Source organism: Pectinatus frisingensis, assembly GCF_015732285.1.
Classification (GTDB): Bacteria; Bacillota; Negativicutes; order Selenomonadales; family Selenomonadaceae; genus Pectinatus; species Pectinatus frisingensis.
In genome coordinates this window covers 1-57,671 of record NZ_WIQU01000007.1, presented here as the reverse complement: position 1 = coordinate 57,671, position 57,671 = coordinate 1, and the positions used below count along the sequence as shown (strand labels likewise).

General features: G+C 39.4%; 56 protein-coding genes and 1 tRNA gene (1 of these 57 running past the window's edge). 30 read left to right on the top strand and 27 right to left on the bottom strand.

What is annotated here, in order from left to right; all coding sequences use genetic code 11:
• From I6751_RS00595 to I6751_RS00575, 5 genes are all read left to right on the top strand, one after another.
• Positions 1-939, top strand: the 3' end of a protein-coding gene (locus I6751_RS00595; RefSeq protein WP_196591461.1) for a TonB-dependent receptor plug domain-containing protein. 1,011 nt of this gene lie to the left of the window's left edge; the window shows 939 of its 1,950 coding nt (coding positions 1,012-1,950); its start codon lies off the left edge, out of view; the stop codon is at positions 937-939.
• A 188-nt stretch (positions 940-1,127) separates the two neighbouring features.
• Entirely contained in the window at positions 1,128-1,985 is an 858-nt protein-coding gene (locus I6751_RS00590) for an ABC transporter ATP-binding protein (RefSeq protein ID WP_196591460.1), read from the top strand.
• A gap of 65 nt (positions 1,986-2,050) precedes the next feature.
• On the top strand, positions 2,051-3,016 hold the full coding sequence (locus I6751_RS00585) for an apurinic/apyrimidinic endonuclease family protein (protein WP_196591459.1): 966 nt from the start codon (positions 2,051-2,053) through the stop codon (positions 3,014-3,016).
• Between the two features lie 11 nt (positions 3,017-3,027).
• A complete protein-coding gene (locus tag I6751_RS00580) occupies positions 3,028-4,152 on the top strand; it encodes an adenosylcobinamide amidohydrolase (RefSeq protein ID WP_196591458.1) in 1,125 nt (374 codons plus the stop codon).
• Positions 4,127-5,128, top strand: coding sequence for an ABC transporter substrate-binding protein (locus I6751_RS00575; RefSeq protein WP_231037922.1), 1,002 nt, complete (start codon positions 4,127-4,129; stop codon positions 5,126-5,128). Before I6751_RS00580 ends, I6751_RS00575 begins: the two co-directional genes overlap by 26 nt.
• 101 nt (positions 5,129-5,229) lie before the next feature.
• On the opposite strand, the gene I6751_RS00570 is transcribed toward I6751_RS00575, so the two are convergent.
• The 15 genes from I6751_RS00570 to hxlB form a co-directional block, all read right to left on the bottom strand.
• Entirely contained in the window at positions 5,230-6,396 is a 1,167-nt protein-coding gene (locus I6751_RS00570; RefSeq protein WP_196591456.1) for an ABC transporter substrate-binding protein, read from the bottom strand.
• 223 nt (positions 6,397-6,619) lie between these two features.
• Positions 6,620-7,657 (bottom strand): FecCD family ABC transporter permease, encoded by a 1,038-nt coding sequence (locus I6751_RS00565; RefSeq protein WP_196591455.1) that lies wholly within the window; start codon positions 7,655-7,657, stop codon positions 6,620-6,622.
• A 12-nt stretch (positions 7,658-7,669) separates the two neighbouring features.
• The gene (locus I6751_RS00560; RefSeq protein ID WP_196591454.1) at positions 7,670-8,956 is read right to left on the bottom strand and encodes a nitrogenase component 1; all 1,287 of its coding nucleotides are present in this window, start codon (positions 8,954-8,956) and stop codon (positions 7,670-7,672) included.
• Entirely contained in the window at positions 8,946-10,244 is a 1,299-nt protein-coding gene (locus I6751_RS00555) for a nitrogenase component 1 (protein ID WP_196596189.1), read from the bottom strand. Before I6751_RS00555 ends, I6751_RS00560 begins: the two co-directional genes overlap by 11 nt.
• A complete protein-coding gene (locus tag I6751_RS00550; RefSeq protein WP_196591452.1) occupies positions 10,228-11,040 on the bottom strand; it encodes a nucleotide-binding protein in 813 nt (270 codons plus the stop codon). Before I6751_RS00550 ends, I6751_RS00555 begins: the two co-directional genes overlap by 17 nt.
• 259 nt (positions 11,041-11,299) lie before the next feature.
• Positions 11,300-11,596 (bottom strand): hypothetical protein, encoded by a 297-nt coding sequence (locus I6751_RS00545; protein ID WP_196591451.1) that lies wholly within the window; start codon positions 11,594-11,596, stop codon positions 11,300-11,302.
• Between the two features lie 106 nt (positions 11,597-11,702).
• On the bottom strand, positions 11,703-13,628 hold the full coding sequence (locus tag I6751_RS00540; RefSeq protein ID WP_196598936.1) for a TonB-dependent receptor plug domain-containing protein: 1,926 nt from the start codon (positions 13,626-13,628) through the stop codon (positions 11,703-11,705).
• 404 nt (positions 13,629-14,032) lie between these two features.
• Positions 14,033-14,704: a D-allulose 6-phosphate 3-epimerase gene (gene alsE / locus I6751_RS00535; protein ID WP_231035129.1), complete on the bottom strand. Its 672-nt coding sequence runs from the start codon at positions 14,702-14,704 to the stop codon at positions 14,033-14,035.
• 44 nt (positions 14,705-14,748) lie between these two features.
• Positions 14,749-15,795 (bottom strand): galactitol-1-phosphate 5-dehydrogenase, encoded by a 1,047-nt coding sequence (locus tag I6751_RS00530; RefSeq protein WP_196591448.1) that lies wholly within the window; start codon positions 15,793-15,795, stop codon positions 14,749-14,751.
• Between the two features lie 22 nt (positions 15,796-15,817).
• Positions 15,818-16,294, bottom strand: a complete 477-nt coding sequence (locus I6751_RS00525) for a PTS system mannose/fructose/N-acetylgalactosamine-transporter subunit IIB (RefSeq protein ID WP_196591447.1) — start codon at positions 16,292-16,294, stop codon at positions 15,818-15,820.
• Positions 16,287-16,706 carry a PTS sugar transporter subunit IIA gene (locus I6751_RS00520; RefSeq protein WP_196591446.1) on the bottom strand — a complete coding sequence of 140 codons (420 nt, stop codon included), beginning with the start codon at positions 16,704-16,706 and terminating at the stop codon, positions 16,287-16,289. The genes I6751_RS00525 and I6751_RS00520 overlap by 8 nt, the downstream gene beginning before the upstream one ends.
• A 42-nt stretch (positions 16,707-16,748) precedes the next feature.
• Positions 16,749-17,594, bottom strand: a complete 846-nt coding sequence (locus I6751_RS00515) for a PTS system mannose/fructose/sorbose family transporter subunit IID (protein WP_196591445.1) — start codon at positions 17,592-17,594, stop codon at positions 16,749-16,751.
• 3 nt (positions 17,595-17,597) lie between these two features.
• On the bottom strand, positions 17,598-18,341 hold the full coding sequence (locus I6751_RS00510; RefSeq protein ID WP_231035131.1) for a PTS mannose/fructose/sorbose/N-acetylgalactosamine transporter subunit IIC: 744 nt from the start codon (positions 18,339-18,341) through the stop codon (positions 17,598-17,600).
• A gap of 86 nt (positions 18,342-18,427) precedes the next feature.
• Positions 18,428-19,471 carry a galactitol-1-phosphate 5-dehydrogenase gene (locus I6751_RS00505; protein ID WP_196591444.1) on the bottom strand — a complete coding sequence of 348 codons (1,044 nt, stop codon included), beginning with the start codon at positions 19,469-19,471 and terminating at the stop codon, positions 18,428-18,430.
• A gap of 42 nt (positions 19,472-19,513) precedes the next feature.
• A complete protein-coding gene (gene hxlB / locus I6751_RS00500) occupies positions 19,514-20,083 on the bottom strand; it encodes a 6-phospho-3-hexuloisomerase (RefSeq protein ID WP_196591564.1) in 570 nt (189 codons plus the stop codon).
• A 311-nt stretch (positions 20,084-20,394) separates the two neighbouring features.
• On the opposite strand from hxlB, the gene I6751_RS00495 reads away from it, so the two are divergent.
• Together I6751_RS00495 and I6751_RS00490 are read left to right on the top strand one after the other, a co-directional pair.
• Positions 20,395-23,001, top strand: a complete 2,607-nt coding sequence (locus I6751_RS00495) for a sigma 54-interacting transcriptional regulator (RefSeq protein ID WP_196591443.1) — start codon at positions 20,395-20,397, stop codon at positions 22,999-23,001.
• Between the two features lie 376 nt (positions 23,002-23,377).
• A complete protein-coding gene (locus I6751_RS00490; protein WP_196591442.1) occupies positions 23,378-24,250 on the top strand; it encodes a MerR family transcriptional regulator in 873 nt (290 codons plus the stop codon).
• 147 nt (positions 24,251-24,397) lie between these two features.
• Here I6751_RS00490 and I6751_RS00485 read toward each other — a convergent pair.
• A tRNA-Ser gene (locus I6751_RS00485) sits at positions 24,398-24,487 on the bottom strand.
• A 276-nt stretch (positions 24,488-24,763) separates the two neighbouring features.
• On the opposite strand from I6751_RS00485, the gene perR reads away from it, so the two are divergent.
• Positions 24,764-25,204: a transcriptional regulator PerR gene (gene perR / locus I6751_RS00480; protein ID WP_196591441.1), complete on the top strand. Its 441-nt coding sequence runs from the start codon at positions 24,764-24,766 to the stop codon at positions 25,202-25,204.
• 89 nt (positions 25,205-25,293) lie between these two features.
• On the opposite strand, the gene I6751_RS00475 is transcribed toward perR, so the two are convergent.
• Positions 25,294-26,100, bottom strand: coding sequence for a sulfite exporter TauE/SafE family protein (locus tag I6751_RS00475; protein WP_196591440.1), 807 nt, complete (start codon positions 26,098-26,100; stop codon positions 25,294-25,296).
• A 195-nt stretch (positions 26,101-26,295) separates the two neighbouring features.
• Positions 26,296-27,213: a ketopantoate reductase family protein gene (locus I6751_RS00470; RefSeq protein ID WP_196591439.1), complete on the bottom strand. Its 918-nt coding sequence runs from the start codon at positions 27,211-27,213 to the stop codon at positions 26,296-26,298.
• Between the two features lie 335 nt (positions 27,214-27,548).
• Here I6751_RS00470 and I6751_RS00465 point away from each other — a divergent pair, with 335 nt between their 5' ends.
• Together I6751_RS00465 and I6751_RS00460 are read left to right on the top strand one after the other, a co-directional pair.
• Positions 27,549-28,250 (top strand): M48 family metallopeptidase, encoded by a 702-nt coding sequence (locus I6751_RS00465; RefSeq protein ID WP_196591438.1) that lies wholly within the window; start codon positions 27,549-27,551, stop codon positions 28,248-28,250.
• 147 nt (positions 28,251-28,397) lie between these two features.
• Positions 28,398-29,288 (top strand): fructose bisphosphate aldolase, encoded by an 891-nt coding sequence (locus tag I6751_RS00460; RefSeq protein ID WP_196591437.1) that lies wholly within the window; start codon positions 28,398-28,400, stop codon positions 29,286-29,288.
• A gap of 137 nt (positions 29,289-29,425) precedes the next feature.
• Here I6751_RS00460 and I6751_RS00455 read toward each other — a convergent pair whose 3' ends face one another.
• The 3 genes from I6751_RS00455 to serC form a co-directional block, all read right to left on the bottom strand.
• Positions 29,426-30,889 (bottom strand): HAD family hydrolase, encoded by a 1,464-nt coding sequence (locus I6751_RS00455; RefSeq protein ID WP_196591436.1) that lies wholly within the window; start codon positions 30,887-30,889, stop codon positions 29,426-29,428.
• Positions 30,890-31,342: 453 nt separating this feature from the next.
• Entirely contained in the window at positions 31,343-31,840 is a 498-nt protein-coding gene (locus I6751_RS00450) for a flavin reductase family protein (RefSeq protein ID WP_182186832.1), read from the bottom strand.
• A 16-nt stretch (positions 31,841-31,856) separates the two neighbouring features.
• A complete protein-coding gene (gene serC / locus I6751_RS00445) occupies positions 31,857-32,948 on the bottom strand; it encodes a 3-phosphoserine/phosphohydroxythreonine transaminase (RefSeq protein WP_196591435.1) in 1,092 nt (363 codons plus the stop codon).
• 147 nt (positions 32,949-33,095) lie between these two features.
• Here serC and I6751_RS00440 point away from each other — a divergent pair, with 147 nt between their 5' ends.
• Entirely contained in the window at positions 33,096-33,233 is a 138-nt protein-coding gene (locus I6751_RS00440; RefSeq protein ID WP_196591434.1) for a hypothetical protein, read from the top strand.
• 124 nt (positions 33,234-33,357) lie between these two features.
• Positions 33,358-33,852: a preQ(1) synthase gene (gene queF / locus I6751_RS00435; protein WP_196591433.1), complete on the top strand. Its 495-nt coding sequence runs from the start codon at positions 33,358-33,360 to the stop codon at positions 33,850-33,852.
• A 152-nt stretch (positions 33,853-34,004) separates the two neighbouring features.
• Here the strand turns inward: queF and I6751_RS00430 are convergent, their stop codons facing one another.
• Positions 34,005-35,075: an HD-GYP domain-containing protein gene (locus I6751_RS00430; protein ID WP_196591432.1), complete on the bottom strand. Its 1,071-nt coding sequence runs from the start codon at positions 35,073-35,075 to the stop codon at positions 34,005-34,007.
• Positions 35,076-35,210: 135 nt separating this feature from the next.
• Here I6751_RS00430 and I6751_RS00425 point away from each other — a divergent pair, with 135 nt between their 5' ends.
• Positions 35,211-35,783, top strand: coding sequence for a cob(I)yrinic acid a,c-diamide adenosyltransferase (locus I6751_RS00425; protein WP_182186836.1), 573 nt, complete (start codon positions 35,211-35,213; stop codon positions 35,781-35,783).
• 7 nt (positions 35,784-35,790) lie between these two features.
• Here the strand turns inward: I6751_RS00425 and I6751_RS00420 are convergent, their stop codons facing one another.
• A complete protein-coding gene (locus I6751_RS00420; RefSeq protein ID WP_196591431.1) occupies positions 35,791-37,113 on the bottom strand; it encodes a lipase family protein in 1,323 nt (440 codons plus the stop codon).
• A 118-nt stretch (positions 37,114-37,231) separates the two neighbouring features.
• Between I6751_RS00420 and rpmE the strand changes: the two genes are divergently transcribed.
• From rpmE to I6751_RS00340, 16 genes are all read left to right on the top strand, one after another.
• The gene (rpmE, locus tag I6751_RS00415; protein ID WP_182186838.1) at positions 37,232-37,432 is read left to right on the top strand and encodes a 50S ribosomal protein L31; all 201 of its coding nucleotides are present in this window, start codon (positions 37,232-37,234) and stop codon (positions 37,430-37,432) included.
• 108 nt (positions 37,433-37,540) lie between these two features.
• On the top strand, positions 37,541-38,479 hold the full coding sequence (locus tag I6751_RS00410) for a DUF1385 domain-containing protein (RefSeq protein WP_231037920.1): 939 nt from the start codon (positions 37,541-37,543) through the stop codon (positions 38,477-38,479).
• Between the two features lie 25 nt (positions 38,480-38,504).
• Complete coding sequence (gene prfA, locus I6751_RS00405) at positions 38,505-39,572, top strand: peptide chain release factor 1 (protein ID WP_196591430.1); 1,068 nt, start codon at positions 38,505-38,507, stop codon at positions 39,570-39,572.
• 2 nt (positions 39,573-39,574) lie between these two features.
• On the top strand, positions 39,575-40,477 hold the full coding sequence (prmC, locus tag I6751_RS00400) for a peptide chain release factor N(5)-glutamine methyltransferase (protein WP_196591429.1): 903 nt from the start codon (positions 39,575-39,577) through the stop codon (positions 40,475-40,477).
• Positions 40,459-41,496 carry an L-threonylcarbamoyladenylate synthase gene (locus I6751_RS00395; protein ID WP_196591428.1) on the top strand — a complete coding sequence of 346 codons (1,038 nt, stop codon included), beginning with the start codon at positions 40,459-40,461 and terminating at the stop codon, positions 41,494-41,496. The genes prmC and I6751_RS00395 overlap by 19 nt, the downstream gene beginning before the upstream one ends.
• 120 nt (positions 41,497-41,616) lie before the next feature.
• A complete protein-coding gene (gene rpiB / locus I6751_RS00390) occupies positions 41,617-42,063 on the top strand; it encodes a ribose 5-phosphate isomerase B (RefSeq protein ID WP_182186842.1) in 447 nt (148 codons plus the stop codon).
• 24 nt (positions 42,064-42,087) lie between these two features.
• A complete protein-coding gene (gene glyA, locus I6751_RS00385) occupies positions 42,088-43,332 on the top strand; it encodes a serine hydroxymethyltransferase (RefSeq protein ID WP_182186843.1) in 1,245 nt (414 codons plus the stop codon).
• Between the two features lie 18 nt (positions 43,333-43,350).
• The gene (upp, locus tag I6751_RS00380) at positions 43,351-43,989 is read left to right on the top strand and encodes a uracil phosphoribosyltransferase (RefSeq protein ID WP_182186844.1); all 639 of its coding nucleotides are present in this window, start codon (positions 43,351-43,353) and stop codon (positions 43,987-43,989) included.
• A gap of 30 nt (positions 43,990-44,019) precedes the next feature.
• Positions 44,020-44,475, top strand: coding sequence for a deoxycytidylate deaminase (locus I6751_RS00375; protein ID WP_196591427.1), 456 nt, complete (start codon positions 44,020-44,022; stop codon positions 44,473-44,475).
• Between the two features lie 247 nt (positions 44,476-44,722).
• Positions 44,723-45,769 carry a glycosyltransferase family 4 protein gene (locus I6751_RS00370; RefSeq protein WP_182186846.1) on the top strand — a complete coding sequence of 349 codons (1,047 nt, stop codon included), beginning with the start codon at positions 44,723-44,725 and terminating at the stop codon, positions 45,767-45,769.
• A 79-nt stretch (positions 45,770-45,848) separates the two neighbouring features.
• Positions 45,849-47,006, top strand: a complete 1,158-nt coding sequence (gene wecB / locus I6751_RS00365) for a non-hydrolyzing UDP-N-acetylglucosamine 2-epimerase (RefSeq protein WP_196591426.1) — start codon at positions 45,849-45,851, stop codon at positions 47,004-47,006.
• Between the two features lie 174 nt (positions 47,007-47,180).
• Positions 47,181-48,869 carry a methyl-accepting chemotaxis protein gene (locus I6751_RS00360; protein ID WP_196591425.1) on the top strand — a complete coding sequence of 563 codons (1,689 nt, stop codon included), beginning with the start codon at positions 47,181-47,183 and terminating at the stop codon, positions 48,867-48,869.
• A 423-nt stretch (positions 48,870-49,292) separates the two neighbouring features.
• Positions 49,293-50,108: a molybdate ABC transporter substrate-binding protein gene (gene modA / locus I6751_RS00355; RefSeq protein ID WP_196591424.1), complete on the top strand. Its 816-nt coding sequence runs from the start codon at positions 49,293-49,295 to the stop codon at positions 50,106-50,108.
• Positions 50,105-50,794, top strand: a complete 690-nt coding sequence (gene modB / locus I6751_RS00350) for a molybdate ABC transporter permease subunit (protein ID WP_196591423.1) — start codon at positions 50,105-50,107, stop codon at positions 50,792-50,794. Before modA ends, modB begins: the two co-directional genes overlap by 4 nt.
• Before the next feature lie 2 nt (positions 50,795-50,796).
• Positions 50,797-51,849, top strand: coding sequence for a sulfate/molybdate ABC transporter ATP-binding protein (locus I6751_RS00345; RefSeq protein ID WP_196591422.1), 1,053 nt, complete (start codon positions 50,797-50,799; stop codon positions 51,847-51,849).
• A gap of 10 nt (positions 51,850-51,859) precedes the next feature.
• Positions 51,860-52,069 carry a TOBE domain-containing protein gene (locus I6751_RS00340; protein ID WP_196591421.1) on the top strand — a complete coding sequence of 70 codons (210 nt, stop codon included), beginning with the start codon at positions 51,860-51,862 and terminating at the stop codon, positions 52,067-52,069.
• Between the two features lie 133 nt (positions 52,070-52,202).
• Here the strand turns inward: I6751_RS00340 and I6751_RS00335 are convergent, their stop codons facing one another.
• The 3 genes from I6751_RS00335 to rpsT all read right to left on the bottom strand — a co-directional run bounded on the left by I6751_RS00335 (position 52,203) and on the right by rpsT (position 54,732).
• Positions 52,203-53,612, bottom strand: a complete 1,410-nt coding sequence (locus I6751_RS00335) for a serine hydrolase domain-containing protein (RefSeq protein ID WP_196591420.1) — start codon at positions 53,610-53,612, stop codon at positions 52,203-52,205.
• Between the two features lie 11 nt (positions 53,613-53,623).
• The gene (locus I6751_RS00330; protein ID WP_182186853.1) at positions 53,624-54,148 is read right to left on the bottom strand and encodes a biotin transporter BioY; all 525 of its coding nucleotides are present in this window, start codon (positions 54,146-54,148) and stop codon (positions 53,624-53,626) included.
• Between the two features lie 317 nt (positions 54,149-54,465).
• Entirely contained in the window at positions 54,466-54,732 is a 267-nt protein-coding gene (gene rpsT, locus I6751_RS00325; protein ID WP_182186854.1) for a 30S ribosomal protein S20, read from the bottom strand.
• Between the two features lie 231 nt (positions 54,733-54,963).
• Between rpsT and I6751_RS00320 the strand changes: the two genes are divergently transcribed.
• A complete protein-coding gene (locus tag I6751_RS00320; RefSeq protein WP_196591416.1) occupies positions 54,964-55,311 on the top strand; it encodes a hypothetical protein in 348 nt (115 codons plus the stop codon).
• A 196-nt stretch (positions 55,312-55,507) separates the two neighbouring features.
• Here the strand turns inward: I6751_RS00320 and I6751_RS00315 are convergent.
• A partial coding sequence (locus tag I6751_RS00315) for a TonB-dependent receptor plug domain-containing protein (RefSeq protein ID WP_196598935.1) occupies positions 55,508-57,671 on the bottom strand: 2,164 nt, incomplete at its 5' end.

Below are 57,671 nucleotides of genomic sequence, written 5' to 3'. Positions count from 1 at the left end.
CTGAGTTACCAAAAAGAAAAATACAGCAAGACAGAACATGATTTTTTTTCTGCACCGAGCACCTCATCTCTTTCTCAAAATTACTATGATATCTCCCGAAACAATTATTCTGCCTACGGTCAGTGGGAATACAAATTGAGTAATAGTAATACTTTCCTTTTAAGTGGCCGGGAATCATGGACTGCCGGTGGCCCTGACAAACAAAACTTTACAAATTTCAGTGGTCAAAGTCAATTCATCCATAAATTAAATTCTAATGAAAGTATATACATCAGCGCAGGTCAATCTTTTAAAATGCCAACTTTAAATCAATCTGGCAATACTTTGGCCGGCACTGCTGATCTTAAACCACAAAAAGGACTGCATTATGAAATTGGTTGGAAAAAGACACAAGGAGCACACAATTGGCAGACTGTATTATTCCACCAAAATATAAAAGATAACATTACTGCCACCATCGGTACCTCCAAGGTTACTTATTCCAATGAAGATGCCCGCAATACCGGTATCGAAATAACCGATACCATCAAGGGAAATGGTGGCTGGAATTACAACTGGGGAATTGTCTTTAGCAATCCGGAAAACAATCCCAAAGGTACCAATGCCATGGGACGGGCTTTACGTGGAACCTGGGCACGCGAATATGGCAGATGGCAGCTTAACGGCGGAACAAATTATCATAAAGATAAAATTACTGCCGGAATAAATGCCGTCTATTTATTTGATCGGGTAAATTCACCTGATAATGCTTATCCTACTGACTGCAAGCCATATTTATTAACTAATTTCAACTTTAAATATGCGTTTGACTCCAGTCAGACTGCCACTCTCACCATAAATAATATTCTTGACCGAGATGATATCGTAACACATTCAGCTTCCACTCCTTACTATTCCACACCGATAAATTTCATGATTGGTTACGAAATGAATTTCTAACCAAATAAACGCCAATTTTATAATCTTTTCAACAAAGGCTTACATTGCAGTGAAACTACTTTTGGGAGCACATACAATATAAGTCCGTACTGTAATTTTTTAAAATTTTGCACTTTGTCGTAATGTGTGCTATATTGCAGTAAATAAAAAGATCAGACATTAATATAATTTCTTAAAGGATTTACATCATGAATACAATTATTGATATTAAAAATTTAAGCATCGGGTATGGTAATCGACAAATAATAAAAAATATTAATATAACCGTTTCTCCAGGTGAAATTATTGGCATAATCGGCTGTAATGGATCTGGTAAAAGCACCTTATTGAAAACTCTGCGTGGATTACTGCCATCACAAAAAGGCACAATCAGATATTTTGGTTCCGATATAAGCAGTTTTACAGAAAAACAAATGGCCCGAATGGTTGCCTATCTGCAGCAAAATATTAATATAGATTTTGGCTACACAGGTAAGGATATTGTCCTCTTAGGCCGCTATCCTTATCTTAAATGGTGGCAAAAGGAAAATGCATATGATGAAAATCTTGCAATGGAATGTATGTCCTATACAGGGACAACTGATCTGGCCGATGTTCCCATCAGTGAAATATCCGGTGGGCAAAGGCAACGCATTCTACTGGCAAAAGTGCTGGCGCAGCAAACTCCACTGTTGTTTTTAGATGAACCGACAACCGGTCTGGATATGGTTTATCAAGAAGAAATTTTTCGTCTCACTAAAGAATTGGCACAGATGGGAAAAACCATCTTAATGGTTGTCCATGAATTAAATTTAGCAGCAAAATATTGCAGTCGTCTTTTACTACTGGGTAAAGGACAAATTGTTGCCGATGGAAATGCTAAACAGGTCTTTACCGAACCATTGCTGGGATATGCTTACAATACCGCTGTACAGATAATAAGAAATCCCATCAGCGGCAACTGGGAAATCTCTACCAAAATAGATACCGATGCCCCAAAAAAGGGACAGCAATTATTGTCAAAAATATGCCATCCTTATAATATGGAAATCGTACCTAAAAAATGACTTTAAAGCAGCAGTAGTCTTGACAGTATACATACTATATGCTTTATATTAATGCAGTGACTATTATGAAAAATTTACTAAATTATTGTGCAACAGATTATTATGAAATCAATTTAAAACAAAATGCAATTACTCTATCTGATTACTTAAAAAATTTCCATTTAGACGGTATAGAACAACTGATATATGATACCAATATTCGATCACACGATTATTCTGCGGTCTCAGTCGGTGTTCATTTAGCTTATTGGCCATATTGGCTGGGATTTTGGTTAGATAACACAACCAGTGTGAAAAAACAATTTGCTGCAGTATACAATAAAACCGATTACTTCGGCGGTGCCCATGATAAAAACGAATGGCTCAAGGTAATCAAAGCCAATATTGCCTCAGCCCTCAAACAGCATCCCGAATATCTGGTATGGCATGTTGCCGACTGCAGCACGGAATCAATATTTACATTTAATTTTGAATATGATGACGCCAAGGTGTTGACAGCGGCCGCTGAAATTTTTAATATGGTTGCTGACTGCATTCCTACTGATATCACTGTTTTATTTGAAAATCTCTGGTGGCCGGGACTGCGTTTACTAAACAAGGATCTGGTCAAGATGTTTTTTGATTTGATAAAACGACCAAATGTCGGTATTATGCTGGACACAGGTCACTTACTCAATACTAACTGTGATCTGCAAAACCAGCAGCAGGCCGTAGAATATATCTGCCGGATCATTGCAGAACTTGGCAGTCTCGCCGCATTGATCAAGGGTGTGCATTTAAGCTGTTCTCTTTCTGCTGAATACCAGCATTCACTTGACCATCAGGTTCCTCCCCATCTCAATCTGCAAATACTGCTGGAACACATAGTAAATATTGACCAACACCGTCCCTTTACTGATAAAGCCATTCGTAAAGTATTAGATTTATTACAGCCTGATTACCTCGTTCATGAACTTTATTATGATGACTTTCCGCAGCTGTCTAAACTGCTGCCGCAGCAGTTATCGGCCTGTGGCCTATCACATGAATAATAGGAGAAATCATGTCGGAAAAACTTTGTACACTCTCAACTGGCGATACTGTTTATTTATACGATAAAAGTATTGTCGCATTTTTTAATGGAAACCGTAAAGTACTGAGTACTTCTGTTTACAATGGCGGCTACCATGAAGATTTTATTGCAGTTTACAACCATGATGCTAAGCAGGGTGACGGCATGCCATGTGAGATGCTTGCCGACAGCTATATTGAACATATGAAATTGATATCAAAACGTTTATCATTGGAACCGGAAAAAGTCAGCGGCATGGGGACTGCCGCCAGTATGGAAAATGCTGTCATTGAAGGCATGACCTACAAGGAATTAACAGTAACTGCCATCGTCACCGGCGGCATAGAAACCAATGGCGGCAGAGTAGGTGACCATGCTGATTATTATCGTCCTGTTGAAAAACCCGATCGATTTGGCACCATCAATATTTTGCTTTTTCTCGACAGTAATATGCCGCCGGGAACTTTAACACGGGCTTTGGTTACCTGTACTGAGGCAAAAACAGCTGCTATTCAGGAATTGCTGTTTGGCAGCAACTATTCCATGGGATTAGCCACAGGTTCAGGCACGGATCAAACTATCATCATAGCAAATTCTGATAGTAGTTTATATTTAGAAGATGCTGGCAAACATTCCAAACTAGGTGAACTTATTGGCAAGGTTATCATCAAAGCCGTTAAAAAAGCTCTGGATAAACAATCCGGTCTTAATGCCGCCCGGCAGCATGACACTTTTCGCCGCCTAAAACGATTTGGCATAACCCCTGCCAAGCTTTGGGAAAAATATAGCAGCCACTTCAATAATTTATTGAAACCCCAGTTCCTGCTGTGTGCCGAAGATTTAGCACGGCAGGATAACATGCTTGTATATACATCTTTGTATGTACATATTCTGGACCAATATCTCTGGCAGCTTTTGAACGGAAAGGAGACCACTGCTGCAGCCAATGAAATTCTAAATATATTAAAACGAAATTATGCTGTTACCGCCATTGATGTAAAAAAACCTGATGTGCAGAATATGATGCAGGTTTGGTGCGAAATCTTTAATGCCATTATTCATAAAAATACTGCCATGGAGGAGGAAACATTTGACAATAAAAAACCTTTTTTATAGTTTTTTTAGCATACTATTGTGCGGTTTATTATTTACTGGCTGCAATAATGCACCGCAGCAAAACGATGCCAATAATGCCTATTCCGTTACTGATGAACAGGGTAAAACCGTACACTTTGCCCAAAAACCGCAACGTATCGTTACCCTTTCCATGAGCACGGATGAAATTGTATTAGGCCTGGTAAAAACAGACAAATTAATTGCTGTAAATTATCTTCTTGATGATCCGACAAGCTCCAATATAGTACCTCTGGCAAAAAAAATCTCCACCAAAATCAAACAGCCTTCTGCTGAAGAAATATTTGCCATGAAACCCGATTTAGTGATAATTCCTGATTGGAACAACATAGAGATAGCCGACAGCCTGCGCGACATGGGGATAAAAGTTTTGGTTGTCCCCGGTGCCAAGGACATTTCCCAGGTAAAACAGACTGTACAGCTTATTGCCGATGCTCTGGGAGAACATGACAAAGGACAAGCTCTTATCAGCTTAATGGATGATAAACTTGCGGAGATAAAAATCAAGGTAGATGCAATTTCTCCCGATAATTACAAAAAAATCGTTCTGATTTCTCTGATGACCACCTACGGCGGTATTGGCTCCTCCTTCGACGATGCCTGTAAATACGCTGGTGTTATCAATGGGCTTGACACAATCGGTATTCACAATGGACAGGCATTGACTAAAGAGGCGCTTGTACAAATAAATCCTGATATCTTATTAATGCCTGCTTACAATGACCATAACACATTTGATGTTGATTCATATAATCGCAATTATTTAAATGATCCTTCATTGCAGACCATCACTGCGATAAAAAATAATGCTTTAATTACTCCACGTGAAGGATACCTGTACAACGTATCTCAGGATATAGTTTTTGGCGTACAGGAAATCGCCCGTTGTACATATGGCAATGCATTTGATTTTTCTGATAATATGCATCTGTCGGTCTCTGGTGAAAAGAATCAATGATTTATCTGCCATCAATCTATAAAACACCCCGCTTCCAACGGTTTTTATCTACCGAATGAAACGGGGTGTTTTATAATTTAATCAGTAAAATTTATTTTTATTTATTCTGGAGAAATAGCCTGCTTAAACAACTGCTGTCCATCTTTAAATTCAATTATTACTGCCTGTTTAACAGGATTATGATCTTTATCTATGGTAATTTTCCCCGATACCAATTGCAAATCCTTGGTAGCCACTAAAGCCGCATTGATTTTTTCCGGCTCAGCACTGCCGGCACGTTTTATCGCATCAATTATCATCGTAGCTGCATCATATCCTAATACGGCCGCCGCATCTGGATCCTGCCCGTATTTGTCCTTATATGCACTTATGAATTTATCTGCTTCAGGTGTTTTATTTTGCACAGAATAATGATTCGTGAAATAGGTATTGTTAAGTGCATCCGGTCCGGCAATGTCCGCTAATTTACTGCTGTCCCAACCATCACCGCCGGTAATCGGAACAGTTATTCCCATATCGCGTGCTTGTTTAATTATTTTACCGACTTCTTCATAATAACCTGGCACATAAATCATATCAGGATTAGCAGCCGCCAGTTTGGTCAAAGTGGCCTTAAAATCACTGTCTTTTTGCAAATAAGCTTCCTCAGCAACAATTTGTCCGCCATTTTTAGTGAAACTTTCTTCGAAGAAATGCGCCAGCCCTTTAGAATAATCGGAGCTGTTGTCAATATAAACTGCAACTTTTTTTACCTTTAAGGTGTTAGTTGCAAAATTTCCCATTACTGTGCCTTGGAAAGGATCAATAAAACAAACACGATATACATAAGGATTTACACTGCCGTCATCATTGACAGTTACCTTGGGATTAGTTGAAAATGAGCTTACAAGCGGTACTTTTTGATCATCTGCTATCTGCGTCATAGCCATTGTATTTGATGAAGTACAAGCACCCAAAACGACAGAAACTTTATCCGAAGTAGTCAATTTGGTTATTGCATTGGCAGCTTCAGCCGGTTCAGATTTATTATCCGCTTTAATAAATTCAATCTTTTTACCATTGATTCCACCGGCAGAATTAACCTCGTCAAAAGCAAGCTGTGCACCATTTGCCGTTGAAGTACCATAAGAAGCATTATTTCCGGTCAATTCCAAATCACCGCCGATTTTTATGGTATCAGAGCTGCCCGCACCGCAGCCCGCACCGAGCAAAGTAAAAACTAATGCTCCAGACAATGCAGCTGTTTTTAAAAACCTACTTTTTAACATAATTTCACTCCTTTAATTTTTTCTGAAAAATAAAAGCCTGTTAACAAAGTATCAATATTTATCGGCACTTTGTTAGCAGGCTTCGTCGCACTGAGTACATTTATTCATTTTCAGTAAAGTAAGTATAACATCACTAATAAAAAAATGCAATAAAAATATGTTTAATGATAAATTTAACAACTTAATATAGGTATGAAACAAATTTTTTCACTTTTATCCTTTATCAATAAGAACGTTTTTGCATTTTTTTTAACAAATACAAGAAATATGGGGTTCCCACCAGAGCCGTCATAATTCCCACCCGTATTTCTGTCGGCGGTGCTATAATACGCCCCAGTGAATCGCAAATAACTAAAAAAGCAGCTCCTGCCAAGGTACTTGCCGGTAATAATATCCGATGATCAGGTCCCAGCAGCAACCGCATCATATGTGGTATTATGAGTCCAACAAAGCCAATATTGCCACTGACACAAACTGACGTTGCCGTTACCATTGCTGCCACAAATAACAATCCCATCCGGAACGGCATAACCGCCATCCCCACTGTCTTTGCTTCAATATCCCCAAGCACCAGTACATTTAAATGTCGGGACATTAACATCATAATAACTATTCCCATTGTTATCGGCCCGATTGCCATGTAGACGTGCTCCCAGCGGCGATAATCCAAACCACCAACTATCCAAAATAAATAATTTTGTAGTTTTTGCTCGTCCATAATTGTTAAAATACCTGAAGTAATCGCTCCAAGCAGCATTCCGACAGCCACTCCTGATAGCAATAGCGTCATTACTGGTATCTTGCCGTTATTCATTGACAAAAACACGATCAAGATAACAGCAAGCAAACTGCCACACAAAGCAAACAAGGGCATCATAAACACATTTTGTGCCGCAAGTCCCAGTGCAATAGCAATCACCGCTCCCATTGAGGCACCGGCGGAAACACCGATTATTCCAGGGTCAGCCAACGGATTACTGAACAGTCCCTGCATTACAGCACCGGATATTCCCAGTGCCGCTCCGACCAAAACCCCGACCAACATCCTTGGCATACGGATGAACCATATTACAGCCTCCTGCTCCTGGGTGAAAGAATTATCCCCAAAAACTGATAAGCCCATCTGATGAGTAATGACAGCCAAAGTATTTTTTATGGGAATATTTATTTGACCACAGGTTAATGACATACATGAAACAATCAATAAAAATCCTAACAATCCCAGTAATACAAATTTCCCATTTTTTTTTGCTGCTGTCATACTTTTCTCCCCTTAAAATGAAGTGGTAATACTATTCTTTATAAAAGCATTCCATAACCGCTGCTGCATATAAAAGCTTCCTCTAATTCCTGCAAAAGGCACCTGTGTCAATAATATTTCATCATTCACCGGATATGCTACATTGCAGCAGCTGATTGCCTTATTATGACGCATAAAAATTGCTGCCTCATTACTGCTGCCCACAAGCAATATACTTTTGTCCATACACAGCAAAGCATCTAATGCCGCCTCTATTTCTTCCTTTGGATAAACTTTATCAGCCACTATAGAATACATTCCTTCATACATCACTTTATCCCGGCAAACTACCTGCAGATGCTGAGTATTTATCCATTCACTGCGAATTGCCTCAGCTATACATAAAGCCATTGTGCCCGGTGCACATATTATCGTTTCGTCAAACCATGGTTCACCCCAATTACAACTTACATCATTACCATATGCTGTAAGCTTTTTTTCAGCCGCATCACATTCAATAAATACAGCTTTTGCATCCGTAGAAACAATTTGGATTATCCTGCTCAGCCATTTTTTACTGCCAATAACTCCGTAAGGCACACCGGCAATTACATATGGCATGTCATACTGTTGCTTAAGAAATCTTGCAAGCGGAAGTCCCAATTCTTCATTGATCACTACATTCAGCTCAGCATCAGTGAGCCCGGTAATACATTCCAGTGTACTGCCGCCACCTGGAATAGCACCTATCAGATAACCGGCATCGTGTAAAATACGCACAATTTCTCTGCTGTCGGCAGCTCCGTTATAATAAAAATCTGTCAAGCCCAACAAATTTATTTTTTTATGTACCGGTTTTCTGACTGCCAGCGGTAACACCTGCAATAATTTCACACCAGCTTTAGCATATCCTTCAGCAAACCCACCCAGCAAGCCACCGCAATCCATCGCCACTACCGGACATTCCAAAGCTGCCTTTCCGGCAATACCGGCAATATCATCACCTATGAGACTTATAGAGCAACTGTTTTCTACTAATAATATCGATGGCTGACACTCAGACTGCTGCATTCGTTCTAATGCTTTCAGTAAAAATTCTTCCGTACCGTAAATCACAGCATTATTATCTGTCTGTGTGCAATGAAATCGTTCTGCCATATTATACTCTGCATGCTCCAAATAACGCAAGGCATAAAAATAACACCACAGTTGTCCATTTGCCAGTATCTGGGCCTTGGGAATGCCGGCAAAAAAAGCTGCTGCTCCAGCCAAAGCACAAGTGTCAATACTATTACAAATATCATCCCATTTACCAGACATAAGTAATCCCCCCACGACTGCCGCGATGGCAAAAAGCACGATATATTTCCCGCATGAAATCAATCATTCCACCAATACCGGCTTTTGTCAGCATTGGCAAAAAAATTTGTCTCACAGGACACTCTTTCAATTCATGTGTGGTCAATATCAAATCACCGTCCAGCCGAACATCCAATGACTCACTTTTACAAATCAATATGTTTGTAGAATGTTTTATTGCTTCCCATATCAATTTATATTCCTTGTTTGAATAATCATCCAACAATATTACTTTGATTAAATTCATATCTAACACTTTGATTATCTCAATGATCAAGGCCGGGTTGAAATAGTCCAGGGGACGGCCTATGCACAGTATGACCCGCTTACCGGAGGTAACCGGAAGGAAATTTCTGCCTGCACTTAATAAACGATGCCCTTCCATTGCCACCAGTTGCTGCGCCGCTTCCCGGCAATTGAACAATTCCCCCAAGGCTAAAATCCATCGCTGTGTATTTGTCCAGCCTATCGGATATAAACCCTTTGGCAATTGACCAACACCAAACTGTCCAAACAATTCGGCCAATTTTAACAATCCTTCATCTGCCTGTCCTGCACTGCCTAATACAACAACAGCCTTAGCACTTACTAAATCTTTTATTTTTGCTATTGCCGTATAACCGGGAAACTGACCCAAAATTTTTATACCAAGCGAATTGAGTAAATATGCTACTTCCTGAGCATAATGGCCCCACGGGCCGCCATTATCTCCCAATAAAACAACCGTTTTTGTTTTTCGACGGCAGGGGCGAGCAAAAGTTCTCAATAACTTTTGTGCCATTTCAAAATAACCCTGGTAATATTCCCCATCCAAAAATCCATAACAACTGACTGTTATAATCGGTATTTTAAATTGTCGGGCGGCCGCGTCACCAATGGTTTCTACATCATCGCCAATTACACCGGCAATACAGGAATTGCCAATTGCAATACATTCCGGCTGATATTTATCAACCACAAACTGTATACATTCAAGCAGTCGCTCCGTCCCACCGAAAATGGAATCCCGTTCCTCCATCTGGGTAGATATAAGCGGTACAAAATCATAGTGCCGGTCAAATTTCCGACCGTATGAAAACACACGATATTGAGCATTTACTTCCATACTTCTGACAAGCTGTGCACAGGCGCGCGGACTGTGAAATATGACCACCGCCCCTTTACAGCAGACAAGAGCCCGCCATACACCGGGCATACTACAGCTGCAATTTTTTCCTTTCATAATAAAACGTTTAGTTTTTACTCCCATATTTTTCTGCTAATGCCTCCAATTCCTCAAAATCCATCGGTGTAGGTACTGTCATTTTAGCATTATGCAAAACCATGTTTGCCAATTTGCGGTAAACTTTAGCCTGATCACTGTCAGCTGCATATTGAATAACCGTCTGACGTTTATTTTCAGCTTCATTAACAATACTATCACGTGGTATAAAGGTTATAAGATACGTATTCAATCGGGCGGCAAACTCCTGCAGCAATTTTTTTTCATTGAGAGTATTTCTGCTGTTGCCGATAATTCCACCTAATTGTACCACACCACGCAGCGCAAAACGCTTTATTCCTTTGGCTATATTGTTGGCTGCATATAAACTCATCAATTCTCCTGAAGAAACAATATAAATATCTGTAGCATACCCTTCCCGTATTGGTACAGCAAAACCACCACAGACAACATCCCCCAAAACATCATATAAAACTGCATCCATATCGGACAACACGTTTAGTTCTCTGACTTTTTCCAATGCTACAATTATGCCCCTGCCTGCACAGCCCACACCAGGCTCCGGACCACCTGCCTCTATACAGCTTATTTGGTTATACCCTGTATGGACAATATCTTCACTTGTTATTGCATCATTGTCTCGTACAACATCTAATACTGTTTTACGGCAAATATGTCCCAGCAACAAACGTGTGGAATCATTCTTCGGATCACAGCCTACCTGACAGACTTTCAATCCCATTTCACTGAATGCTGCCGATAAATTAGCTGTTGTAGTAGATTTACCGATACCGCCCTTACCATAAATTGCAATTTTTTTCAAAAAAGTACCCTCCGAACAATTGATATATGTTTTCATAATTTTAAACTATATACTAAATATATGGTCAAACAATAAAGGAGCCGCCGTATATAAACATTTTCATTCATAAATACTGCGATGCTTCGTTTTTTGTATCCGCCTTTTAAAAGCAGATCACCACATAACGATAGTTAGCTGCATCTTTATGATGTCAATGCCGTTTGTGCGGCAGCTCCTTTATTATTTATGCATCATTTTTTGTGTGAGCAGGTTGTTGTTCCTATTCCTTTTTAACTCTGCGAAATATTTCATGAACCTCATCCATACTTTTTCCCGCTTCCAATGCCTTTTTAGCATGGATAGCTGCACTGCGATACTTAGCATGAGCAGCATCAGTGGGAATAGCGTCAATATCCATTGGATCAAATGCCATTATCTTTTTAAAAACAGCATGAATTTCTTGTGTTGACTTTCCCGCTTTTTTAGCTGCTTGTGCATGCCTCATAGCACTTTCATAACGAAGCTTGCCATGCGGGCCGTCCGGTATCTCAAACTTGGGATGTGCACTACAGGTCATATTCATCACCTCATACATTTTTATCTTTGTTATACTATACACCCTATTGTTGCCATATAGTCAACATTTAAATAAACGCAGCCGATATCATTAATTTTTGACCGGCCTAAAAACTTTTTTCATAAACAAAAGTCACATTTGCGGGAAGTGCATAATATTCATAGGTGTTAACAACATCTTTTCTATTAAACAAATTGCGGCCAATGATCTTAAAACTATCTGAATCTGTCGGTTTATAGCCTAAAGTCACTGTTAAATCACAACTATTGGACAAATTATGATCCGGTGTGCTCGATGAAGTTCGTTCATAATTGTAAAATGCCGGTTCACGATCCAAATTAGCAAATATACGAGCGTCTGCCATAAATTTATTTCTGTTATACTCAGCCCCGACATTAATTATGTATTTAGCTGAATCCTGTACCCATTTTGCGCTACTGTTGGAATATGCCTTTGGATTTTGTAAAGTTAAGCCAATATTAGTTGATAAATTATCATCTATTTTTTGTTTATAATTAACTTCCAAACCAGTATTTTGCCACTTGTCATGGTTTTTCATGATACTCTGCCCGCTTTGTGTCTGTGCCCAATAAAATTTATCCTTAACCGTCATATAAAATACATCAGTAGTTATACTGCTCTTGCCATTTTCAAACTTATGTCCCAATTCGTATGACCAACCTGATTGAGGTTTTAAATCAGGATTAATTGCAATCGAATCACCATACCAAAAACTTGAAGTAATATCCGGCATTTCAAAAGATTTGCCGATATTAAAATAATATGATGATTTATCATTTACCTTATATAATCCTTGAAACTGGGGTAAAAGCTGGAAATCACTATCCTGAAATGATGATTTAGTCATATAATACTCTCGCATCCCAGCTATAAAACTTAGTTTATCTGTCGCTTTATAATCATATGACTCATATAGAGAATAACTGTTCCTGCCGTTGTCCACATCATTAGCATAAGGCGGATAGTTCACCTTCATATATTCCCGATTCATGTTGGTTCCTAATATAAAAGTATCTTTGTGATCACGTAAATCAAATTTCTTTTGTATATCAAAATTGGCATTATAGCCCCATGATGTATTATTTGATCCTTTAGTTCCCGTCATATTAATAGTATTATATCCGGCTACAGCCTTTACTCCTGTTTTCTTTGAATCATATATCAAAGAATAGTCATTAAATGTCGTATCATAATATCCATATTTACTCATAATAGGCATATAATTATTAAATTTCCCTGATTCAAAGGCCACTTCATTGCTTGTCCGTCCATAGTTAAAGACCAAATCTTTTGCCATATTCACCGACAAATACAACTGTTCAGTATTTTTATCCCTTATATCCAATGCCGGTCCAGAACCGGTAATGCCGGGATGCTGTATGCCATCATAATCTTTGTAAAAAGTTTTTCTTACACCTAAATTAAACACATCAGTCTGGACATTTACTGCGGCACTTTTTTCCCTGCTGCCAAGTGCACTGGAAATATTACCGGTAACTTTGCCAGTTTTCACCGGCTTCTTCGTTATGATGTTTATTACCCCGCCGATAGCCTGCGGGCCATATAAAGCCGAATTGGCCCCCTTGACTATTTCAATACGTTCCACTTGATCTATCGGAATATTATTCAATGTAGCGTGGTTCATATAGTTACTGGGGTTTCCATTCACTAAGACCAATGTTCCATCGTCAATACCGCGTAACTTGATTCTTGACATCATCGAACCATAATCACCGCCATCCTCTTGAAAAGCGAATGAATTTGCCTGTGCTAATACTTTTACCGCTTCAAATACACTGGTATACCCACCCTTTTTAATATCTTCCGCCGTAATAACTTGTGTATTGGCCGGAACATCCAGCGCATCCTTTTCCGTTCGTGTCGCTGTTACCACAATATTATCAAGATTTACCTTTTGCACATCTTCCGCTTGTACCACTGTCATTCCCTCCAGCAATACACCACTCACTGCCATCACTGTCACTGCCGTTTTCTTTAATGTTCGCTTCATAACCGTTTACACCGACTCCTCTACAGAAAATTTTTCTCTATTATGTAATAATTGCAAATACTTTGTCAGCATAAACTATATAGTATCCATATAGTCAAGTCTTTATATTTATCAGCGGATACTCCTTATATTTAAAATCACAATGTCAAATCAACCATTTCACGCAACAAATACTAAAAATTAAATTCATAAATACATGAATTACTTTTCATCCTTACATAGGCGTAGACAGCATACTTACACAACCATTTTATTATACTAACTTACTAATTTAATTCGCCGCTTTACACATAGTAACAACAGCAAAACACTGCGCTAAAACTATATTCATTTTAATTTTAATACAGTTTTTACGCAGTGTTCAATTATTTTTGCTTTATTAAATATGAAATGTAAAACCTTTTTCAGCAAACTTCTTTGTATTCTTTTAACATCATATCATAAGCAGTATTTATATTTTCATCAAGCCTAAATAACCCTGAACTCCCAACAATAAGACATTCTGCTCCGGCCTGCTTAAGTCTTTTATAAGTGGTTTTATTACATCCGCCATCTACTGCTATTTTATAACCATAACCGCATTCAGACTTCATATCAGCTGCCTGACGGATTTTATCAAGCGATTCTGTTATAAAACTTTGTCCCGCAAAGCCAGGATCAACCGTCATTATTGTCAATAAATTTGCTGCATGTAAGTATATTTTAACAGTGCTAAGATTCGTTTCAGGATTTAAAACTATCCCAAAATTTAAATTGGCCTGTTTGATCTTATCAATCAGCCTAAAGGCCTGTCCATTTAAAGTTTCTGCATGCAACGAAATATAGTCAACCCCAATATCGATTAGCTGGTCTACATAATTTTCAGGGTTAGTAGTCATCAAATGACAATCTAATGGTCGTTTGGTAATTTTTTTCAAATTTCTTACAAAATCAATAGACAAGCAAAGATTTTTTACAAAATGTCCATCCATAATATCAATGTGATAATAGTCACACCGTGTATTCAGTACTGTTATCTGCTGCTTCACATTTAGCAAATCCATACACATTAATGATGGGGCAAATTCAATAGTCATTATCATTTCTTCCTCTCTGTAAAAACTTCGCCAGTAACTATTATTTAATTGTCACCGGCAAAGTATATTGCTTTACAAATCGTTATCTCCCTGTTGTGAATTTGATCAAATAACTGTTTAAGTTTCGATAATTGTGCACGATGTGTAATAAGATCATTTACTTCCAGGTCCCCGCAGTCTATTTGTTGAACTGTATATTTCCACTCATTAAACGGTAATTCCGCATAGTATGAATTCCACATACCCAACAATTCTAGTTCTTTACGCAAAATCAAACTATGATTTTGTAAATCGAGTTTTGTATTCCGGTGTGGATTTCCCATCAAAACGACTCTGCCAAAAGCCCTGCACAATTGAACTGCCATATTAACTCCGGATGATGTGCCAGTACCTTCTATTACAGTATCTACTCTGCCAAACTGTTTCAGTACATTACTCAAGCAAGCTTCATCCTTTGTATCATATACATCTATGCTCCTTTCTTTTGCAAAGGCCAGCTTAACATCATCAATTTCCAACAATGCAATTTTAGATGCTCCAAAAAGCTTTGCCCATCTTGCTGTCATAATACCAATGGGGCCAGCACCGATAATGACAATATTTTCCCCGGCCGTCAATTTAGCTTTGCGCAAAGCATGCTGTGCAACTGTAGCTGGTTCCACAAGTGAAAGATTTTCTACCGGCATCTGCTGATTAGAAGACAATACCAAATGCCATTTACTTGGAATTAAACAATATTCTGCAAATCCACCATCATTTCGTGAACCAAGATATTGATAATTGTCACATTCTGCATAATTGCCCGTTTGACAACTTTCACATTTCATACATGGTATAATTGGAAAAACTGCTGCTTTACGTCCGATTAATCCTGCATTTTTATCACTGCCGACCTCGCAAACAGTTCCCGCGAATTCATGGCCTAAAGTAACGGGATACACTCTGGTCCCTAATTCATAAACACGAGGTATATCTGATCCACAGATTCCACAAGCCTGTACTTTTAATAAAATTTCATTACCCTGTGGTCTTGGTTTTTCCACTTCATCAAGTGTAAATTGATTTATCTTATGCAATCGCATGGCTTTCATAAACAACGTGCTCCTCTATAATTCATTTTTTCAATGCTTCTGACATTTCCATAGCTGTATTTGCGGGAATGATTTGAATTTTTACATCAATATTTTTTGCCAGAAATTCCTTAAATATTGCTCTTTCTTCATCAGATGCTGCTATATTTTTATATAATGTCCGGCGATTAGCATTTACCCCCATACCGCCAACATTTATCGCCGATATATCAATACCCTCATCAATAACTTTTTTATAGGTCAGCGGTGTTTTAGCCAATAAAATTGTCGGCAGACTTAATCCTTTCTTCAATTCTATAACTGCATCATCACAGGACAACACTTTGACTTTTATACCACTGGGAGCCGCTAACTGTATTACATCAATCATAAATGTGTCTTTTGATACCTTATCATCAATTACAATAATTTGCTTAGCTGGTTTAACTTTCATCCACGCAGTCATAACTTGTCCATGAATCAATCTATCATCTATTCTTGCCAACATCAAATTATTCATTATAACCGTTCCCTCCATTTTTACATGGTTGTAAAATTTTAATTCCTGATTTTGCTGCTTCGCATGCAGAATTCATCAATTTTTCAACCAAATGTCCATTATTGCGTTCCATCGTAAAATAAACTGTCATTGGCATGTTCATTCCAGTAATAATTTGCAATTTACATTCTCTGCTAAGAGAACCGACAGTATTATATGGTGTTCCTCCCAAAACGTCCACTAACGCAATAATTCCTTCACCGGTATCTAAATCAGCGATTGCCTTTCTTACCCTATTTTCATAATTTTGTGGTGTTTCACCAGGATTTAGTGGTACCGCACATGCCTGTTCTATATTCCCAACAATCATCGCTGTAGATTTCAGCATATACTCACACAAATTTCCGTGACTGACTAATAATAATCCTATCATGTACTTTTCACCTCATGTTTATTTTTCTCAATACATTAGAATTTAGCCAGCTGTCGGAACAGACAGGATTCCTAATAACGAACATACTATACCAACAACAAACAGTACAGCAATAATATAAGTAGGACTTTTCCCTTTTACCAAAAGCTTCCAAACGGCTAATACAGCTATAAGTGGCAACAGTGATGGCAACAATGAATCCAAAACCTTTTGCAAATTTACTCCAACCTCACCAACAGTAAAAGCTATTGGTGTTACAATTGTCACCCTCGTCGCCGCCATTGAGCCGATAACCATTAACCCAACAATACTAAAAATTTCTGTCACACGATTCAATGTCCCTGCCCGCAATAAATTCAAAATTGCAGATTTTCCTTTTTTATATCCAATCATATACATAGTATATCCACTTATCAGCATAATAGCCTTATAAAAAATCTCAAACATAATCGGCCCGGCTAAATTTCCGGCTAAAGCTAACGAGCAAGCTATACCGGCCAGAATTGGATAAACAATCCCTTGCGACACAGTATCTCCTATTCCGGCCATTGGTCCCATCAATCCAGTCCGTAATGAGTTAATATCCTCTTCAGTAACATTAACACCATTAGCAGCCTGTTCCTCCATTGATGCTGCAATACCTGGAATTACAGTTCCAATAAAAGATGGCTCCGTATTAAAAAATACCATATACTTTTTTAAAGCCTTGGCTCGTTCTTCTTTAGTTTTGTACAAACGTTTGATAACTGGAATAATCGCTTGAGTAGTTCCTAATGCTTGTAAACGTTCATAATTATAGCATGTTTCTTGAGAATATCCGCCAAGCCAATGTTTGATAAGATCAATCTTACGCAATTTTACTGGTTGTTTTTCTATTGATTGATCCATGATTTATGCCTCCTCTTTTTTATTATCTACTGTAAAGAAATATACTAAGACACCGGCAATTGCTGCAAATACGGTAATTGCCATTGTATCCAAATGCAAATATACCGTCATAAAATAACCAGCAAAGAAAAAAGCAATGATTTTCTTTTTTCCAATATAGGTAAGCAACATTGCAATACCAAGCGCCGGCATCAATGCTCCGACAGTTGAAAATGCATTAATAAAATACTGTGGAATAGCAGCCAACGCCTGAGTTGCATAATCACCGCCAAAACGGACTAAAATAAAAGCTGGTATACCATTTAAAATAAAACTTAAAATACCTGAGGGAATCCAGTTCATCATCCTTACACCAGTCAAATCTCCAGCTTCAACATACTTATCGGCTTTATGAACCCACAAACTGTTTAATGTCATATAAGCCTGCCATGTCAGTATGCCAAGCAGACTGAATGGTACGGCAAATGTTGGTGCCAATATTGGATCTGCTCCAGATAAAATTGTCAGTGCTGTACCAAAGACACCTGCTACCATAAGATTACCCGGCATTGTCCCACCAGCAGTAATCCAACCTAAATACGTAAGCTGAATATAAGCTGCAGCCTTCATGCCGACAATCGGTTCTCCCATAGCCAAAGCTACCAAAAAGCCCGACCATAAAGGATATAACCACGTTCTTGTTATTGCATGACTCACCCACCAAGTACTCATTGTAGCGATAATAGTTACCAGAATTGCTGATACCATAATTTTTTTACCTCTTTTCACTCATAATTTATTGCACGGATTTGTAAAACATCTAATCCTTACCAATACCCATTTAAGTGTTTATCTTATTTAGTCCCATCAGGCAAAATTAATACTTTTGAGTAAAATTCCTTTTTTTCGGCCATAAGCTGCACTGCTTCCAGTACATTTTCCAATCCGAAAGTATGTGATATTAGCGGCAGTACTTTTATTTTCCCATCAGCAATGGCTTCGGCACTTTGCTGCCAAGCATTATAAGGAAAATTTTTTGCTTCAAAACTCCATGTTCCCTGTATCTTCAATTGTGACCTTAAAAGCTTTTCAAATATATTCGGTTCAATAGTGACAGCTCTTGTTGGGCGCCCAACCAAACCCAGTGTACCTGACTGCCGCAGCAAAGAAATCCCCTGATAAAATGCTGAAGCTGCACCAGATGCTTCAAATACAAAATCAACTTTTGGAATAATTTCATCTATATTTACATTTTTAATACAAAACGCATCTTTCAGACCAAGTTGCTTTGCCAACTGTACTTTATGTTCATCTATGTCCAGAGCAAATACTCGTTTTGCACCAAATGCTTTCACCCATTGTGCCACAAACATACCGATCGCACCTAACCCAAATATCGCAGCTTTGACGCCAAACTCCATATTACAATTCTGCACCACATGCAGTGCAACGGTAACAGGTTCTAAAAATGCCGTTGCCCGCTCATCAAATATTTCTGGCAATAAAATCAAATTTGCAACCGGAACCCTCACATATTCTGCAAAACCACCATCACTGCGTGACCCTAAAAAATCATATTGTTCACATTGGGCAAATTCCCCTATTTCGCACATATCGCAATGGTGACAAGGGATCAAAGGATTTACTGCTACTTTCAGTCCTACTAGTTCATTATATTTTTCGCTGCCTACCTTCTGAACCCTGCCGCCAAATTCATGCCCCGGGATTGTCGGAAAATGATAAGTACCATTCGTTAATATTCTTGGCAGATCGGACCCACAAATACCACAGGCCGATACTTTAACTAAAGCATCATTTTCCCCAAGCACCGGTATCGGAACTTCTTCAATTTCCAATGTTCCGATATTTTTCAATACGGCAGCTTTCATTGTCTGCATTGTCATATCCTCCTATTACATCTTGTACTGTTTTCTATCTGTCTATTCGAGGTTTGCATGATACTTCCAAAGATCATCTAAATTATATATACCATTTTTTTCAACAATCATCATAGCTGCTGCATCCAGCAATATCAACAAACTCTGTTCAAACAAACTACTCATAATCTGCCTTGAAGAAATTTCATCAATCAAATGTAATTTAGTTGCACATGGTATGCGAACGAATATGTCTTCATAATTTGACATCGTGCTTTGAGAATTTGATCCAATGTGAACAATTTTTGCCTTATATTTTTTAGCAATCTTAGCTATTGCCACCGGAAAAACACTTTCGCCTGAACCAGAGCCCACCAACAAAACATCTTTTTCAGTAATTGCTGGTTCGTCAATTGCTCCCACAAAATTAGCTCTTATACCTAAATGATTCAATCGTTTAGCAAAAGCCTGCAGCATCAACATTACACGTCCAACGCCTACAACAAAAACTGTATCAGCCGTACAAATACACTCTACTAATTTGTTAATATCACTTTCTTGAATATTTTCTAATGCTCCCTGCAACTCATCCATAATAATTTTTCTTTTAGCAGCGTAGCTTATTTTTATCATCCTTTCCAAAAAACAATCAAATAATATTCATCATTGTGAGCGCTCACTTATATATACTATATGCAGATTCCATGCCAACTAATTCATATCATGTGTGTTATAATGGGACAATATCACTGATACTCATATATATTATTTGATTACTTTTCTAAATATTTTTTATTATTTTGCAATATGTACACACATTATTTTTATCTGTGTTATAATATGTTTGTAATTTTTATAATTTTATGTAAAATTATTAGTATCTGTGTTGCTGCAACACTATTTTAAATTTATATGACACACATCAATAGAAAGGATGTACTCCGATGTCAAGATATCCCACTAGAAAAGAGCGCATTATGTCCTTCATAACAGAACAAAGTCGCCTTATGCTACAAAAAAGTGAGACCCCTGAAAACGTTGCTGGATTTAATGCATCATGGATCAGTCTCCAATTGGGATTCAGTCGCGACAACGTAAGCCGTGATTTAAACCAACTTCATCGGGATAAACAACTGATAAAAGTTCATGGTAAACCGGTACTTTTTTTGGCCGAACAATCAGTCGAAGATTTCATCGGTAAATCCCTGCCAAAATTATCTTTTAATTGTCTCAACGAATTACAGTCTATTTTGAATTTTAACAAATCGCTCCAATCAACAACGACAATGAAGATAGATGTTCTTCCCGTAAAGTCTAAAATAATTGTAAAAAATAATGACTCGCCTTTTATTCATTTAATTGGCTATGATCGAAGTCTTAAAACAGCTGTTAAGCAGGCAAAAGCCGCTATACTTTATCCCCCCAACGGCCTGCACAGTCTAATTATTGGTCCAACCGGCGGCGGCAAAACAACACTGGCAAAAGTTATGTATATATATGCTAAACAGACACAGCGACTTAAAGAAAATGCACCTTACATTATTTTCAATTGTGCTGATTATGCCGGCAATCCCCAGCTTTTACTATCACATCTGTTTGGTCATAAAAAAGGTGCTTTCACCGGAGCAACTGATAATCACACCGGACTGGTTGAAAAAGCTAATCACGGCATATTATTCCTCGATGAAGTTCACAGACTGCCGCCAGAAGGTCAGGAAATGCTATTTTCTCTCATTGACAGAGGTGAATACTATCAATTAGGTGACGTAGACAACATCCGCAAAGCCGAGGTACTCATTATAGCAGCAACCACAGAAAAACCAGGTACAGCCGTACTTCAGACTTTTCTTAGACGTATTCCAAACCTTATTGAATTACCAGATTTAGAAAATCGTTCGCTTGATGAACGCTACAGCCTGATCAAGCTCTTTTTCCAAAAAGAAGCCAAAAATATGGATATTGAAATCCATGTATCGGCTGAAATCATTAAACTTTTTCTGATATATGATTGCCCTGGAAATGTTGGTCAACTCGAAAATGACATCAAACTAATATGTGCCAATGCTTTTGTTAATTTCATTACAGAAAAACACGCTCAGCTACATGTAAAATTATCCCATTTGCCAGCTCAATATCTGAAGTCATTTGATATACTTGCACGCAAGCGTTCAAATTTAAATACATCTTTTGATACAACGCAACTAAAAGATATTTCTTTTTCACCCGAGCAACCAGTTTATACCCCAACTGAAGACCCTCCCCAAATGAATTTCTATCAATTAATGATAAACAATTCGAGAAAATATTTTGCAGATAACCTATCACTAAATACAATAAAAGAAATATTCAATAATCAAATTACGGAATATTTCGATGTTTATTCCGGTAAAAAACAACCTGCCAGTCATGTGTCCGATGAAATGGCCTTCCTCAAAATTATTTCTCCTCAAATTTATCAAATTTTAAAAGATGATATCGCTTTAATTGAACAAGAATATGACCTGCAAATTCCTGTTCAAGTATTTCACGGTCTGGTTCTCCACGTAGAAACAATGCTTGAACGCATACGGCAAAATAAACCTTTGACGCTGCCGGAAAATAATTCTGTAATTAATAAAAACGATATATACTATCAAATATCCAAGCATATTATTACTTCACTGGAACAAAAACTGCAAATAACCATCCCTAAGCAGGAAATAATTCTTATTTCTCTATGCTTACAAACACTTAATATCAGCAATAAAATTTCTCATATCGGCGTACTCGTGCTTACCCATGGTTATCACGCAGCTACCGATTTTGCAAATGTAGCTAATCGCCTGCTTGATGTTAAACATGCTCACGGGCTATGCATGCCACTGGAAGAAAAGGTCAGTTTGGCATTGGAACGCGCCACAAAATTAGTAAAAAAAATTGATGAGGGCAAGGGTGTCCTTATATTATCAGACATGGGATCATTAACAACTTTTGGTGAATTAATCACCAAATCAACCGGTATAAAAACGTGTACTTTGCGTATGGTTTCCACTCCCATGGTAATTGAGGCAACACGTAAAGCATTATTACCAACAATATCATTAGAACAACTTGCCAATGAAGTTGTAACACAAAGTTATTACGTCGGAATTAACGCCTCAATACCTAATCAGACACCTCTTATTGCTAAAAAATTTAATTTTGATTTCAATAAAATCATCAATTTAATTGAAAATACGCTTGTCTTCATTGATGCTAGAAAAGCTGTTCCATTACTTGAAGGAATATTTGCCGACATCACATCGCGCCTTAATTTGCGTCAAGATCCAAGTCTTTATATCAAATTCATGTTTCATACCTCCTGCATGCTGGAGCGTGCTATCCGCAACGATCAAATGGAATATGGCAACCTTAGCACATTATTAATAAGACATAACAATATGTACAACATAATCAAGGATTCATTTACCATTTTAGAACGAACCTATGGCATAAATATTTATAGTGGTGAACTTTACTACATAACTGAAATTTTTGCTATTGCTGAACAAAATTCTAATACCGCTTTGTAAAGCCAATAAAATTCTGCTATTTTACCAATATCAAAAATAAAAATGCATTTTATTAATAATTACAAAATATACTTTATTTTGTTTGCTGATAAATACAAGCATAGAAAAAACAATCAAGGTATAGGCCTTAAGCAGTCGTTAGCCTAACTGCTAAAAAAGTAACAACAACTTATAGTAAAATATCCGCATAGTCCGACTCGACACAGGCTAGCATCAATCAGTTTTGGCAAATCAATATAAGGTACAACCGCATTACCCTGGAGACCATTTTCCCCATTTCATATAATTAAGATATTATACCAAGTTAAATTTTTTCTTTGTCCATCTGCCTATTTATGGTAAAATATTATATATTTATTAATTAGCAGGTGAGTAAGTGATTAAAAATTATGACAATTATTTCACAAGTGGTGAATTGTCATCACTTTACCAAATACCTAAACAAACTCTTTTATATTACGATAAAATTGGTCTTTTAAAACCGGCCTTTATTAGCAGCAACAGTTATCGTCACTACAATATAGACCAATATTTAAGTTTGGAAATAATTCTTAATTTACGCCGCTTAGATATTCCTATAGCAAAAATTAAAACCTATCTGGATAATAAATCACCAGCAGCCTTTTTAGCTTTGCTGGAAGAAAAGGATAAGGATTGTCTCAATACCATCGCAGAACTGCAAAGAATACATAAAAATATTTCTATCGTAAAAGAAAATATTGTGCAAACTCAAAATATCATTTTGGAACAAATCCTCCTGATTCATGAACCAATGACGCCTCTTTGCTATACCCCCATTGAAAAAGGAACGACCGGTAAATCCATAATCAAAATGATTGCCCGCCACGTATATAAATTGTTTACCCAAAATCAGTTCAGCGGCAAAAACGTCGGCTGGGTAGTGGATAAAACTGATTTTTTTTCTGAAAATTACATGCGCTCTCTGGCATTTTATTCTACCTATGATGACAGCACAAACCTTCCAAAATCAACTTCCTATATCAGAGCTGAGGGAGTTTATATGACAGTAGCCTTTAAAGGCACCTACTATCAGCGTGCCGGGGAAATAAGAATCATGCTGGAAAACTTTATGCAGGTCAACAGCCTTGAACCAATTGGCAATATTTTTATTATTCCCCTGCAAAATCATTGGCTTACTTCGAATACTAAAGAATACATCAATAAACTAATCATCCGGGTAGCAAACAAAACCTCAGTAAAAACATCAAAAAACATTATTTCCATATAATTATTCCATACTACAAACAATTCCAATTTATCAATATCAACCGATAACTGCTTTATTCTTCAGCTTATGCAGCAACAATTATTGCCTAGCCGCCAATTTAAGCACAAAAAAACCGGATGATTAATATCATCCAGCAACTTAACAGTATGGCGGAGAGTGAGGGATTCGAACCCTCGGTACAGTTTCCCGCACACACGCTTTCCAGGCGTGCTCCTTCAACCACTCGGACAACTCTCCAAATGCTCTCTTAAATATAAATGAAACCTTAGCAACGAAATATAGGATATCATTTTTTCATATGTTTGTCAATTACTTATCTGTATATCACTTTTAATATAACAAGATAAATTTTTTCTACTAATCGATAACTATTATTTTATACGCTGAAAAATCCATCAATAAAACATTGACAGATTTATGTGTTTTTATTAAAATAATACCGTAATGTAATTTTATTAATAATGGCTATTACTTGAAAGCTATTTTATTATTGAAGGAAGGACACATAACGCCATGATGGACTCTAAAAAGGTAACAGCCTTGTTGCGCAAAGAAGGGTTTAAGGTAACTCCCCAACGGCTAGCTATATATAATGTGCTTTGCAATACCAAGTCTCACCCTAATGCCGAAATGATTTTCAATAAATTACAGCCTTATTACCCGACCATGAGTTTGGCAACAATTTATAAAACAATTGACATATTAAGAGAAATTGGACTCATTCAGGTTATAAACCTCGGTGATGACAGTCTTCGCTACGATGCTGTTGTTGAATCTCACCCTCACATTCGTTGTACCGAATGTGGTAAAATTGGCGACATAATGGACTTTGATTTCACAGCTTCACTCAAAGAAGCTGCTGCCAAGACTTCCTACGAAATCTCCGGGCAACAATTTTACTTTTATGGAGTATGCCCGGAATGTCAGGCAAAAAATAAGCTTAAAATAAGCTGACAATTTATTACTGTGCATCAATTGCTAAACTTCAGCATAAAACATTAATTAATGTTTTATGCTTATTTTTTTATCTTTTACACCAATCACTACAGCACATTAGATAAAAAAATCAATTTTAAACCTAAGCCACACATAACTATTGACAATAAAATTACAATTACCCGGGGACGTGTTTTTTGGGAAATCACAGCACCGATCTGCGCCCCTATAACAGCCCCAAAACCGATACCAATAGCCGGTTTCCAAACAATATGCCCTAAAATGAAATGAGAAATGCACCCGACAAACGATGACACCGCCAAAACGAAATGCGATGTAGCTGTTGCCACATGTGGGGGAAACGACAATACATAGATCATTAATGGCACATGAATTATTCCGCCTCCAATTCCCAGTACACTAGATAAAAATCCAACAAAAACACTAATTAAAATTCCCAGCTTTTTAGGATAAACAAAATGTTTCGGATCAAATTCTTTTGCTAATGCTTTTGGTGCAGACGATTTCCAATACATCACTCCGGCCAGCATAACCAACATTCCGCCAAAGGCGAAATCAAATATGCCCCCGGAAAAATATTCATCAGCATAACTCCCCAAAAACGCTCCTGGCAAAGTAGCTGCCGCAAAAGGCAGGGCAGCATCGAAATACACTCTTTTCTGCCTTATATAAGCAAATGAACCCGATAAAGTATTTAAAAAAACACCAAACAATGAGGTGCCAACAGCTTGCGAAACATTGTGAAATGTATTAAAAAAACCTGCAGGTGCAGCCGGACTACCGGTCATCAACAGCACAAACAAAGGAATCATAATCAATCCCCCGCCAATACCGACAAGTGTACCAAAAGCGCCTATTGCTATTCCTAATATAAATAAAATCACCATTTCCATTGTCGACTGACACTCCGTATTCAGTTTGATTTATTGCTAAACGCAAAAACATGAGCCTGTTGCACGGATAGCATTATCTCCATAAAAATACCACTATCGCTTATACAGTTCACCATTCTCCCAAGAGTGGACAAAAAGCAATAATTTTCACATTATAAATGAAAATAAGTACGTGCGACAGCCTCATATTTACAATTACTTTTCCCTAAAACCAAACTTTTCAGCTATTTTTATATACCATGAAACAGGTACCCTATATTTCCGGGCCATGCGCACCACTTCAAAAATCAATCCATCTATTTCAGAATTTCCGCCTTTTTTTAAGTCTTTCTGCATTGATGCCGTCGTTTCCGATGTAAGTGCATCCAATATTGCCAGATTCTTTTCCACAAGATTATCATCCAACTGCAAGCCGGCTGCCTTTCCCACACTTATTGCCTCTTTAACCAATTCAATAAATGTCATACGTTCCCTGCCGTCTTTTTGCATAGCAGCAGCTGTTATATCATAATAGGCACCGGCCGCTGCCATCGGTGAAACGAACGTAAACTTACGATACGTATCGACAGCTATATTTTGCGAAACCACCGGAGTAATCCCCGCCGTTAACAAATCAGTCGCAATCTGATCCAGCTGCGTTTTCAGATTAGTTTCACCGCGTGTCCCATAAACCACCCTAAAAATATTGCCGCGCTGCGTTATTTCTCCCGGTGCCGATATCCATGCAACAATATAAATACAACCTTCTGTTACATTTTTACCCGGTAGTTTTTCAGCTAATTTCAAACCGGTTCCGTATATATTCAATATGGGAATAATAATGGTATGCCGGTCTGATGCTTTTTTTAAAAAAGGAATGACATCTTCTATTGAATATCCCTTTACACTTACAAAAATAACATCTGCCTTGCTTTTGTATTCATCAGCATTCATTGCCTTTATAGCCGGCAAATGAGTTTCTCCCTTTTTATCAGAATGTATAGTAAGGCCATTTTCTTTCAATGCCTGTAAATGCTTACCTCTGGCAATTAAAGTAACATCTTTGCCCGATGCAGCCAAAAATCCACCGATACTGGCTCCTGTCCCACCAGCTCCCAAGATGACATAATCCATATCCAAATACCTCCCGTAAATGATATCAAACTTATAAAGCAGGTATAATCACCGTATTTTCATAATTACAAAATGTGCAACATTAATACATAAAACTTATTATTATTATAACATATCATAAAAATAAAAAACAATTTTATCAGTATAAAAACGTTTATTTAATCATATATATTTTCATTTTATAAATATGTCCATCTGTCTAGTGTCATTAAGTGCAAAAAACTTCTCCAAAATATCTTCAATAAAATATTTTCTTACAAAATTTCCGCATATTTAGATAATCATTTTAAATCACATCGACAGCGTATATAATAAAATAAAAGGAAGGTGCTGCAATGCCTTATATACAAATTGGCGATACACTATTTGAATATATCCAAAAACGACAAAAGCGAAAGACTGTATCCATTGCCTTGAACGATCGTGACAGCATACTGATAAAAACTCCCTATAACGTTTCCGCCAAAGAAGTATCACATATATTGCACCACCATTCCAATTGGCTGAACAAAAAAAATCATGCTTATAAGACATTGGCCGATAATGCTCCTATAAACGATAATCATATTACTTATAAGGGGAAAAATTACAACATCCATCTGCAATATGGCAGCACTGTCTCCATAAAGCTTACTGATGATAATGTATTTATCACTTATAACGATACACTTTTCCCCTTGTTAAGTGATATTCTCATTCCTTGGTATAAGCAACAGGCACAAGTCTATCTTACACAAAGAACCAATTTCTGGGCATCCCAATTGAATGTTTTTGCCAACAGAATAACTATCCGTGACCAAAAAAGCCGCTGGGGCAGCTGTTCATCACGACGTAATATAAATTATAATTGGCGTATTATGATGGCAGCCCCGACCATCATCGACTATTTGGTCATCCATGAAACATCTCATCTCATCCAAATGAATCACTCTGACAAATTTTGGCATCTGGTAGAAACTTATGATCCTCTTTTTAAAGAACATCGCCTTTGGTTAAAAGAAAACGGAACTATATTATTCAATACTTTACGCAATTGACAGTATGGTGCCGCAACAGTTTATCACCCTCACTGCATAAACTCCTTCACCACTTTAAATACTTTAGCTTCTATTGCAAAATAACTTTAAAGATATTATTATTAAGATAATAAATGTATATTTCATCTAATTTAAGGAGGTTTTATTATGGATCAGAAAAAATTGCAACGAGCTGCTGCGGCAAAGGCTTTCATTGCCGCGCTTGACCAAAGTGGCGGCAGCACTCCCAAAGCGCTGGCAGCATATGGTGTTGAAAAAAGTGAATACAGCACTGACCAGGAGATGTTCGACAAGGTACATGAAATGCGTACCCGTATTATTAAAAGTCCGGCTTTCACTTCCGAACACATCTTAGGTGCAATACTTTTTGAAAATACTATGGAACGGACAATTGACGGCGAATTGACCGCCGACTATCTCTGGAATAAAAAAGCTATTCTTCCTTTCTTAAAAGTTGATAAGGGTTTGGCTGATCTATCCAACGGAGTGCAATTAATGAAACCGATTCCTGGATTAGACGAACTCTTACAACGCGCTGTCAAAAGAAATATTTTTGGAACAAAAATGCGCTCAGTAATAAAAGAAACTAATCCTTCCGGCATAAAGGAAATAGTCCGGCAGCAATTTGAAATTGGTAAACAAATCGCCGCTGCCGGTCTTGTTCCTATTATTGAACCAGAAGTTGATATCCACAGCCAGAACCGTGCCGAATCAGAAAAATTTCTTAAAGACGAAATTTTAAACCAGACTGCCCAGTTACACTCCGACACAAAAATTATGCTGAAATTGTCAATACCGGTTGTTGATAACTTCTACAGCGATTTGATAACCGGACAACCCAATATTATCCGTGTTGTAGCTCTTTCCGGCGGATTCAGCCGAAAGGATGCCAATGAAAAACTGGCTCGCAATCATGGACTCATTGCCAGCTTTTCACGCGCTTTAGCAGAAGGTCTGTCAGTACAGCAAAGTGATGAAGAATTTAATGCTTGCCTTGCCGCCAGCATCAAATCAATTTACAACGCATCAATTACCTGATGGGCTGCCTTGCAGCATAAAAAGGCTGTCATACGTGACATTTTCATTCATGAATAATCACACCATATGGTGAATTGCATCTCCATGAAGTCAATGTCGTTCGTGTGACAGCCTTTCTTTATTTTCCATTACAACATTTAGCGGGTTTTATAGCCGTTATAATCCTTATTATGCGTATCTTTTTCCAATATATCTCTTATGCTCGCACCCGCTTCCAGATTCTTAACCACATCATCAGCCCTGTCAGACAAGAACACCTTACTTGTTTTTCCCAATAACAACGTCTGATCATCGGGCCAAAGAGCTCCCGTATTTTCATTGCGCCCTTGCAAAATAAACTTGGTATCTCCATCCAGATTGGCCTGCTGCAAACTAATATCATGTTTCTTTTGATATTCAGCTATCCCCGCACACAAAGCCGCATCATCTTTACGCCGGCGATTCATTATAAGTACAGCTCTTGTATCTTTAAATTCTGTGGTAAAATTGAAATCTCCCTGTGAATCCATTGCTGTAAATATCGGACCGTGTCCTTGATATAAAGGAGCAATAACTTTCTTTATCGCCAGCGATTTACCAACTCCCTGCGTCTGGGCATGCAAATCATAATTATAAGCATTGATATATCTTCCTTTATTATCTGTTTGATTGGTCATTGCCACTATTCCTTTAACATCCGGGATGGCAAAATAATCCACTGCTGCCCGCACAACATCAATATATGAAGCCGAGTCTATCCATACATCAATACCATTTTGATACAGTGCCCGATATAATTCCTTTACTTCCGGTGTCACCGTAATACCTTGATTATACGAAACCGCGACGCTGCCGGCTTTTGTATTTTCAGCAGGACTGATGTATTTTCCTTTGGACCATGTCTGTCCCTTGGCCGGATCTCCATAATAACTATCACAGGCATATGCCAGAGTATACACCTGTCTGGGTGTCATACCAGTAAACCAATAAGTCACCCACGGATAAGAAACAGAACTGTCCATCGTCTCAGAAATTGCATCATACAGCCAACGCATCTTAGCGACAAAATCCTGATAAGTTAAATCCTGCTTAACTGTTTCATCAAGCATTTTCCCTTTAACCGAAATCAATCCCTTTTTATAAAGCACCGCATAATCAGCCGCTGCATCACTTATGGCATCCCTGACAGTTACCTGGCGGCCACTGCCATCATCAGCACCATAAGTCATATCTAATTTATCTGTTGGAATTCCTGTTTCCAGCACTTTTCCCATATCATCGGGAGCAATTGCAAATGCCAGATGTTCCAACTGCCATACTATCAGCTGTTCCTCAACATCCATTATCGATGTAGTATTATCAAAATCAAAAACAGCATATGGTCTTTGTTTTAAATCATATGTTGATGAATACTTTCCATATGTCACCAAAAAATCATTTAAAGTTTTTTTAACATACGGATCCCAGTCAGCGCTTTGTATTAATGTCCCGCCGCGCTGTTGCTGAACAGCTTCGGGCATTTGAAACGCTGCCGCATTGATCGGTGCTGGACTAAATAAAGTAAAGCTAATGGTACTTCCTAAAAGGACTGCAATAACACAGACTTTTTTTGAAATATACATCCTGGCTCCTCCTCAATAATTATATACTTATAATATACTTAACCAGGCTGCCTGACGTTATCGAAATGTTATTTTATTCAAAATTAATATTTATTAAAAGTTAAATTTTTATTTGACTAATTAACTGCCGTATGCTATTATACTAATTGATAATGAATATCATTCCTTTTAACTCTCCAATAATATGTATTGTGGTATCCACTACACACCGGGATTATCACACGTAACCATTTTCATTCATAAATACGCAATATTTCATTCTCCTTCTCGCTTTTATAAAAGCGGGTAACCGCGTAGCGGTAATGGGTTGCATCTTTGTGAAGTCAATGCTGTTCGTGTGACAATCCCCCTTTTTTTATTCTAAAATTCAAATTGCAAATTTCCCCATACAATTAATTCTAATTTGCCCATAAAAAAACTCCCGCTTTTGGCGGGAGTTTTTTAGTCACATATTTAATCTTCGTATGCAGTTACAATTTCACCAAAATAAAGTGTATGCCAATCATTATCACCATACCAGCGTTCAGCCGTCACCTTATCAAGGTTATCTGCTATCATATCTTGTTTATACAAAACCTTACACTCAAAATGCATTCCGGCACCAGCAATAACCGGCGTCGTTATCAATTTCCCTTTTTGTGCCGTCAATCCTGCTGCTTCAAATTTATCAATATCACGAGCCGACTTCGTACCACACAGCTTTATAGCGGCACTCATATCATGAGTTGGCACACTCACAGTAAACTCATGACTTTTTTCAATTACTGACCAAGTGTACCGAGATCTTCGCACCATTACTGTAAACACCGGTTTACCCCAGATAAAACCGACTGATCCCCAGCCGATAGTCATTGTATCTGCCTTGCCATCAACTTGTGTAGTCAAAAACACTCCTGTTTTTAAGGTTTGTGTAACCTTATCCGCCACTGTTAGTGGATTAATCACTGGCATTATATCTCCCCCTGGTCTATTTATTTTTCTGATAAAATTTTTCCATAAAGTCCGCCAGACTTTTTACGCCTTCATACGGCATTGCATTATAAATGGAAGCACGCAGTCCTCCTACGGAACGATGCCCTTTTAATCCACAAAGTTTTTGTTCTTTTGCTTCAGCAATAAATTTTGCCTCAAGTTCCTCCGTAGGCAGCCGCAAGGTGACATTCATAAATGAACGACTATCTTTTTGCGCATGACCACGATAAAAATCGCTGTAATTATCAATAACATCATACAATAAAGCGGCCTTCTTGGCATTCCGGTCAGCCATAGCAATCAGCCCGCCTTGTTTTTTTATCCATGCAGCCACTTTCCCCACCATATATATACAAAAAGCCGGCGGTGTATTATACAAAGAATTCTTTTTGCTGTATGTATTATAGCGCAACATTGTTGGAATGTTTTCCGGACTGTTTTCAATAAAAGATTTCTTAGCTACGACCAATGCCACACCGGCTGGTCCAAGGTTCTTTTGTACACCAGCATAAATAAGTGAAAATTTATTAAAATCAATTGGCCGTGAAAGCATATCTGATGACATATCAGCAATTAACGGCACTCCGTTTGTTTCAGGAATATAATGATATTCTGTTCCATAAATCGTGTTATTATAACAAATATGCAGGTATGCTGCGTCATCACTTAGTTTGATCTCATCTTGTTTGGGGATATTGCGAAAATCATTAGCTTTACTGGAACCAGCAATATATCCGACTCCCTGAATTTCAGCTTCTTTATAAGCTTTTGTCGCAAAACTGCCCGACAAAACATAATTTCCCCGCTTACCCTTAATGGCAAAATTCATTGGCACCATAGCGAATTCCATGCTGGCACCGCCTTGAACAAACAGCACATCATAATCATCACCAAGCTTCATTAATTCCTTAATATCAGCTTTGGCCTTATTATGGACTTCTTCATATTCCTTAGCGCGATGGCTGATTTCCATGATGGACATGCCGCTATTACTAAAATTCAATAATTCTGCCTGTGCTTCCTTAAGAACTTCTAACGGTAGAACTGCCGGTCCTGGATTAAAATTATATACACGATTTGCTTCCACTATGAAAAACCTCCAAATATTTGCAAATTACACTCATAAAAAACTAAGTATCAATATTTGCGCATTTATTAATAAATAATTTTAAGCCTATAAAGTAATATCGTCAAGAGACAATCCCAACGTTCTTTATAATAGCAGGCATAAACCATGAAGGTCCATCGTGAAAACAGCAACCTGGTTTCAACTTTTGATGATAGAACTATTATCAACACCACATCAAAAAGTCTGAAGTGTAACCAGATAAAAATCAATACTCCCACTAAAATAATAAGCTTCAATCTGTAAATACTGCCAAGATACCCTCAATGCTATTTTGCAATAATAAAGATTAATGTATAATAAAAGACGATAAATATTTTATTATACATTAATCTTTTCTATTATATGATATAGTGAAAGAGGTAAACAAATGAAAACAACACAAAAGTCCCCGGCATTAACATTATTAGGACAAAAAGATGTCAAATATAATTATGCCTATACTCCTGAAATTCTGGAAACCTTTAGCAATAAACATCCCCAGCGTGATTATTGGGTCAAATTTAACTGTCCTGAATTCACCAGTCTTTGTCCGATAACCGGCCAGCCTGATTTTGCCACATTGTATATCTCATATGTGCCTGATAAACTTATGGTGGAAAGCAAATCATTAAAGCTTTATCTTGTAAGCTTCAGAAATCACGGTGCCTTTCATGAAGATGTTGTCAACATAATTATGGATGATTTAATAAAACTGATGTCACCACGTTATATTGAAATCTGGGGGAAGTTTCTGCCGCGTGGGGGTATTTCAATAGATCCCTATGCCAACTATGGCCGTATCGGTACCAAATATGCTGAGCTTGCCCAGCTGCGCTTCAACCAGCATGATTTAACGACAATGGACCATGTTGATAATCGTTAGAATGAAAACAAGGCTGTCGCATGAACAACATTGAGCTCATAAAAAGGATGCAGCCGGCCGCCACACAATTTCTCACCCTTTTAAGGACGGATAAAAAGAACGAAATGTTACCTATTTATGAATAACAATAGTTGCGACAACCTCATTTACTTTTATTTTGGATTATATTCAATTATTTTTATATTATCCGTATTTTCTTCATTGAGATCGATCACGGTGTTATCATCAACTCTTATAATCGGCAGCGATGAATAACCAGTCGGATAATAGACCACTCTTCCGCGCCGTCCATCATTCAATCCAACGGTCGATCCCAGAAATGAATTTTGAATATTAGAAATAAATGGCACACATATCCGCGGATCAAGAGTAGAAAACATATTGCCGCTAATAATTTTAATTGCATCGAATGGTGTATATTTTACTTCGCCTTCGTGTTCAGTCGTTATATTGTCATAAAGATTAGCGACCATAACAATGCGGGCATATTCATCAATATTGTCCCCACTCACATTAAACGGTTCACCAGAACCGTCCATAGCCTCATGATGCTGTAATGCCGCGGCTCTCACTCCATCGGAAATATTGGGTTTATCCGCCAGTATTTTCTGACCGTTTATCGTATGCTGAATATAAATATCATAATCCGCCGGTTTTAATGTCTTGGGACGGCTGCTGATAATTCGTTCCGGCAGCAATGTCTTGCCAATATCATGTAAAAAACCCGCCAGTACAAGATCATTAATCTTGCCTTCACTAAAACGCAGCCATTTGCCGATGACGCCGGACATTATAGAAACACGTACAGAATGATGGCAGATATCATCACTTATATCACTGAGTGTGTATAAATAATCAATTATGCCACTTTCTTTTATCGTAGGTACCAATGAATTTTTTATATTGTCACTACTGGATTCAAAGGTTGTATTTTTCCCCTTGGCGACACTGGCAAAAAGTTCATTAGCCTCTGATACAATATCATTATACTTTTTTACAAAGGCATTTTCTTTATTAAAAACTATATCAGCTATTTGGTAATTACTGTTTAGTTCAAAATCATCTTTTATGTATGCCAAAGCAATATTCAGATATTTCAGCCGTATGATATGTTCCTGTGTCAGCATGGTCCCCGCAGATAAAATAACGATCATTTTATCATTGAGAATCGTTCGTCCCAATGTCATTCCAGGCATCAATTTCTCAGTAGCTACTTTTTTCACTTATAAGCCCCCTTAATTATTATCTAATCATGTAACTATATATATTCTTGATAAGAATAATAAATCCTACCTTAATTACAATTCTTTGCTGTATAATTGTGTTATCATTTAAATTTATCAGATTGGAGTGTTATTATGTTACAAATATATACAGGCAATGGAAAAGGAAAAACCACTGCGGCAATTGGCCTGTCCATACGGGCTATTGGTGCCGGTATGAGGGTATATTTTGCCCAATTCATGAAAAGCCTGGCTTATAGTGAACAAAACGTTTTACAACGTTTTTCACCACAGCTTGTATTAAAAACCAGCGGGAAACCATATTTCATAGCTGAAGAAGGAATGATTGACCCAAAAGCTGCTGCCGCCCTGACTGATGATGTTGTCATCTATCCCAAAGGAAATCCGCCTGCCGACTACATCAAATTAATTGAAGAAGGTATTATAGCTGCTGAACAAGCTATAATATCCCAGAAATTTGACATTGTCATACTTGACGAAATAAATACAGCTCTTTTTTTCGGACTGGCAAAACGCCGACTTATAGAAAATTTACTAAAAAATGTACCCAAAAATACAGAAATTGTCTGCACCGGGCGAAATGCTCCGGATTGGCTTATTGCCAAAGCAGATTTAGTAACCGAAATGAAATTAATAAAACACTATTATGACAAAGGTGTTCCCGCCCGTAAAGGCATTGAAGATTGATATTTTTTTATTTTTGCAATGCCTCTATAAGATTATCCCGCAGCTTGATATTATTATAAAGAACAGCTTCAATAGGTGTTAGCTCCTCAGTATCATCAGCCGCTGCAAAAGAAGCCGCCAACTGTCCCCGGGCATTATAAACAGTATATGCGATCGCCGTGTAATAACTGTTTTTTGCATATTTTTGTCTTTCCACCGTCACGTCTGTGTGCACCACATATTTATGAGTTCCCGATGTGACCAGCCGATCATCATCAATCCAATCAGTATTTTTTATATAATGGGTAATGTCATCCTGTATGACACGCCGCATATAAAAATCATTTTTTTCTTCTACCTGTTCAGATGGCAAATGAAAAACAGGTCGGACAAACAGTATTCCTGCCCCATTTTCTGCATATACAGCCTGGTCTTTTACTTTGCTGTCATAATATCTGCGCAGGCTCATATCCACATATAGCAATATTTTATGCCGCAGTTTATCATCATATGATAATAATGATGGATATTTAATCTCTGTGCCAAACAATTTATAATTGGAATTAAAAATTTGCGCTAAATTACGAATTGGATCACCCGCCATTACTATTCTTGCCAAATTTAGTTTCTCTCCATAATTTTGGGCAAATAGTTCATTTCCAACAGCCGGAGCACCAAAAGTAATCACACTTATCTGCTCAGGCCTGCTGCCAAGGCTAATAAAACGGGCAGCTGCCAGAACGGCTGCAGCTCCTCCCAGGCTATGCCCAGTGATATAAAGATGTGCCGCCGGATTATTTTTCAGAATATGTGCCAGATTATCTCCCAGCATCACGCCATTAGGCAAAGCCGTAAAAAGTGCCGTCTGGACGTAATTATTAAATCCGCTGTGAACCATTGGCAAATCAGGGGAGGGTGAACGCATAGCAAAATTCATAAATTCTGCCGGTGTTTTCCCGCCAAATGGAACTAATGATATCTTGACATCGTTCGAAACGTCACGTAAATCACTCGTACCGCGTATCGCCAGTAAATAAGAATCTTCTCCCGGAATAAATTTTTTATTATGTGCTATAAAAAATTTTGCCGACGCATTATTAGATTTTTCCTGAAAAAATTCAAATTTCCAGCCGTATGTTGCCAAAGTATCCTTGGCAATATTGCTGAATTTATCATCATATGCTGTCATTGACATCAGTGCGCTGACATACTGTATCTTTGCATCATTATCCTTTTGAGCAGACACAATTGATGTAAGGACAAAAATAAGCAAAACCAGCAGTATTAAAACCTTACCATATCGTTTCATTATTCTACCCCGGGCGAAATAAATTTTATTTTCTTTTTGCATTTTAACATATTCCCCATACTAATAGAAGACTCTTTTACTCCCATCAATAATGTTGCAACAACTAAAGTGGTGTGCTATAATTAGGAGCTGATAGTTTAGGAGAAATGAGGTGCATTATATGAAACAAGGAATACATCCTGATTATAAAGAAGCAACAGTAATCTGTGGCTGCGGCAATACTTTCAAGACTGGCTCGGTAAAAGAAGAACTTCGTGTGGATGTCTGCTCAAAATGCCATCCGTTTTATACGGGGCGTCAGCGTGAATCTGCTGCCGGTGGTAGAATTGAAAAATTTAACAAACGTTACGGGAAAAAATAATATTTGTTATGGGCGGCAGAGCAGAAATGCTCTGCTACATTTATATATAAGACAAATTTTATCATTTGATACATATATCTATCAGAAAATCCCCGCAAAAGGAGTGTTATGATGGGGCAAAAAGACTGCACTAAAATGACCGTGGGCGGACAGGCTGTCATTGAGGGTGTCATGATGCGCGGTCCCAAATACGTGGCTACGGCAGTGCGTGAACCGTCCGGACAGATCAGCATAAAAAGGAGTCCGGTAAATTCATTTGGTGACAAATATCCTATTTTAAAAAAACCTTTTCTGCGCGGCATTTTGTCATTGGCAGAATCCTTGGTGATTGGCATGCAATCATTATCATACTCAGCTAAAATGGCCGGTGAAGAGGAAGAAGATAAGCTTTCTGACAAAGACATGGCCGTCACCATCTTAGTATCATTAGCGGCAGCAGTTATTTTATTCATCGTAATCCCCACCGCCGCTGCCAAATTTTTCCCCACTGATAACCCAATTTATCGGAATCTTGGAGAAGGAATACTGCGCCTGTTGATATTTCTTTTATATATTTATGCAATATCACGTATAAAAGACATTTATCGCGTGTTCCAATATCACGGTGCTGAACACAAAACTATATTTGCTTATGAGGCCGGTGTCCCGCTGCTGCCAGAAAACATAAAACCATTTCCACGCTTTCATCCGCGCTGCGGTACATCTTTTTTACTTATTGTGATGCTTGTCAGTATCGTGGCATTCGCTTTTCTCGGCTGGCCTGATTTATTATACCGGATATTGTCCCGAATAATTTTATTGCCGGTCATTGCCGGCATATCTTATGAAATCATCCGCCTTTCGGCTCGTTCAGACAATCGTATAATACATTTAGCAACTCTGCCAGGCCTTTGGCTGCAAAGACTTACGACCAGGGAACCTGACTATGCGATGATCGAGGTTGCTGTCAAGGCAGTGGAAGCTGTTCTTGTCGAAGAAAAGGCAGAAACTTCCGAAGCATCCAATGCAGCCAGTCCATCATTTGTCTGCCCCGCCGATAATAATTGATTTTATAAAGAAAGGATTGTAGTCTGTGTTCGACAAGTTAGATGCCATCGAAGGAAAATATCGGGAATTAGAATCACTCATCAGCGATCCGACGATTTTAGCCGATATGCCCCGTTGGCAAAAATATAGCCAGGAACATGCCGCCTTAAGCGAAATTGTCAGCAAGTATCGTGATTATAAGCGGGTAATTCGTGAATTAAAAGAAAATAAGGCCATGCTGACTGAAGAAATCGATGATGAATTTAAACAACTATTAGAAACAGAAATAGTTTCATTAGAGATATCAAAAGAATCTTTCGAAACGGAACTGCCTATATTACTTCTCCCTAAAGATCCCAATGACAACAAAAACGTAATAATCGAAATACGCGGTGGTGTAGGCGGTGAAGAAGCGGCATTATTTGCCGGTGATTTATTTCGCATGTATTCCAGATATGCAGAATCAAAAGGCTGGAAGGCCGAAATTCTGGATTCCAACCCCACGGAACTTGGTGGGTTCAAGGAAATATCTTTCAGTATCGAAGGCCATGGTGCTTACAGCCGGCTGAAATACGAAAGTGGAACACATCGTGTCCAGCGCGTACCCGCAACCGAATCAAGCGGACGAATACATACTTCGGCTGTTACGGTAGCTGTCTTGCCGGAAGTTGAAGATGTTGAAATTGATATAAAACCAGCTGATTTACGGATAGACACTTACAGAGCCAGTGGCGCCGGCGGCCAATACGTAAACAAAACAGAATCGGCCATCCGTATAACCCATCTTCCCACCGGCATAGTAGTACAGTGCCAGGATGAAAAATCACAATTAAAAAACAAAGAAAAAGCCATGCGAGTGCTGCGGGCCAGATTAAATGACGCAGCGCAGCAGTCCCGTCATGACCAAATAGCTGCCGATAGGAAAAGCCAGGTCGGTTCAGGTGACAGAAGCCAAAGAATAAGAACTTATAATTTTCCGCAGGGACGTGTGACAGATCATCGTATCGGACTTACACTACACAAATTAGACAGCATTTTAAACGGTGAACTTGACGAGATAATAGCTGCGCTCATAACTACCGAACAGGCAGAAAAACTGCAACAGGTTAAATGATTATGACAAAAACCATAAGACAGTCCAATAATTCTAAAGTGTGGACTATTGGCAGTATTTTAAAATGGACCCAAGCTTATTTCACTGAAAAAAAAATTTCCTCGCCACGTCTGGATGCAGAAGTTTTATTAGCATATTTACTGCAGAAAGAACGCATATACTTATATGTACATTTTGATGAACCCTTACAGGAAAATGAACTGACAGCCTTCCGCAACATAATAAAAAAACGGGCTGCCCGGATACCGGTTGCTTATATTACCGGTCAAAAAGAATTCATGGGACTGACCTTTAAAGTCAGCAGTGCTGTCTTAGTACCGCGCCCTGAAACAGAATTATTGGTAGAAACTGCAATAAATAAATTTTCTGATTATAAGACAGTTAATTTTGCCGACATCGGAACAGGCAGCGGTGCTATTGCCATATCACTGGCCAAACTGCGCAATAACTTTTCCGGTTGTGCCGTCGATATTTCAAAAGAAGCATTAATTATAGCAAGAACCAATGCTGAAATTTTTCAGGTCAGTGATAAAATCAAATTTCTTCAAGGAGATTTATTAGCTCCATTATATGAACAGAACGATTTTAATAAACTTGACCTCATCATTTCAAATCCTCCTTATATCCCACTCAGTGATATGGACAAATTAGAACCGGAGATCCGCAAGTACGAACCGGCTAATGCTTTAACTGACAATAATGACGGCCTTGGTTTTTATCGCCGGCTTATAAATGACAGCAGCCGTTTTCTTACTGATAATGGAGCTTTGGCTTGTGAATTTGGCATCGGCCAGTCTGCTGCCATAAAGGAAATGGCACAAAAAAACGGTTGGGGAAAATACGAAATATTAAAAGATTTAGCAGGAATCGAGCGGGTGATCATACTATGGAAACAAAAATATTAAAAATGGATACAGCGACAGATGAAAAGTTGTCAGTTGCTGCACAAGCGATAAAAAATGGTGATTTAGTAGCTTTCCCTACTGAAACAGTGTATGGACTCGGTGCAAACGGGCTTGACGAAAAAGCGGCAGCCAAAATTTATGCTGCCAAGGGACGTCCCTCCGATAATCCACTTATACTACATATTGACAGTATCAAAATGTTAGCAATGATAACTGATAAAGTTCCGCATATGGCAATGGAAATAATGGCTGCTTTTTGTCCCGGACCAATAACGATGATTGTTCCCAAAAAAATTGCCGTTCCTGATCGAATAACCGGTGGCCTGTCTACAGTGGGTGTTCGTATGCCTGATAACGACATTGCCAGAAAGCTGATCACATTATCAGGCGTGCCGATAGCCGCTCCCAGTGCCAATCTTTCCGGCCGTCCCAGTCCTACGACAGCAGCAACAGTATATGATGATTTGAACGGACGCATACCGTATATTTTGGATGGCGGCCCTTCTGATTTTGGTGTTGAATCTACTATCGTTGACTGCACTGAGTCAATACCAGTCATACTGCGGCCCGGAGCAATTACTAAAGAAATGTTGGAAGAAATTTTCCCCGAGGTCCGTGTTGACCCTGCTTTGTCCGGTAAAAATTCTGTTCCCAAAGCTCCCGGCATGAAATACCGTCACTATGCGCCTAAAGCCCCAATGATTTTACTTAAAGGCCGCAAAGAAAACATGCTCGCAGCCTTTACCAAAGAACTGTCCAAATGCAAAAAGGCCGGCCAATCTGTCGGTATAATAGCCAGCCATGAAGTGACGAATCTGCTCCGGCACTCATATTCATATGATTATGGAAGCCAGAATGATTTATTTCATATTGCCGCTGATCTTTATAATGCCCTACGTTACTTTGATGATAAACCTGTCGATATACTTCTGGCTGAAGGCACCACGGAAAAAGGCATTGGACTTGCCATTATGAACCGCTTAAAAAAAGCCAGCGGACAGAATATACTTTCAGTATAATACTTTCAGCATATAAAAATAATTAATAATAATTACCAGTATTTGCTATTAGATAATCGTTTATGTTAAAATTATTTTAAAAATGATAGGTGGTGTAAATATCCTTCGGGATATTGGACTATGAAAATTGTTATTGGCTGTGATCAAGGTGCACTGGAATTAAAAGAACACGTAAAAGAAGTATTGTCAGAATTCAAGGATATTACCGTCGAAGATGTCGGCACATATAATACGGATTCGGTGGACTATCCGGATATTGCTGAAAAAGTCTGTTCAAAAATAACTTCAGGCCAGGCAGACAGAGGTATTGCCCTTTGCGGTACCGGCATAGGTATTTCTATTGCCTGCAATAAAATAAAGGGAATAAGGGCAGCGCTCTGCCATAATGTCTTCACAGCGCGTATGTCCCGCCAGCATAATAATGCCAATGTATTATCTATGGGAGGCCGCGATATAAGTTTCGGGCCGGCTTCAGAAATTGTCCGTGTATGGGTAACAGAAAAATTTCTGGGCGGCCGTCATGAACGCCGTGTCAATAAAATTACTGCTTTGGAAAATGGGCAGTGAGCTTAAAACTTTAGGAGGATGTACATGAATCTCACAGATGACTTATCGAAAGTAGATTTAGAAGTAAACAATGCTATCAATGCCGAACTTGCCCGCCAACGCAATAAATTGGAATTAATTGCCTCAGAAAATATTGTAAGCCGCGCTGTCATGCAGGCTCAGGGCAGCGTACTCACAAACAAATATGCTGAAGGATATCCTGGCAAGCGTTATTACGGTGGCTGCGAATGTGTCGACGTCGTTGAACAGCTGGCTATTGATCGTGTAAAAAAACTATTCGGCGCATCTTATGCCAATGTGCAGCCACATTCAGGCGCACAAGCCAATACCGCAGTTTACTTTGCTCTTCTAAATCCAGGTGATACAATAATGGGAATGAATCTCACCGATGGCGGCCATCTCACCCATGGCAGCCCGGTCAACATTTCCGGTACATACTTTAATATTATTCCTTACGGTGTAAATAAAGAAACTGAACGTATTGATTACGATGCATTGCACGAATCAGCCAGAAAACATCATCCTAAATTAATAGTTGCCGGTGCGAGTGCTTATGCCAGAATCATCGACTTCCAGCGTTTATCGGAAATAGCCAAAGACGTCAATGCCTATTTAATGGTCGATATGGCTCATATTGCCGGGCTAGTTGCTGCCGGGCTGCATCCCAATCCAATCGAATATGCTGATGTAGTGACATCAACGACCCACAAGACTCTGCGCGGCCCACGCGGCGGAATCATATTATGTCGTGACGCTGAATTTGGCAAACAATTCAATAAGGCTATTTTCCCTGGTACTCAGGGCGGCCCTTTAATGCATGTAATAGCAGCTAAGGCCGTTGCTTTTAAAGAAGCACTTAGTGATGAATTTAAAGAATATCAACGTCAAATAATAAAAAATGCCCGTGCATTATCCGAAGCTTTGATTCAAAACGGGTTTCGCATCGTTTCCGGCGGAACAGACAATCATTTAATGCTCGTTGATCTTAGAAGCAAAAACATTACCGGCAAAGAAGCCGAAAAAATACTTGATGATATCGGAATCACCGTCAACAAAAATACCATTCCATTCGAACCACTCAGTCCGTTTGTAACCAGCGGCATACGACTGGGCACCCCGGCTCTTACAACACGTGGTTTGAAAGAAGACGATATGCGTGAAATAGCTGCTATCATCGGCATGGTGCTCGATAATCCTACTGACGAAAATACAAGAACACAAGCTGCCGACAAGGTAAAGTCTTTGTGCGAAAAATATCCTTTATATTGATACAAAAGGAGCAATAAAATGACTGATCACTTGAATGTAACTGTTATTGACCATCCGCTTGTCCAGCACAAATTGACCTTAATGCGAATGGAAGAAACCGGCACCAAAGATTTCCGTGAATTACTGGAAGAAATATCTATGTTGATGGCTTACGAAATAACCCGTGACCTGCCTTTGACCGATATTCAAATCAAAACACCGGTCTCAACCTGCACATCCAAAACCCTTGATGGTAAAAAGATGGGACTTATTCCCATTTTACGTGCCGGTTTAGGAATGGTTGACGGTATTGTCAAGCTAATCCCTACCATAAAAATCGGTCATGTTGGCATGTACCGTGACCCTGCAACGTTAAAACCCATCGAATATTACTGCAAACTACCTACTGATGTTGCTGAACGCACTTTAATAGTGGTTGACCCGATGCTGGCGACCGGTGGTTCGGCGGCTGCGGCCCTTTCGTTGTTAAAAGCAAAAGGTGCTCGTCACATTATCTATCTATGCTTAGTTTCTGCACCCCAAGGTATAAAAGCCATCAACGACATGCATCCTGACATCAAAATTTACACTGCCTCAGTAGACGAACGCCTCAACGAACACGGCTACATCGTACCGGGACTCGGTGATGCCGGTGATCGCCTATTTGGTACATTATAATTTATCATTTATTTATAATTGGAGTAAACAATGAATCAATATCATCGGCCTGACTGGACCGAATATTTTTTAGATATCGCCAAGGCTGTAGGCAGACGTTCAACTTGCTTTCGCCGTCGTTATGGAGCAATTATAGTAAAAGACAAAATAATAATAAGCACTGGTTACAATGGTGCACCGCGCGGCGAAGATAACTGTATTGATACCGGAATATGTGAACGTGAGCGCCAGCATGTCCCCAAGGGACAACGCTATGAATTATGCGTTGCTGTCCATGCAGAACAAAACGCCATAATAGCTGCCGATCCGGTGAAGATGCAAAATGCCACGATTTACATTGTCGGCTATAATGAAGATGGTACGCTGGCTTCCGGTAAGCCCTGCCTTTTATGCCGAAGAATGATCTGCAATGCAATGATTGCCAAGGTAGTATATTTAGAAACAGACGGTTCAGTCGTAGAAAAAAAACCTCAGGAAATCTGTTAATTTTTAGTGGTCTTTTGCGCTGTCGATTGATTTATCACTTTTTATGTTAAATAACCGACAGCATAAGGGGCCATTTGGTTCTTATTTTAGAAAAACTAATTGATATATTTCTTGTATTGGGGTAAGATAATAGCAGTGTTCGGGATTAATTGCCAGCAAATTGCTCATATAGACAGAGCCGTTGCCGCAGCGAATTCTCTAATACATTTTATTTTCTGCCATATAGTGAAGGAAGTGCGCTGTAAAGATGCCGAGTTCGGTTTTGGCCTTTATTATTGCTTTAGTGATTGTTCTGCTGATAACACCCGTTATAATAAAATTTGCTATCAAAACAGGAGCGATGGACGCTCCCGATAAAAGGAAGGTACATCACCAGCCTATTCCGCGTTTAGGAGGACTGGGTATTTATATTAGTTTTCTTATTGCGGTCGTCTTTATATCTCTTACCACTGATATAACAGCCGGGCACATAAACGAATTATTAGGTCTTCTGATAGGTGGCACATTCATTGTAATAGTAGGAATAATTGATGATTATACTAACCTGCCTGCTAAAATCAAACTTATCGGCCAGATAGCTGCTGCCTGCATATTAGTATCCTTTGATGTGCGTATTGATTTTTTATCCAATCCATTCGGTGATTGGATATTTCTGGAATACTTGTCTTTACCATTTACTGTTTTTTGGATCGTCGGATTGACTAACACAGTTAATTTAATCGATGGACTGGACGGATTAGCTGCAGGTGTATCTACAATAGCCTCTATCACTTTGCTATTGGTTGCCTATCAGCAGGGTGATATGTTCACTGTGTTTATTACCGCAGCATTAGTAGGTTCAGCCTTAGGGTTTTTAAAATATAACTTTAATCCTGCCCGTATTTTCATGGGAGATACAGGCAGTATGTTTTTAGGGTTTATTTTAGCGGGCGTATCTATTATCGGTGCCGTAAAGAGTGCTACTACAATTGCCCTTATCGTTCCCATACTGGCACTTGGCCTGCCGATATTAGATACAGCCTTTGCCATTATCAGGCGTTACCGTGGCGGCGTACCTATTTTTAAACCTGACAAAGGACATCTGCATCACCGTCTTTTGGATCTTGGCTTTACACAAAGACAAGCTGTCTTGTTGATGTATGTTTTCAGCTGTTTTTTGGGAGTGAGTGCGATAGCACTTACCCAGGTCAATGAATATGTCGGTATTATAATATTGGTATTTATAATATCGGTCATTATTTACGGGGCAAAAAAAATCGGTATATTCCATCCAAAAAATAATTTGCATGCTTAATAATATTCAATAAAATATTTCCGTGCCGGATTAGTAATGAATGCATTCTCCGGTTGTTTACCGACAGGAGGGAACCTTTATGAAAAACAAAATCAAAGTAATGACGGTTTTTGGTACAAGACCGGAGGCAATAAAAATGGCCCCGGTTGTATTGGAACTAGCGAAACATTCGGAAATAGAACCAATTATTACTGTCACGGCCCAACACCGTGACATGCTCGATCAAGTATTACACTTGTTCTCGATAACGCCGGATTATGACCTCAACATTATGGCTGCCGATCAGACCCTATTCGATATAACCGACAAGGCCATGCGGGGACTGGACAAGGTCTTTACCAGGGAAAGTCCCGATATAGTGCTTGTCCACGGTGATACAACCACTACTTTTGCCGGAGCACTGACAGCCTATTACCACGAAATATCCGTAGGTCATGTTGAAGCCGGATTACGGACCGGTAACAAATATTCTCCGTTTCCCGAAGAAATGAACAGGAAGCTTACCGGAGCATTGACAGATCTGCATTTTGCCCCCACACAGGTATCTTATGAAAATCTGCTGCGTGAAAATGTCTCCGCAAAAAACATTTTCATTACCGGTAATACTGTAATTGACGCATTACATAAAACTGTTGGCAGCAATTATGCTTTTACTGATAAACTATTGCAAGACATTGATTATAATAAACGTATTATTCTAGTGACAACTCATCGCCGGGAAAATTTAGGTGAACCGATGCGCCATGTTTATAAAGCCATGAAACAACTCGTTACGGAATACCCGGATATAGAAATGGTATTCCCCGTTCATAAAAATCCACTGGTACGCAAAGTTGTCAACGAAGAATTAGGCGGTTTAAACAGAGTGCATTTAATAGATCCACTGGATTACGAACCGTTTGCTAATCTGATGCATAGATCCTACTTAATATTAACAGATTCCGGCGGCATACAGGAAGAAGCTCCTTCACTAGGCAAACCGGTACTGGTGCTACGCGATACTACCGAACGTCCCGAAGCGATAAAAGCCGGCACAGTAAAACTTATCGGCACGGAGCGTTCCCGTGTATATAATGAAGTCAAATCTCTGCTGGAAAATAAAGATGAATATATCCGTATGTCCAATGCCTGTAATCCATACGGTGACGGTAAAGCCGCTCAGCGCATAGTTCAAGCTATATTGTATCATTATGGTTTCACTAAAGATCGACCTGAGTCATTTCTTTCCAAGGCATAAATTTAAAGTTCATCGGTTTAATACCGGTGAACTGCCTTTATATAACTTATTTTCTCTGACTTAATTTTAACGACAATATTAACAATTTTCTTTAAATATATTTTCGTGTTATATCACTGATAATTTAGATATATTTCTAATTAGAATAATTTATAAGTAAAGGATGTCAACGCAATGAACTTAAAAACCAGAATGTACGCTTCATATGCAGTAGTAATAGTTCTGACTGGAATTATCGGACTATTCTCACTGTATTCATTAGCTAAGGTGGATGCCCACCTGACCGAACTCGGTAATCAGAGGATCCCGCAATTAAACATAGTGGCTAACATCGACAAAGAACTCAATGCATACATAGCTGCGCAGCGCAATGTCATGCTGCGGCCTGCTTCTAATGAAGGCATAAGCCAAATGCAAAGCACCGAACAAATAATAGATGACAACCTAAATAAACTGCATGATGATCCACTCTCCGAACATAAAGACCAGATAGAACAGATAATGTCGCTTTGGCAGGATTATAAAAAGTTATCCAATGACCGCATAAAAATGTTTAGAGCCGGACAAACATTGGAATCTGACGAAGTAGGCACCCAAACCGCAAAAACAAGAGAAATTCGCAATCAACTCAACGACAGTATAGCCAACTATATTAAAGAAGCAAATACTGCTACAGAAAAGACCGTAGCCGACGGACAAAGCGAATATGGTAAGAGTAAGATCATGACTGCTGTCGGATTATTCATTGTCTTGATATTGGCAATGGTCATCGCTACACTGGTAACAAAATACATGAGCAAATTCATCAATTCCTTTTTAAGCGTGTGCCAAAAAGTATCTGATGGTGATTTGAAACAGCAGATTGATTTCAACGGCAGTGACGAATTCGGTGAAATGGCTACTGTCTATAATAAAACCATAGCTGACATAAAAACCTTGATCAAGACCATCCAGACTACCACGGGAAATGTTGTCAACACTGTTTCACAGGTGGCAACGGGTGCTGATCAATCAGCCAATGCCATCCAGAATATTGCCCAGTCCGTAACCGTAGTCGCCCAATCAGCCGATAAACAATCCAAAGGCATCAGTAAAGCCACTAAAGATACAGCCAGTATGACAAATTATATGAAAGCAGTGTCCCAAGACGCCAAGACAGCTGCCGATGATGCGGAAAAAACACTCAATATCGCTAACGAAGGTACTCAGATAATGTTCTCAACGATAGAACAAATGAAAGTCATCGAAAAAACGACCAAAAATTCTTCTGCAGTTATATCCGCTTTGGGACAAAGATCAAAAGAAATCGGTCAAATTGTCGACACGATATCCGGTATCGCCGGACAGACAAACCTCCTGGCCTTGAATGCTGCTATTGAGGCAGCACGTGCTGGTGAACAGGGCAAGGGATTTGCTGTTGTTGCTGAAGAAGTACGTAAACTTGCTGAACAGTCACAAGATGCAGCTCAACAGATAGCCGAATTAATAAGCCGCATCCAAAAAGAAACCCAGGAAGCAGTGGATGCCATATCCACAGGAACTGGTGAAGTGCAGCAAGGAATAGAATCAGTCAACAAATCCGGTGAAGCTTTTTCCAATATAATGCAGACAACCGCTTCAGTGGCAATGCAGGTACGTGAAATGTCAGAAACCATGGTGGAAGTTGCCAAAAATGGTGAAAATATTCTTGAAAAAATGCAGAATGTCGACAAAGAAACCAAAGTGGTGGCCGGAGAAATGGAAAATACATCTGCTGCCACAGAAGAACAAACAGCATCTTTAGAAGAAATATCTGCATCATGTCAAAATCTGCAGCAAATGTCTGACAAGCTGCTCAATGAAACCAAAAAATTCATTATGTAATTTTTAAGATTTAATTTATATATCAGCTTTAAGGCTGTCACACGTAAACATTTTTATTCATAAACAATGTAATATTCCGTTTTCTGTCACCTTTAAAAGGGTTTTAATAAACGGTAATATTTTGCATCTTTATGAGGACAATGCTGTTCGTGTGACAGCCTTCTTTTTATCTGCCAACTGAAAAATGTAAATAACATTGATTTCCCTTCCAATTCTTAAATAAATGAAAAAAACTGGCCGCTGATATTGCAATTGTATATGTCATTTACATAATTACAATATTATATTTATGTCATTTTATATTTTTGTTAATTAAGTACTGTTTGACAGAACCATCCATTCAATATACTATAAAACATATTTATCAGCTGTGGTTATACATATGGCTGGCAATTATTTCATTTATGATAAGAGGTTATTACTATGAAAATTGGAAAAAGTCTTATGTTTGCTGCCACTTTGATAGTCAGCATATTAACGGCAGCAGGGTGCGGACAGCAGCAAAATATTAACCAGACATCATCTTCATCTGATACTGCCCGACAAAAAATAATCATCTCAGCAGCGGCCAGCCTCAAAGATGTAATGAATGCCCTGGCCGATGAGTACAAAAAAGACCATCCCAATGTCGACCTGACATTCAACTTAGGTGCCAGCGGTTCATTGCAAAACCAGATAGAGCAGGGTGCTCCTGCCGATATATTTATTTCAGCGGCACAAAAACAAATGAACGCCTTGACCGATAAGGGTCTGCTTGCCGACAATACCCGCCAGGATCTGCTCATAAATAAAATCGTACTTGTCGCACCAAAGGACAACAGCGCCGATCTAAAAGATTTTTCTGACATCACTACTGATAAAGTGCATAAAATAGCCATAGGCGACCCCAAAAGCGTACCGGCCGGTCAATATGCCGAACAAATATTCAAGAATCTTGGTTATAGTGATGCCGTCACCCCCAAAACAGTTTATGCCAATGATGTACGTGCTGTTTTAGCCTGGGTTGAAAATGGTGATGCCGACTGCGGCCTGGTCTACAAAACAGATGCCGCCATATCAGATAAAATCAAGATTATCGCCGAAGCCCCTGAAGATTCAAATAAACCTATAATATATCCCGTTGCCATCTTAAAATCATCCCAAAATATCGATGCAGCCAAATCCTTTGTCGATTTTCTGCAAACACCGGCGGCCAGTGCAATATTTGAAAAATACGGTTTCACTCCCGCAAAGAAATGATAGATTACTACCCGCTTTTCATATCGGTTAAAACCTCTTGTATTGCCACTATAATAGCCTTTTTTACCGGAATATATGCCGCCTATATAATTGTTAAGATAAAGCGCTTTAAAGGCATACTTGATGCCATATTGACACTGCCGCTGGTACTTCCCCCCACAGTCGTCGGTTTTTTACTGCTGATTGCCTTCGGTAAAAACAGCATAATCGGACAGCTGCTGTTAAAAATGGGATATTCGCTGGTTTTTTCATGGGAAGCGACTGTTCTGGCAGCCGTGGTCGTATCATTTCCTCTGATGTACAGGACTACCCGCGGTGCTTTTGAACAAATCGATAAAAATATAATCTATGCTGCCCAGACTCTCGGTATAAGTGAATGGAAAATATTCTGGCACATTATGCTTCCCAATACCCGTCACGGTCTAATTGCCGGTGTTATACTGACATTTACCCGCGCATTGGGAGAATTCGGTGCAACTATAATGGTGGCAGGCAACATTCCCAAAGTCACACAAACAATTTCCACTGCCATTTATTCGGCTGTCCAAGCAGGTGATAATACCGCTGCCGTTTTTTGGGTAGGCATTATCATAAGCTTTTCATTCATTGTTATCGTACTGATGAATTTCTGGCTGAAATACAATGAAGACAGCAAAATGAAAGTTCCCGCCGGAAATGGGGGCTGAATATGTCACTGATAGTAAACATCACCAAAAAGCTCAACAATTTTACACTTAATGTTGACTTTAATGTGGAAGATGAGATTTTTGCAATGTTAGGAGCCTCCGGCTGCGGTAAAAGCATGACATTAAAATGTATTGCCGGCATAGAAACTCCTGACAACGGTCATATCGAATTCAATAAAAAAGTCCTCTTCGACAGTAAAAAATCCATAAATTTATTACCGCAGAAAAGGCACATCGGCTATTTATTCCAAAATTACGCTCTATTTCCCAATATGACTGTCCGGGAAAATATTCTCTTTGCCGCAGACGGCAATAAAGCTGAAAAGAATAAAATTGTAGAAAAAAATATCAAAAGATTTCATCTCCAAGGTCTGGAAAATAATTATCCGGCCAGTCTATCCGGCGGGCAGCAGCAAAGGACAGCTTTTGCGCGGATACTAGCCGCACGGGCAGAGCTGCTTATGCTGGATGAACCTTTTTCAGCACTCGACAGCTATCTGAAATGGCAGCTTGAGCTGGAACTGAGCGAACTACTCGAACGATACAAAAAAACAACACTTTTCGTATCTCATAACCGGGATGAAGTATACCGTTTATGCAGCCGCATAGCCGTGATGGATCAAGGAAACATTGAGGTAATAAGTGATAAATACGAACTATTCAATGACCCCCGGACAGCAGCCGCTACTATTCTTACCGGCTGCAAAAATATATCCCATGCCAAAAAAATAGATGCGCATCACCTATATGCGTCTGATTGGCAGCTGACTCTTACCTGTCGGAGGGAAATACCGGACAATTTAACCTATATAGGCTTCAGGGCTCATTTTTTTAAGATTGAAAATGAACCGGATGCCGCTAATTGTTTTCCCTGCCAGATAGATCGTGTAATCGAAGATACCTTCTCTTTCGTTATCATGATACGGTCTGCTGAAGCAGACACCTCTGCCAAAACCATGCGCTGGGAACTTTCCAAAAACAGCTGGTTGAATTTATCAAAGAAAGCTATTTTTTTATCAATACCTGAAGAAAAAATTATTTTACTGAAGAAATGAGGTGATATCTATGAAATTAAGCGCCAGAAATCAATTGAAAGGCACTATATACTCAATCGATACCGGCAGTGTAAATGACATTGTCAAAATCAAATTGTCCAGTGGTGACATTATTTCCGCCACCATCACCAAGCAATCAGTCCAGGAACTGGGCCTGGAAGTAGGCAGACCGGCATACGCCGTCATAAAAGCCAGCTCCGTAATGATAGCTGTTGATTAATGATTGCACAAAAAAACTGCCGCACGTGACCATTTTCCTTCATAATATGCAATCACACTCCCTTTACCGTCTTAAAAAGACGAAAAACAGGTGTTTTGCCCGTTTATGAAATAAATGCCGTGCGGCAGCCTTTTTATTTTGCTGTGTGACCATGAATATACTCCTCATGGCACCGGACACTAAACTGCGGTGTCGGCAGATAATGACAGATAAATTCATCTCCACTGCACTTTAATAAAAATGTATCAATAAATGGACTTTGATTATAAACCAGTCTTATACTAATTTCATTTCCGGCGATATTACAGGCAGCATAGGGATTATTATAAAAAATAGTCGTACAGGAATCATAGTCCAAGCTCTCACCGGTGATATTTTTTTCCCAATGATCACATCCCGCCCGTAAACAAAACTTTTTAGTTATTGTTTTCAAAACTAAAAAAATTCTTTTATCTCCCACTGTCCATTTAATAGACATTGATTGCAAACCCAGCATATTATTATCAAAAACAATTTTTTTATCTACCGGTATCACGCCCTCAAGTTCTCCATGATACGGCCTGCTGATTTCCCAAACCTTATCCGGCTGCGGTCTTATTGCTGATCCGTGCTTATCTGGCAGCAAAGAACCGGCAAAATCCCACACGGCCGACATCACCGCCGGTGCAGCTTCCTGCTCAGTACCACCGGTGATGGCAATGACCATGTTCTCATCCGGCAGAATAATACAATACTGCCCAAATATTCCTGCGGCCCTGAAAGCGTGTCTATAGCTGCACTTCCAAAAATAATATCCATAACCGCACGCATCATCAGTATTGGTACATCCCGTTGTATCTATATGGACAGCGGACAATTTGTCCACATATTTTCTTTGCAGCAGTTCCTTTCCACCATAGATTCCTTTATTCAGCAAAAACAGACCAAATTTTGCAATATCCATTGTTCTGATATTCAATCCATATGACCCGGGATTATATCCCTGCGCATTTTTTTCCCAACTGACGTTATTCATCCCCAGCGGCACAAATAATCGTGGTCGAAGGTAATCAAATAAATCCATGCCTGTCAGTTCCTTTAACATCGCTGAACATAAAAACGGACAACGATTGTCATAAAAGAAACTCGTTCCCGGTTCATTTTGCAGCTGTAACTGTAACGCCTCCCTTATCCAATCACTGCAAAGATAAAATGACTGGATACCCTGCTCAACATATCCAAAGGTCATAGATAAAAGATTACGCACAGTTACTTTACGCATTCGCTCACCCGGAAGAAAATCTATTTTATTTTTCAATACGTCGCATACTCTTGTATCTTCTGATAAAATTCCCTCCTGCATGGCAAACATCATCGCTGCCGCAGTAAAACTCTTGCTTATTGAATAAACACTTTGCCCTTGATTCTTATTATAAGGGTACCAGTAAGCTTCGCCAAACAGTTTATTATCACGGAAAACTACTAATGAATGGCTGCCCAGCATGTCAAGTTTATCCAATAAGACTGCCATATCCGCTGAACCATTTACCGTAATATTTCTCATATGCTCCTCTTTCAGTCGGGCAGTATTCTCCGTAACTGCACACCTATATAAGCTGCCAGCAGATCCTTAATTACATCACCTATTATAAAAGGCAGTACACCGACAACTACTGCCTGCATAACAGAAATTTTAGTTGTCAGACACAGCCCCAGTACTCCGAAAAAATACGAAACCGGGATACTGACCAATCCGGCTGCGAAATAACGAAAAAGTACCGGTTTTTTCCCCTTCAGCTGACTGCACAGCGGATATCCCGCTATAAATCCCCAAAGATAACCGCCGCTCGGTGAAACCAGCACACCAGCACCGCCGCTGCCACCGGCAAAAACAGGCAATCCTACCGCTCCCAGTAAAAGATAAACCACCATAGCGACAAATGTCTGCGCCGGTGTCAGCACAAAAGCTGTCAGCAGCATTGCCAAGGTTAAAAACGTGAAAGGCACAGTCGTAAAGGGAATAGGGAAAGACAGATATGCCGATACACAAATAATTGCCACACAAACAGCTATCTTAGTCAAGCCGCGCGTTGAAGCCATAATATCAGTCCTTTATATAAATATTCAATACCGTTCTTATTACTACTTTAATATAACACATTGCCCAATATAGTCAACCTATTATATACATCAGTTAACAAATTATACGTTTTTTGACAAAAAAATAAAGCGTACGGCATATCGCCTACACTTCAGCTTTGCAACATTAATGGTGGGCAGGGATGGATTCGANCAACTGAGCTACAGGGCCATATTCTTTTCATAACTGCGATAACTATTCTACCATAAAGGAAATACAGTGTCAATGATTTTTGACAATAAAAAACCTGCCCCCATTACCGAAAGCAGGTAAAAAATCACTTAGACAACGCATTGACCTTATTGGCTAAGCGAGACTTACGGCGAGCTGCAGTATTCTTATGGAAAATATTATCGGCAGCTGCTTTATCTATTTTTTTGCAGGCAGCGGACAAAAATGATTTTGCTTCTTCCGCATTACCGGCTTTAACTGCATCATTAACCTTGCGAAAAGCAGTCTTAACGGTTGATTTAACCGCTACGTTTTTAGCACGGCGTTCAGCATCAGTTTTTACACTCTGTATTGAAGATTTTATATTTGGCAAGTAATTCACCCCTTTATAAGCCATTTCATTTAAATATTCTATCACGTAATAATACTTAATGCAAGAAATTATCCTGAATAAATAATAATATTAATTCAAAAAGAAGTTCTTTGCCATTTACCAATATATTTCATAATAATGTCACGATAATTTCACATATGGTCATATTCTATCGTGCTATAATCCGGTTGTAAGTAGTAAACAAACATTTACCAAGGAAGTGTTGTAATAATGTTTAATTTTAAAACCAAAAAAATAACAGCTTTTATTCTTTCATCCTGTATGGCGGTCTCCGTATTTGGTACCGCCGTTGTAGAAGCCAGTCCTTTTGACCACGGCCCGGATTGGGCGCAGCATGACTCGGATTGGCAGAATGACCACGACAGGCAATGGCGTGACCATGACCAGGAATGGCGCGACCACGACAGACAGTGGCGCGAACATGCCAATGATCGCCATTGGCGGGAAATACATGCGCACAGATGGCCTGAATGGTATAAGTGGCACCATGAAAACGGTGATGACGGCTATGACGCTTTTTTAATGGGCATAATTGCCGGCACCGTGCTTTCACAATGAACAGCCGCTGACAAACAGGACTGCCGCACGCGGGCATTTCATTCATAGATATTGCCGTATTCCGTTCTTCCTGTCCATCTTTAAAGGACAGAAAGTCGCGGTGGTATACTGCAACCCTTTATGAGATCAATGCCATGCCGGCAGTCCCTTTTGCATTGGTTTAGTATTTAATTATATTTATGCAGCTGCGGCACCGTCAAAATGAATATTCCAGTGTCATATAGAAGGTCCGTCCCTGCTGCGGATAGGGAACGGTATTATCAGTAACAGGATTGCCCTGATTGTTCTGGTTGCCCCTGTTCAGCTGCATCATTTGCTTTGGCCCTTTGTTGCCGATATCATTGACACCGGCTATTAATCTCAGCTGCTTGTCAAAATTATACTTCATACCGATATTGAATAAACCCAATGGTTGATAATATCTCATTTCACCGCCACCATCACCACCACAATACCATGGCAGCTTATCAGTCCAGTTATATTCGCCGAAGACACTGAGCTTGTCTCCTGGGAAACGGTAGTCAAGCCGGGCATTGACGGTCCAGGCCGGTGTCCATGGCAGCGGCTGTCCCTGCCAGGCCGTATTACTCATATTGGCTCCCACCGTGTAACCCTGCTTTACCAGGGAGTTCTGCCAGGTGGCCGCCAGTGACAGATCATAGCGATGCCAGTGCAGCTTGCTGTTGAATTCCACGCCGTGCACTTCACCGGCTCCGAAGTTGGCATACCAGGTGGCGCCCCATATAGGATTGAACATAGTCGTCATCGTATTTTCCGAGTTGCGGTGGAAATAGGTCAGGGTGGTATCGCTGTCCGAGCCGAGCAGCCTGCCGGTCCAGTTGAGCGAGGCATCCCAGTTCTGGCCATGTTCGGCAAATACATCCGGGCTCCAATCTGAATTGGAGCGGTAATTCTGCCATCTGGATACCAAAGTGAGCCCATCACCGAAGATTTCATACCAGCTGGGCAGGCGATAGTAGGTGCCATAGGTGACTCTGGCAGTCAGGTGCTTGTCGAACTTCTTTTTGAGTGCCAGGTTATAGCTGTTGAGCCAGCCCTTGCCATTTTGTATCTCGATCCCCATATCGGAGCGCTGTGACCGTACCAATGGGGTAAAGGTCAGGCTGCCCGAATCGTCCAGCTTCATCGTGTCCTGCAGCTGGAAGTAATAGTTGCTCATATTGTATTTGGGCAGGAAGTAGTCCTTGTATCTATCGATGTTGTACCCGGTAGAATAAGTATAGTTGGTGGCAAAACCTACATCCATAGTTTCTTTGCTGCCACTCAGCAGGAATTCCAGCAGATGGTTGCCCATTTTCCAGGTACCGTCGACAGAAGCGTTATAGATGTTATTCTTGAATGTATTGGTGCCGAACATCAGCCCATCCATAAGTTCTGCGAACAATGCCTGTTTATTCTGGTGAGTGGTGCCCAGCTGCCAGCCCCATTCCAGATTGCCTGCCTGCTGGCGGCGGCCAAAGGACAGTTCCATTTTCTTAGTATCTATGGTGCCCCCCATCATAGCAGAATCGGCATCCCAGCCCCGACCAACATAATCCTTCCATTCTTCCGATGAATCTATCCGGGGAAAATACGGGTCTATCGCTTGCGGGGTATGGGTGACATTGTCGGTGTAGTTCAGCTTGACAAACCAGTTCTTATCCTGCCATTTGAGCAGGATGTTTTTATCATTATAACCGTTGTTTTTGCGCCAGCGCTTATCAGGCACACCGGTAGGCATTTCGTCATACCCTTTAGGATTACCACCGTCGGGACTGGTCCAATAATTTGGCACCATTTTATATTGGAAGTCATTTTCCGCCTGTTCTTTATTGAGCGCCAGCAGCAGACTGCCGTCGCCGAGCGGTGCCGTGGTTTCCAGATTGAACTTCTGGCCGCCGAAAGAACGGATGCCATAGCTGACCTTGCCGCCGGTCTTGGTCGGTTTTTTGGTGACTATATTGATTGCCCCGCCCATTGCCGCTCCGGCAAAGCGGGCCGGGATATAGCCACGGTAGACCTCGATGCGCTGGACATTGTCGATATTGAGGTTTTCCAGGTTGACTGCCGCTTCACTGCCGGTATTGACCAGTACGCCGTCCATATATATGCTTACCTGGCTGGCCGAGGAGCCGCGTACGCGCACGGTCGTATAATGGCCGGTACCGCTCGACAGCCGGTCGATGTAGACGCCCGGTACTGTCTGCAGCAGATCGGCCAGCGTCTTTTGCTCGCCTTTGTACTTCGGCACGTCGATTACCGATACTGTGCCCGGTGACAGCTTGCTTTCCCAGTCGGGACGGCCGGCTTCGACAAGCATCGGCGCCAGCCTTGTTTTCCCGTCATCAGCCGGTGCTGCA

Coding starts and splice junctions, on each gene's coding strand:
- I6751_RS00345 (WP_196591422.1), top strand. CDS start 50,797: ATGTCACTGATAGTAAACATCACCAAAAAGCTCAACAATTTTACACTT.
- I6751_RS00590 (WP_196591460.1), top strand. CDS start 1,128: ATGAATACAATTATTGATATTAAAAATTTAAGCATCGGGTATGGTAAT.
- I6751_RS00460 (WP_196591437.1), top strand. CDS start 28,398: ATGGATCAGAAAAAATTGCAACGAGCTGCTGCGGCAAAGGCTTTCATT.
- modA (WP_196591424.1), top strand. CDS start 49,293: ATGAAAATTGGAAAAAGTCTTATGTTTGCTGCCACTTTGATAGTCAGC.
- I6751_RS00510 (WP_231035131.1), bottom strand. CDS start 18,341: ATGGTATCAGCAATTCTGGTAACTATTATCGCTACAATGAGTACTTGG.
- I6751_RS00425 (WP_182186836.1), top strand. CDS start 35,211: ATGTTACAAATATATACAGGCAATGGAAAAGGAAAAACCACTGCGGCA.
- I6751_RS00580 (WP_196591458.1), top strand. CDS start 3,028: ATGTCGGAAAAACTTTGTACACTCTCAACTGGCGATACTGTTTATTTA.
- I6751_RS00525 (WP_196591447.1), bottom strand. CDS start 16,294: ATGAATAATTTGATGTTGGCAAGAATAGATGATAGATTGATTCATGGA.
- I6751_RS00455 (WP_196591436.1), bottom strand. CDS start 30,889: ATGTATATTTCAAAAAAAGTCTGTGTTATTGCAGTCCTTTTAGGAAGT.
- I6751_RS00540 (WP_196598936.1), bottom strand. CDS start 13,628: ATGAAGCGAACATTAAAGAAAACGGCAGTGACAGTGATGGCAGTGAGT.
- I6751_RS00340 (WP_196591421.1), top strand. CDS start 51,860: ATGAAATTAAGCGCCAGAAATCAATTGAAAGGCACTATATACTCAATC.
- modB (WP_196591423.1), top strand. CDS start 50,105: ATGATAGATTACTACCCGCTTTTCATATCGGTTAAAACCTCTTGTATT.
- I6751_RS00420 (WP_196591431.1), bottom strand. CDS start 37,113: ATGCAAAAAGAAAATAAAATTTATTTCGCCCGGGGTAGAATAATGAAA.
- glyA (WP_182186843.1), top strand. CDS start 42,088: ATGAATCTCACAGATGACTTATCGAAAGTAGATTTAGAAGTAAACAAT.
- wecB (WP_196591426.1), top strand. CDS start 45,849: ATGAAAAACAAAATCAAAGTAATGACGGTTTTTGGTACAAGACCGGAG.
- I6751_RS00450 (WP_182186832.1), bottom strand. CDS start 31,840: ATGCCAGTGATTAATCCACTAACAGTGGCGGATAAGGTTACACAAACC.
- queF (WP_196591433.1), top strand. CDS start 33,358: ATGAAAACAACACAAAAGTCCCCGGCATTAACATTATTAGGACAAAAA.
- I6751_RS00440 (WP_196591434.1), top strand. CDS start 33,096: ATGAAGGTCCATCGTGAAAACAGCAACCTGGTTTCAACTTTTGATGAT.
- I6751_RS00360 (WP_196591425.1), top strand. CDS start 47,181: ATGAACTTAAAAACCAGAATGTACGCTTCATATGCAGTAGTAATAGTT.
- I6751_RS00335 (WP_196591420.1), bottom strand. CDS start 53,612: ATGAGAAATATTACGGTAAATGGTTCAGCGGATATGGCAGTCTTATTG.
- I6751_RS00475 (WP_196591440.1), bottom strand. CDS start 26,100: ATGGAAATGGTGATTTTATTTATATTAGGAATAGCAATAGGCGCTTTT.
- I6751_RS00370 (WP_182186846.1), top strand. CDS start 44,723: ATGCCGAGTTCGGTTTTGGCCTTTATTATTGCTTTAGTGATTGTTCTG.
- I6751_RS00470 (WP_196591439.1), bottom strand. CDS start 27,213: ATGGATTATGTCATCTTGGGAGCTGGTGGGACAGGAGCCAGTATCGGT.
- I6751_RS00555 (WP_196596189.1), bottom strand. CDS start 10,244: ATGGGAGTAAAAACTAAACGTTTTATTATGAAAGGAAAAAATTGCAGC.
- I6751_RS00465 (WP_196591438.1), top strand. CDS start 27,549: ATGCCTTATATACAAATTGGCGATACACTATTTGAATATATCCAAAAA.
- perR (WP_196591441.1), top strand. CDS start 24,764: ATGATGGACTCTAAAAAGGTAACAGCCTTGTTGCGCAAAGAAGGGTTT.
- upp (WP_182186844.1), top strand. CDS start 43,351: ATGACTGATCACTTGAATGTAACTGTTATTGACCATCCGCTTGTCCAG.
- I6751_RS00330 (WP_182186853.1), bottom strand. CDS start 54,148: ATGGCTTCAACGCGCGGCTTGACTAAGATAGCTGTTTGTGTGGCAATT.
- I6751_RS00565 (WP_196591455.1), bottom strand. CDS start 7,657: ATGACAGCAGCAAAAAAAAATGGGAAATTTGTATTACTGGGATTGTTA.
- rpiB (WP_182186842.1), top strand. CDS start 41,617: ATGAAAATTGTTATTGGCTGTGATCAAGGTGCACTGGAATTAAAAGAA.
- I6751_RS00495 (WP_196591443.1), top strand. CDS start 20,395: ATGTCAAGATATCCCACTAGAAAAGAGCGCATTATGTCCTTCATAACA.
- prmC (WP_196591429.1), top strand. CDS start 39,575: ATGACAAAAACCATAAGACAGTCCAATAATTCTAAAGTGTGGACTATT.
- I6751_RS00505 (WP_196591444.1), bottom strand. CDS start 19,471: ATGCAGACAATGAAAGCTGCCGTATTGAAAAATATCGGAACATTGGAA.
- I6751_RS00560 (WP_196591454.1), bottom strand. CDS start 8,956: ATGTCTGGTAAATGGGATGATATTTGTAATAGTATTGACACTTGTGCT.
- I6751_RS00585 (WP_196591459.1), top strand. CDS start 2,051: ATGAAAAATTTACTAAATTATTGTGCAACAGATTATTATGAAATCAAT.
- rpmE (WP_182186838.1), top strand. CDS start 37,232: ATGAAACAAGGAATACATCCTGATTATAAAGAAGCAACAGTAATCTGT.
- I6751_RS00545 (WP_196591451.1), bottom strand. CDS start 11,596: ATGACCTGTAGTGCACATCCCAAGTTTGAGATACCGGACGGCCCGCAT.
- I6751_RS00395 (WP_196591428.1), top strand. CDS start 40,459: ATGGAAACAAAAATATTAAAAATGGATACAGCGACAGATGAAAAGTTG.
- I6751_RS00570 (WP_196591456.1), bottom strand. CDS start 6,396: ATGTTAAAAAGTAGGTTTTTAAAAACAGCTGCATTGTCTGGAGCATTA.
- I6751_RS00320 (WP_196591416.1), top strand. CDS start 54,964: ATGTTTAATTTTAAAACCAAAAAAATAACAGCTTTTATTCTTTCATCC.
- I6751_RS00375 (WP_196591427.1), top strand. CDS start 44,020: ATGAATCAATATCATCGGCCTGACTGGACCGAATATTTTTTAGATATC.
- I6751_RS00410 (WP_231037920.1), top strand. CDS start 37,541: ATGATGGGGCAAAAAGACTGCACTAAAATGACCGTGGGCGGACAGGCT.
- I6751_RS00515 (WP_196591445.1), bottom strand. CDS start 17,594: ATGGATCAATCAATAGAAAAACAACCAGTAAAATTGCGTAAGATTGAT.
- I6751_RS00520 (WP_196591446.1), bottom strand. CDS start 16,706: ATGATAGGATTATTATTAGTCAGTCACGGAAATTTGTGTGAGTATATG.
- I6751_RS00530 (WP_196591448.1), bottom strand. CDS start 15,795: ATGAAAGCCATGCGATTGCATAAGATAAATCAATTTACACTTGATGAA.
- alsE (WP_231035129.1), bottom strand. CDS start 14,704: ATGACTATTGAATTTGCCCCATCATTAATGTGTATGGATTTGCTAAAT.
- hxlB (WP_196591564.1), bottom strand. CDS start 20,083: ATGATAAAAATAAGCTACGCTGCTAAAAGAAAAATTATTATGGATGAG.